This window comes from Rhizobium changzhiense (assembly GCF_013087625.1).
GTDB lineage: Bacteria > Pseudomonadota > Alphaproteobacteria > Rhizobiales > Rhizobiaceae > Rhizobium > Rhizobium sophorae.
Genome location: NZ_JABFCQ010000006.1, coordinates 285,076 through 342,746, shown reverse-complemented (window position 1 = coordinate 342,746; position 57,671 = coordinate 285,076). Strand labels below are relative to the sequence as shown.

Sequence of the window (57,671 nt, the reverse complement as noted above, 5' to 3'; positions counted from 1 at the left end):
TCCATCATCGAGCGCGAAAGCGCCTTCCTGTCGACAGCCGGATCGCTCGGTGTATCCGTCGTCGTCGGACGCGGCGGCGATTCCGACTATGACGGCGGCGTCACCGCCGCACGCGCGCTCTTCTCGCAGACAATAAAGCCCGACGCCGTCTTCTGCGCCAACGATCAGATCGCTTTCGGACTGTTGGATGTCCTGCGCCTGGAAGCGCAACTGCGCATCCCCGAGGATGTTGCCGTCATCGGCTTCGACGACGTGCCGGAATCCTCTTGGCTGAGCTATCGGCTGACCACCTTCCGCCAGGATCCGCTGACCATGGCGCAGCGCGCCGTCGAACTGATGGAGCGGCGGCTTGAAAACCCGGGCTTGCCTCCAGGTTACGAAAGCGTCATTCCCGAGCTCGTCATCCGCCAGAGCTTCAGACCCTGACCGCTCCCTCCGCCTTTTCGCAGGCGTCATCCTGTGGCAAGAAGGGCTGACGGTTTGCGCATGTCGTTATCCCAACACCGCTGAACAGTTTTGGGCGACATGCATTGGGGAGGAGGATCGCCGCAGATGAAGGGAATCCGCCAGCTCGCCGAGCATCTCGACATTTCGATCGGAACGGTGTCCCGGGCGCTGAACGGCAAGCCCGACGTCAACGACGAAACGCGCCGGCGCGTGCTCGCCGCCGCCGAAGAGCTCGGTTACGTCGCCAACCAGTCGGGCCGCAGCCTTCGCCAGGGCATGACCAACGTCATCGGGCTGATGCTCGAAGTCAGCCGCGAGACGGTCGAAAACAGCGACGACTTCTTCCTTGGCGTCACCGACGGGCTGCAGAGCGTCTTTTCCCGTCACAAGCTCGATCTCGTCATGCTGCCCTGCCCCGATGACGAGGACCCGCACGAATATCTGAAGCGCATGGTGGCGCGCCGTCTCGTCGACGCGCTCATCATCTCGGCGACACGGCGCACCGATAGGCGCATCGAGCTTCTGGAAAAGGCCCGCATCCCCTTCGTGGCGCTCGGCCGTAGCGCGTCGGGCGGCAGCTACACCTGGATGGACCTCGATTTCGAGGGCGTGGCGGCGCGCGGCGTCGACCGGCTGGTCGCCAAAGGCCACCGCCGGATCGCGGTGGCCGCTCCCTCCTCCGACATCAATCTCGGTTACCTCTTCCTCGACGCCTACCGCCAGGCGCTGCAACGGCACGGGATTCCCTTCGACCCGGCCCTCGTTATCCGGGTCAAGTCGAGCGAACAGGGCGGTTACCAGGCCGGCCACGAATTGCTGATGATCGAAGAGCGGCCGACGGCGATCATCCTGATCCACGAGCTGATGGCGATCGGGCTTTATCGCCGGCTTGCCGAGGCGGGCATCGTGCCCGGCCGCGACCTCGCCGTCGTCGGTTTCCGCGAGGAGCCGCGCACGCATTTCCTGCAGCCGACGCTGACCTCTTTCCGCATGTCGCTGCGCGATCTCGGCGCGCAGCTCGGCGAAACCCTGCTCGCCACCATGCCGGCCTATGCCGATCATTATCCGCAGGGCGCCCGCAACAGGATCTGGCCGCTGGAACTCGTTCCCGGCGAAAGCGACGCTTTCACGTTGACGATCTGAGCGCCTCTCAGACCCGGCTTGCCGCCGCCGCATGCTCCCGCTGCGACAGCTGATGCGTGACGACGAAGACCAGCAGGGCGCCGGCAGCAAGGCACGCGGCCAGGAAGAACATCGGCGCGATCGTGCTGCCGCTGGCTTCCTTGATCCAGGGCACAACATTCTGGGCGACAAAACCGCCGAGATTTCCGACCGAATTGATGGCGGCAAGGCCCGCCGCAGCCCCCGCACCTTTGAGGAAACGGGAAGGCAGGCTCCAGAACACCGGCTGAGGCGCGAAGATCCCGGCAGCGGCGACGCAGAGGAAGGCGAATTGCAAAGTGTGGTTCGGGATCAGCGCCGAGAGCAGCAAGCAGGCGGCGCCGATGAAAGCCGGAATGACGATATAGGGCGTCTTCGATTGCGCCTTGTCGGCCAGGGCGGGAACGACATAGAGCGCGACCGCGACCAGCACCCAGGGAATGATGTTGAGGAATCCGTTCACCGTGTTGCTGACGCCGAAGGCCTGGACGATGGTCGGCAGCCAATAGCTGAGACCATAGGCCGAAAGCGGAAAGGCGATATAGCAGAGCGCCATCAGCAAGACACGCGGGTCGATGAGCGCCTTGAAGCCGTTTGAGGCATTCTCGCCCATGCCGGCATTTTCGGAAGTGAGCCTTCGTTCCAGCCACTGCTTCTCCTCGCCATTCAGGAAGCTTGCGTTTTCAGGCCGGCCGGGAAGATAGAAGAAAGTGACAATGCCGGCGATCACAGCCGGAACGCCCGTCGCCAGGAAGACCCACTCCCAGCCGGCAAAGCCGTAGAGACCGTCGAGATCGAGCAGCATACCGCCGAGCGGCGCGCCGACGGCATTGGCGATGGCGCTGAAGATCATGAACAGCCCGACCATCCTGCCGCGATAGGCCGAGGGAAACCAGAGCGTCAGCAGATAGAGGACGCCGGGAAAGAAGCCGGCTTCGCAGACACCGAGCAGGAAGCGCAGGATATAGAACATCGTCGCGTTCTGCGTGAAGGCGAGCGCGACCGTGACGATGCCCCAGGAAACCAGGATGCGCGCGAACCAGACACGGGCGCCGAGCTTATCGAGGAAGAGGTTGCTCGGCACCTCGAAGAGAAAATAGCCGATGAAGAAGAGCGAAGCACCGAGACCATAGGCATATTCGCTCATTCCGAGAGCATCGACCATCTGCAGCTTGGCAAAGCTGACGTTCTGCCGGTCGATATAGGCGATGAGATAAAGGATGCCGAGAAACGGCATCAGCTTCCAGGTGATTTTCGAGATCAGCCGCTTCTCGTCGACCATAAATATGCTCCGGTATGACCATGCTTCGGGATCGGATAAATAGCGCGGCCAGCCGATATTCAATCGGGCGCGGCATTTTCTCGCAGCCGCAACTCTGATGATGTGACCGTACCCGAAGCCGGGTACGGTCATTAATCATTCAGCGGCGGCGACGGCGGCGCGGCGGCCGATCGTTGCTTGGGTCAGCACGAAGGCTGAGAAGGCGCAGAGCGCGATGCCGGCGGCCATCGGAACGGCTGTGCCGTCGAAGAAGACGCTCGATATGACCATGGCGACGGCGGCGATCACGAAATGCAGCGTGCCCATCAGCGACGAGGCGGTGCCGGCGATCTCGCCGTGATCCTCGAGCGCGAGCACCGCGCTCGTCGGGATGACGAGGCCGAGGAAGCCGTAGCCGATGAACAGGAAAGTCGCCAGGACAGGCAGCTGGTTGAAGCCCGCGGCCATCACCACCGCCATGACGACCATGGCAAGGGCAAAAGCGCTGACCGCAATCCGCATGACGCGCACGAGGCCGAAACGCTCGCCGAGCCAGCCCGTCGCCTGCGATACCGCGAAGAAGGACACGGCATTGATCGAGAAGGCGAAACTGTATTGCGTCGGCGTCAGCCCGTAATGCTGGATCAGCACGAAGGGCGAGTTGGCGAGATAGACCAGGAAGCTTGAAATGCCGAGGCCGCCGATGAAGGTCAGCGTCAGGAAATTGCGGTCGGCGAGCAGCAGCCGGTAGGCCGCCATGGCGCTCTTCAGACCGCTGCCGCTGCGTTCGGCCGGTGAACGGGTTTCGTCAAGCTGGGTGGCGAGCAGGACGAGGCCGATGAAGGCGGCGATCGTCACGGCCCAGAATACGCCGCGCCAGCCGTAGAACTCGATGACGGCGCTGCCCGTCAGCGGCGCCAGAATCGGCGAGATCGAGAAGACCAGCATCAGCAGCGACATCAGGCGGGCGGCCTGCACGCCGGTGTGCATATCGCGGACGATGGCGCGCGGAATGACCATGCCGGCGGCGCCGCCGATCCCTTGAACGAAACGGAAGGCAATCAGCGTTTCGATATCGGTCGCCAGCGCGCAGCCGATCGAGGCGACGGCGAAGAGGCCGATGCCGAGATAGAGCGGCAGCTTGCGGCCCCACATATCCGACAGCGGACCATAGACGAGCTGGGCGAGCGCAAAGGAGATGAAGAAGGCGAGAAGGGTGAGCTGGGTGACGTTGTTGTCGGCATGCAGGTCCTGGCCAATAGAGGGCAGCGCAGGCAGATACATGTCGATGGCGAAAGGCCCGATGGCCGACAAAAGGCCGAGAATGAGGGCAATGCGAAAGAAGGAAGCCTTCATAAGGGTGATCTTTCTTAAAAGCGCAGCGGAGGCACCGGATCGTCGCCCCGCCGCATTGCTCTTAGAGCGCCATACGTCCTCTCGGACGCACAAATGATGATTGTCCGCGCGAAGACGAAGTTGGGAGCTCATATCTCCAGCGGCGGAAGCAAGAGTGTCAATAAATTTGGACACAAATGTAAAATTAGACGCCATTGTCTAAGACGTCAAGACGTCTTATCTTCGCTCTCATGAAAGATCGCATGACACCGGCAGTCCGGATGACGGGGCATACGCAGCGCGGACAATGCGCCAAGCGCATGTCGATCCTCGATGCCGCGGCCGACGTATTCTGCCGCCAGGGTTTTGCCGGCGCCAGCATCGACGAGATCGCCGCCGCTGCCTGTGTCTCGCGCCAGACGATCTACAATCACTATCGCGAGAAGGAAACGCTGTTCGTCGCCGTCGTCGAAGACGTCATGAACCGTGCCAACGCCATGCTCTTCTCGGTACTGTCATCGTTCCCGGACAGCGCCGACGATCTGGAAGACGAGCTGACGGCTTTCGCCGTGCGCCTCAACAAGAACTGCATCTGCAACCACGACGGAAAATTTCTGCGTAAGCTGGTGCAGACCGAAGGCGAGCGATATCCCCACCTCTTCGAAAGCTGGCGCCAGCAGGGGCCGGGCAAGCTGATCACCGCCCTTTCTGCACTGTTCGCGCGGCTTGCCTACAAGGGAACGCTCATCATCGACGATTTCGACGTCGCTGCTCGGCAGTTCGTGGCGCTCGGCAATGCCGATCTGCAGATGATGATCCTTCTCGGCGGCACGCCCACCGATGAAGAGCTGGAAAAGGCGGCACGCAACGCCGTCCGTACCTTTCTCAAGGCCTATGGCAGGCCGGCGGCCGAAAAGGCCGGCATGCAGCCGCAACTCGCAGCCATCTCAGGCTGATCGGGCCCCCTCTTATCAGGCAAACACCGTCATCTGTGCGGGGACGACCGCGAACATGCCGACACGGCGCGCGGCAAGATATTTCACCAGCTGTTCGACAACCGAAGGCATGACCGGCTTCTGGATCACGCCGACCGCGCCCTTGACGCCGTCAGCCACCACTTCGGGATTGCCGGTCATGAAGACGACCGCAATGCCGTGCTCCTGCGCCAGCCGTCGGCCGATCTCAGGCCCGGTCGGGCCGTCGGCGAGATTGACGTCGACGAAAGCGATATCGGCAAGCGGCGCCAGTCGCAGCGCCTGTTCGCGATCATTCGCAAGGCCCGCAACCTGCATTCCCATGCCTTCTACCGTCGCCTCGAGATCGAGCGCGATCAGGAATTCATCTTCGACGATCAATACTCTCTGTGTCATGAGATCATCTCGTTGCCAGCGCCGCACGACATTGGTGGCCATGATACGTCCCCTTGTTACGCCTATACTCAGAAAGAGGGATCCGCTCCGCCAGCCTGTCCTCAAGCGAAACTCATGGCGGTAACGGGTAACTCGACGATATGTTCCGCGCTGGAACGCGATTTTCTATATTTAAGGCATTGTTAACGTTGATAAATTCTTAATAACAAAGAGGATGGAGAAAAGGACCGTGCCCGATCGTGCTCAATATCGAGGCTACACCTTATGGCTGAGGGCGCGATAAGACGGTATAACTCTTCCGTTACCTTAAAGACGAGAATCATATTGAGAAACACATTTATCGTTTTGGCCGCCGTTGTCGTCGGCTTGTTCGCTTACACGAAATTGATGGCCAGGGTCGGCTCAGGCTCGCCGCCTCCGGATGCGCCTTTGGAGCAACAAGCTGACCTCATTCGCGTTTATAAATCCGAACGCCGCATGGTCCTTCTCAAAGGCGATACTCCGATCTCGACATACCGGATCTCTCTTGGTCGAGCTGCCGACGAGGGTCCGAAGCAGCGCGAAGGCGACGAGAAAACACCTGAAGGACGCTATGAGATAGACTGGCGAAATCCCAGGTCGATGGCGCATCTCAGCCTGCACATTTCCTATCCAAATCCTGATGACCAGCGTAACGCACAATCCGGTGGTTTCCCTCCCGGCGGCGTTATCATGATCCACGGCCTTCCCAACGGCTGGGGCCTATTCGGAAACGCCCATCATCTGTGGGATTGGACGGATGGGTGTATTGCGGTCACCAACGCCGAGATGCGCGATATCTGGGCGCGCGTCCCCGACCACACACCCATCGACATCATGCCCTGAACCGCTGTCGGCTTCGTCAGCCCTTGGCCTTCAGGACGAGGACCGGCTGGCTGCGGTAGTCGGCAGGAAACAGCGATTTTAGGTTCGCGATTTTCGGCAAGTCGTTATGGACGATATAGGGATAGGTCGGATTGAGCGTCAGGAAATCCTGATGATAGGCTTCGGCGGGATAGAAGCCGGTAGCCTCGGACACCTTAGTGACGATCGGCTGCGGGAAGACATGCGACTTGTCGAGCTGATCGATATAACTCTCGGCGACCTTGCGCTGCTCGGGATCGGCAACGAACAGTGCCGAACGGTATTGCGTTCCCCGGTCCGGCCCCTGAAAATTCAGCTGCGTCGGGTTGTGCGCCACAGAGAAGAAGATCTGCAGCAACTTCCCGTAGGTCACCTGTTTCGGATCGAACTTCACCTGGACGGCTTCGGCATGGCCTGTCGAGCCGGTGCTGACGGTTTCGTACTGCGCCGTTTTGGCATCGCCGCCGGCATAGCCGGAGACGGCGCTCTTAACGCCCTTCACGTGCTGAAAGACGCCCTGGACGCCCCAGAAACAGCCGCCGGCGAAAATGGCCGTTTCGGTGCCTGACCCGGCCGCCTGGTCAACGGCTGGCGGCGGGATGACGACCGCATCCTCGGCCGCGGCTGCGCCACACGCACTGAGCGAGACGACGGCGGCGGCAAGGAATGCGGCAAGGCGCCTGGGATGGGAAGACAGGGACATTGCGCTACCTCCTGCGACTGCTCAAATCCTTGCTCATCCTTGCAAAAGCCGCAAATCACAAGGCGGTCACTCACGCCGATGTGACAGCCAGGCGAAAGCGCCTGTGCGAAGTTGAAACAGCACTCAACTTGAGTTGACAATCTCGCGAGGAGTGAGGAGAGTGCCGCCGGTCAGAGCCTGCATTTCCGGGGGGAACCTATGTCCGTGCGCTCGTTCTTTGCTTTCGCGACAATCGCATTTTTTTCCACGATCGCTGTCAGCTTTCCCGCCGCCGCTGCGGAGACCAAGCGCGACATCCAGACGATCAAGGACGCCGATTTCTTCGGTTTCGATCTTCGCACCGAGCAGAACGTCTCGCTCGATCAGTGCAAGACCTCCTGCATCGGCGACAAGAGCTGCAAGGCCTTCACCTACAATCCCAAGGTGAAATGGTGTTTCCTGAAATCCGATTTCAAGACGATGAACGCCTTCCCCGGCGCCATCGCCGGCAAGATTGTCGAAACGGCCGGCCAGCAGGAGCCGGATATCGGCGCCGCGCCGCGCCTGACCTTCCTGAGCAACGACCTCATCCAGCAGGCCCACGACTTCAAGGACAATCTTGCCCTTGCCGACAGCCAGCAGGGCCAGGGCGTCGACAGCCTGACGGCCAACGCCCGCCTCGACATGACCGCCAACAACCTGACCGACGCGCTGATAGCCTTCCACGGCGCGCTGTCGATCACGCCCGGCGATGCTGATCTCTGGCTCGAAACCGCCCGGGCCGCAATTTCCTTCGGCAGCACGGAAAGCAGCGTCACCGGCCAGGCCGTGGTCGACGCGCTGAACGGCTATGAGCTGACGCGCACCAAGGCCAAGCGCGCCGAAGCGCTGGGCGTCCTCGCCACCGCTCTGGAGCGAAACGCCAATTACCGCCCGGCACTCGATGCCTATAAGGCGAGCCTGGCGCTCGTTGCCGCCGACGATGTGCAGGCTGCCTACCTGCAGCTGAAATCGACGCAGGGCTTCCGCGTTACCGAACACACGGTCGATGCCGATAGCGCCACGCCGCGGGCCTGCGTCACCTTCTCCGAGGCGCTGGTCAAGACCACCGACTACACGCCCTTCGTGACGCTGAACGGGGCAGCCCCCAAGGCGCTGGAAACCAAGGACAAGCAGATCTGCGTCGAGGGGCTGACGCATGGCGAGACCTACAAGATCGCTTTCCGCACCGGCCTGCCGTCCTCCGTCGACGAGGCGCTCGAAGCCCCCGTCAGCATCGACGTCTATATCAAAGACCGCAGCCAGATGGTGCGCTTCACCGGCGACAGCTTCGTGCTGCCCTCGACGGCGCGCCGCGGCATCCCGATCGTTTCGGTCAACATAACCTCGGCCAACCTCAAGCTCTATCGCATCGGCGATCGTGCCATCGCGCCACTTCTGACCAATTCGCAATTCCTGACGCAGCTCGACGGCTATAGCGCCCGGAACATTCAGGACCAGAACGGCGAACTCGTCTGGCAGGGCTCGATCGACATCGCCAACGAGCTCAACAAGGACATCGTCACCAGCTTCCCGGTCGACGAGGCGCTGCCCGAGCGCAAGCCCGGCATCTATGTGATGACCGCAACGGCGGCAAACGGCCCGGCGCAGGAGTGGGATTCGCAGGCGACGCAGTGGTTCCTGGTCTCCGATATCGGCGTCACCACCTATGCCGGCACCGACGGGCTCAACGTCTTCACCCGTTCGCTCGCCTCGGCCAAGCCGATATCAGGCGTCGAGCTCCAGCTGCTCGCCAAGAACAATGAAGTGCTCGGCACCGCGACGACCGACGAAAATGGCCGCGCCACCTTCACCGCCGGCCTGATCCGCGGCACGGCGGCGCTGACGCCTGCCGTCATTGCCGCCCGGAACGGCACCTCGGACTATGTCTTCCTCGACATGACGCGGGCCGGCTTCGATCTCTCCGACCGCGGCGTCACCGGCCGCGCCGCACCCGGCGCGATCGACGTCTTGACCTTCACCGAACGCGGTATCTACCGCGCTGGCGAAACCGTGCATGCCCAGGCGCTTGCCCGCGACACCGACGGCACCGCCATCGAGAACCTGCCGCTCACCTTCATCTTCAGCCGCCCGGATGGCGTCGAAGACCGGCGGATCGTCAGCCAAACCAGCAATCTCGGCGGTTATACGGTCGATTTCCCGACCCAGGCAAACGCCATGCGCGGCACCTGGACGATGAACATCTATACCGATCCCAAGGGCAGCGCGATCGCCAGCAAGAGTTTCCTCGTCGACGATTTCGTGCCCGATCGCACCGACATGGAGATCAAGACCGAAGCCAAGGAAGTCGGTCCGGACACGCCGGCGCTGATCACCGTTTCTGGTAAATATCTCTATGGCGCCCCGGCCGCCGGCCTGACACTCGAAGGCGATGTCGTCGTCAAGCCGACGCGCGAGAGTGCGGCCTATAAGGGCTTCTTGTTCGGGCTTGCCGACGAGGAGGCGAGCGAGGATTCGCGCCAGCCGATCGACGGCCTGCCGGAACTCGACGAGAATGGCGAAGCCTCGACCGACCTGACCATCAGCGAACTGCCGGCAACGACGCAACTGCTGAACGCCACCGTCTATATGCGCATGCAGGAGGCGGGCGGCCGCGCCATCGAGCGCTCGCTGGTGCTTCCGGTGAAGACCGAGCGGGCTTCGATCGGCATCAAGCCGGAATTTTCCGACGACCTGCCGGAGAACTCGATCGCCAACTTCACGGTGATCGGCGTCAAGGCCGATGGACAGAAGCAGGAGGCGAAGGGCCTGCGCTGGAAATTCTATAGCCTCAACCGCGAATACCAATGGTATCGCGAGGGAACGGCATGGAAATACGAGCCGGTCTACACCGCCGAGCAGGTCGCCAACGGCAGCGTCGATGCGACGATGGACGGCGGCAAGATCTCCGTGCCGGTGAAATGGGGCCGCTATCGCCTCGAAGTGGAGAGCCCCGATGCCGACGGCCCGACCTCCAGCGTCGAATTCGACGCCGGCTGGTTCGTGAGCTCGACCTCGACCGAAACACCGGACGGGCTGGAAATCGCCCTCGACAAGGACAGCTACAAGATCGGCGATACCGCCAAGCTGAAAGTCACCTCGCGCTACGGCGGCGAGCTCATGGTCACGGCCGGAACCGAAAAGCTGGTGGCCGTGCAGAATGCTGCGATCGGCGAGACCGGCGGCGAGGTCGATATCCCCGTTACCGCGGACTGGGGCGCCGGCGCTTATGTCACCGCCACGCTCTTCCGTCCCGGCGATGCCCAGGACAGCCACATGCCGATGCGCTCGATCGGCATCAAATGGCTGAAGGTCGATCCCGAACAGCGCGCCCTGCAGGTCAAGCTCGACACGCCGGAAAAGATGTTGCCGCGCGGACCGCTCGATATCGGCCTGCAGGTGGCCGGCGCCGGCGCCAACGAGGATGCCTATGTCACGGTCGCCGCCGTCGATGTCGGCATTCTCAACCTGACGCGCTACGAACCGCCGAACCCGGAGGACTGGTATTTCGGCCAGCGCCAGCTCGGCCTTGAAATCCGCGACCTCTATGGCCGCCTGATCGACGGCTCGCTGGGTGCAACCGGCAAGCTTAGGACCGGTGGCGACGGCGGCGCCGTGGCGCTGCAGGCAAGCCCGCCGACGCAGAAACTCGTCGCCTTCTTCTCCGGCCCGGTGAAGCTCGACGCCGAAGGCAAGGCCCATGTCTCCTTCGACATTCCGCAATTCAACGGTACGGCGCGTGTCATGGCGGTCGCCTGGACGAAGACGGGTGTCGGCCACGGCGTCAAGGACGTCATTATCCGCGATCCCGTCGTCGTGATCGCGAGCCTGCCGAAATTCCTCGCCCCCGGCGACAAGGCCAATCTGCGCCTCGACATCGCCAATACCGATGCGCCGGCCGGCGATTACAAGCTGCAGCTGACCGGCAACGACGCGGTCGGCATCGAACAAGCCGCCGCCGCGCAGACGATCCGTCTCGAAGCCGGGGCGAAATCCGAGCTGACGCTGTCGCTTATCGGCAAGCAGCCGGGCGCCGGCAGCGTCTCGATCAACCTCTCCGACGCTTCCGGTCTTTCGCTCGACCAGACCGTCGACGTGCCGGTGCGCCCGGCATCCTTGCCGATTACCGAACGGCGGGTGCTGGCGCTGAAGCCCGGGGCAAAGCTCACCGTCGACAAGAACCTGCTCGCCGACAGCGTGCTGCCCGGCGCCTCGATCAGCGTCAACGTCACGCGTTCGGCCGCCTTCGACATTCCAGCCTTGCTGATGACGCTCGACCGCTATCCCCTCGGCTGCGCCGAGCAGACCACCAGCCGGGCGCTGCCGCTGCTCTACCTCGCCGAAGTGGCGAAGCAGGCCGGCATCGAAAATGACGATGACGTGCAGAAGCGCGTGCAGGACGCGATCTATCGCGTGCTTTCCTATCAGGCCTCGGCCGGCAGCTTCGGTCTCTGGGGACCGGATTCGGGCGACGTCTGGCTCGATTCCTACGTCACCGATTTCCTGACGCGGGCCCGCGAAATGAAATACGACGTGCCGGAAAGGGCTTTCGTGCAGGCGCTCGAAAACCTGCAGAACACGCTGTCCTACACCACCGACATCAAGGGCCAGGGCGACCAGATCGCCTATGCCATTTACGTCCTTGCCCGCAACAAGAAGGCGGCGATCAGCGATCTGCGTTATTATGCCGATACGATGATCAACGACTTCCCGACGCCACTCGCCAAGGCGCATATCGCCGCCGCATTGGCGCTCTACGGCGATGCCCAGCGTTCGAAGAATATCTTCCTCGACGCGCTGCAGATGTCGCAGCAGTCGATGGTCTCGCGCGTGAACCTCTCGCGCACCGATTACGGCACGATCCTGCGCGACGGCGCGGCGATCCTGGCGCTTGCCGCCGAAAGCCGGCCGGTGCCGCCCGTCATCCCTGATCTCGCCAAGGCCGTGGCCAAGGAATGGGAGCGCAGCAAATACAAGAGCACCCAGGAAGAAACCTGGATGCTGCTTGCCGCGCGCGCCATCCAGGGCGGTGACGACAGCTTGAAGGTCGATGTCAACGGCGCCGCACACGCCGGCGCCTATATGGCCCGCATGACCGGCGAGGCGCTCGCCGACCATCCGCTGACGCTGACCAACCAGACGAGTGACGCGGTGTCGGCCGTTGTCACCACCGTTGCCGCCCCCACCGCGCCGCTGCCGGCCGGTGGCGACGGCTTCCTCATCGAGCGCAGCTATTACACGCTCGACGGCGAGCAGGCGAATGTCAGCGAGGCGAAGCAGAACGAACGCTACGTCGTCGTCATCCATGTGCGCGAAACCAATGACTGGCCGTCGCGCATCGTCATCACCGACCTTCTGCCCGCCGGCTTCGAGATCGACAATCCCAATCTCGTCGACAGCGCCCAGATGACGAATTTCGATTGGATCGGCGAGATCTCCGCTGCCCATACCGAATTCCGCTACGACCGCTTCGTCGCCGCCTTCAACCGCGCAGCAGGCGACAATCGCGAATTCAACGTCGCCTATGTCGTGCGCGCGGTTACCCCCGGCACCTACGACCATCCGGCCGCAAATGTCGAGGACATGTACCGGCCGGAGCTTTCGGCCCGCACGGCGACCGGCAAGATGGAGGTCGTGGCAGCGCAATAATGAAGCGGTGGCACAAGTTTGCGATCGGATCCGCGGCCGGCATTGCTTTTGCCGGCGCGGCTCTCTTTGCGCTCGACGCTGCCGACAAGGCCTATCCGCCGCCACTGGACAGGGCGAATGCCGTGTCGGCCCAGGTGCTGGATGCCGATGGGCAATTGTTGCGTGCGTTTGCGACGTCGGAAGGCCGATGGCGGCTGAAGACGGCGGTCCCCGACGTCGATCCGCAATTCCTGCGCATGCTGATCGCCTATGAGGACCAGCGTTTCTATGATCACGGCGGCGTCGACCCCTTAGCGCTCGGTCGAGCTGCCGTGCAATTGGTCAGCAACGGCCGCATCGTCTCCGGCGCCTCGACGCTTTCGATGCAGGTGGCGCGGCTGATCGAGCCGCGCGAAGGACGCTCGCTTTCGGCAAAGCTCCTGCAATTGGTGCGCGCCGTGCAGATCGAGCGGCGGCTGTCGAAAGAAGCGATCCTCGACCTTTATCTGACGCATGCGCCCTATGGCGGCAATCTGGAAGGCGTACGCGCCGCGAGCCTTGCCTATTTCGGCAAGGAACCGAGGCGCCTGACGGTGGCCGAAGCGGCGCTGCTCGTCGCCCTGCCACAATTGCCGGAACGGCGCCGGCCGGACCGCAATCTCAAGGCAGCCGAGGCCGCGCGCAAGCGTGTGCTCGACCGCGTGGCGGTCGCCGAGGCCGTTGGCGACGGCGAAGCGGAGCGAGCTGAAGGCGTTGCAGTCCCATCGCGGCGCATGCAATTGCCCGCACTTGCCGCCCATGTCGCCGAAGCAGCACTTCGCAAGGAGCCGACGGTTCTCAAGCATCAGACGACGCTGAAGAAACAGGTGCAGCAGGGGCTGGAGGCGGTTGCGCGGGCAGCGGCCATGAAGCTCGGGCCGAAGCTTTCGCTCGCCATGATAATGGCGGATGCGCAAACCGGCGCGATCGTCGGCGAGGTCGGCTCGGCCGATTATTTCGACGCCAGCCGCTCCGGCTGGATCGACATGGCGCGCGTCAACCGCTCGCCGGGCTCGACGCTGAAGCCCTTCATCTATGGGCTCGCTTTCGAACAGGGCCTGGTGTCCCAGGAGACGATCATCGAAGACCGGCCCGCCGATTTCTTTGGCTACCGGCCGCGCAATTTCGACATGAGCTATCAGGGCGACGTCACCGTGCGCGAGGCGCTGCAGCTCTCGCTGAACGTGCCGGCCGTCAAGCTGCTCGATGCCGTCGGCCCGTCGCGGCTGATGGTACGCTTCCGCCGCGCCGGGGTACGCCCGGTCCTGCCGCCGAATGAGACGCCGGGGCTTGCGATCGGGCTTGGCGGCGTCGGCATCACCCTGAAGGATCTGGTGCAACTCTATACGGCGCTCGCCAATCGCGGCCAGCCGGTTAGGCTCGGCGACGGCGTCACCGGGGCACCGGGCAAGCTCGACGGCGAACCGCTGCTGGAGCCGGTCGCGGTCTGGAACGTCGCCGATATTCTCTCCGGCGTCATTCCCCCCGCCGGCGCGCCGCAACGCGGCATCGCCTACAAGACCGGCACGAGCTACGGCTATCGCGACGCCTGGTCGGTCGGCTATGACGGACGCTATGTGCTCGGCGTCTGGGTCGGACGGCCTGACAATAGCGCCGTGCCGGGATTGACCGGTTATGGCACCGCCGCGCCCATCCTGTTCGAAGGTTTCGCCAAATCCGGCATTGCGACGACGCCGCTGCCGCGCCCGCCTGCAGGCGCCGTGCGCATCGCCCAATCCGAGCTGCCGATCAGCCAGCGGCGTTTCGCCCTCAATGCCAGCGGCCTGCTCGCCTCCGGGCGGGAGGCCGCGCCGCAGATCATCTATCCGCCCGAGGGTGCGCATGTCGATCTCGGCGCTGGGCAAGGCAAGCTGTCACCGCTGATGCTGAAGCTCCAGGGCGGCCGAGCCCCCTTCCGCTGGCTTGCCAACGGCAAGCCGCTGCCCGATCTCTCCCGCCGGCGCATCCAGCAATGGCTGCCCGATGGCGGCGGCTACTCCAAACTGACCGTCATCGACTCGGCCGGACGCGCCGCAAGCGTCGGCGTTTTCATCGACTGAGGGAACAAAACCCGGCTGCAACCGTTCGGAATAGTCTCCTTTCAACGTCAGACGGCCTCATGACTCTTCCGACAGCGACCTACCGGATACAATTCCGCAACGGCATGACGTTCGATCGCGCCTGCGGCCTCGTCCCCTATCTCAAGACGCTTGGCATCAGCCACCTCTACGCCTCGCCGATCTTCACCGCCGTCAGCGGCTCGACCCATGGCTATGACGTGACAGACGCCAACGAAATCGATCCGGCGCTCGGCGGCCGGGCCGGATTCGAGCGGCTGACGGAAAGCCTTTCCGCCGCAGGCATGGGATTGATCCTCGACGTCGTCCCGAACCACATGGCGGCCTCGCCGGAAAACGGCTGGTGGCGCGACGTACTGGCATTCGGCCGGCAGAGCGCCTATGCCAACCATTTTGACATCGACTGGAGCGAACCGCTGACCCTGCCGCAGCTCGGTCAGAGTTTCGATCGCGCGCTGGCCAATGGCGAGCTGCGCATCGCGCTCGACGAAACACATGGCAATTTCGCGCTCGGTTACTTCGAGACGCTGTTGCCGCTGAACCCCACGAGTTACGGCGCGATCGCAAACCGACTCGACGATCCCGTCGCCACCAGAATGGCGGAGGCTGCGGCCGAGACCTCCGGCGAGGATTTCAACCGCGCGATGCGGGATATGCTCTTCGAAGGCGGCGATCGGGCCATCCTCCAGCAAAAACTCGACGACATCTCGGCCGATCTCGATTTCCTAAGAAGCCTGCATGAAGGACAGCATTGGCGGCTGACCCACTGGAAGGATGCGGCACGGCATCTGAGCTATCGCCGTTTTTTCGAGGTGACCGGCCTGGTCGGCATCCGCGTCGAAGATCCCGCCGTGTTCGCGGATATGCACCGGCTGGTGATCGAGTTGGTGCGCCATGGCAAGGTCCAAGGCCTGCGCATCGATCATGTCGACGGGCTCGCCGAACCCAAGGCCTATCTCGATAGGTTGCGGGAGGCGGCGGGACCAGACACCTATATCATCGTCGAAAAGATCCTCGGACCCGGCGAGGTCCTGCCGGAAAGTTGGCCGGTCGCCGGCACCACGGGATATGAATTCATCGCCGCACTGAGCGAGCTGTTCATCGACACCGGCGGTCTGCGCATATTGGACGGTGCCTATCGCAGCCTCGCGGGCGAGACCGGCAATCTCGAAGAGGGCCGGCGGATTGCCAAGCGGCTGATGGTCGAACGCAATTTCGCTGGCGAGACCGACAGGCTGGTGTCGATCGCGGCAGGCATTTATCCCGAGCTAAAGAGAGACGAGATCGCCACCGCGCTCACCGAATTGCTGATCGCCTTTCCCGTCTACCGCACCTATGGCGACGGCGGCCCGCTTTCCTGGCAGGATGCAGCGGTCCTTGCCGGGACCGCATCGCAAGTCATGCCAAAGCTCGATGATCGGCGGGCATGCGACCATGTGCTGAAGCTTCTCGAAGGCAAGGTCGAAGGTGATGCGGCCCATGAATTCCGTATCCGCTTTCAGCAATTGAGCGGCCCGGTGATGGCGAAGGCGACAGAGGATACGCTGTTTTACCGCTATAACAGGCTGCTTGCCGCAAACGAAGTGGGCGGCGAACCGGGCAAGGCGCCCGGCGGCACGGAGGAATTCCACCGTCGCATGGCCGAGCGGGCGCGGCTGCAGCCGCATGGGCTTTCGGCGAGCGCCACCCACGACACCAAACGCGGCGAGGATGCGCGTGCAAGGCTTTACGCGCTGAGCGAAGGCGCGGATGTCTTTGCACAGGCGGTGGAGCGTTGGCGCGACATGAACCGGCCATGGCTGCAGGAGCTGGCGGATGGCGCAGCCCCGGAGCCGAATGTCGAATGGATGCTCTATCAGGCGCTGGCCGGCATCTGGCCGGAAGATTTCGACAGAGGACGGACGGAAGAACTACGCGAACGCCTCACCGACTACGCGGTCAAGGCCGTGCGCGAGGCGAAACTGCGCGGCGACTGGACGGAACAGAATGCCGCTTACGAGGAGGCGGTGACGACCTATGCCATGGCGCTGGTTTCACCTGAGAATGACGCCTTCCTCGAGGATTTCGAAAGGGTGCTGCAGCCTTTCATCGCGGCGGGTTACCTCAACAGCCTGTCGCAGACGCTGCTCAAGCTGATAGCCCCGGGCATTCCCGATATCTACCAGGGTACGGAGGGCTTCGATTTCAGCCTCGTCGATCCCGACAACCGCCGGCCGGTCGATCATGAACGGCTGACGGCCTGGCTTGATGAAGCCGGACCGATCGCCAAGCTGCAGGCGGCGGCCTTGAAGCAGCGCATCGTCGCGATCGGCCTGCAGCTGCGCCAGCGGCACCCGGACCTCTTTACGAAAGGTGACTATCTGCCGCTGAAGGTCACAGGCAACCGCCGCGACCATGTCCTTGCCTTTGCCCGAGTGCATAAGGGTGATTTCGCCATCGTCGCGGCGCCGCGGCTGATGTTCGGCTGGCTCGACCCGGGCGTGCTCTTTGCCGGCCCGGAATTCTGGGAGGATACGGCAATCGCCGTCCCCTCCCCGCTTCACGGGCTGAAGGCGGATCTGGTGACCGGAAAGACGATCGAGCCCGGAGGCAGCATCTCGGTCGCTGCCCTGCTCGGGAGCCAGCCAGTTGGGCTGATCACCCCGCTCTGAGGCATCCAAGCGTCAAACGCCTCGTCATTCACGAAAATAGTGCTTGACCTTCCAGTTGCTGGAAGGTTCATAAACCTGTCCAGGTGCCGCTCCCGGCGCGGAGAAAGTTATGGATATCAAGCACGAACACGATCACCATCACAGCCACGCCCATGGCGACGATCATTGCCATTGCGGCGATGACCAGGAGAAAACTGCCGACGCCATGATCCGTGATCCCATCTGCGGCATGACCGTCGATCCGCAGGCTGGCAAGCCGTCACTCGACCATGACGGCCGCATCTATCATTTCTGCTCCGAGGGTTGCCGAACGAAATTTGCGGCTGCCCCTGAGGATTACCTGACGGCGAAGGACCCCGTCTGCGGCATGAGCGTCGATCGCTCGACGGCTAGATATTTCCTGAAAGCCGAGGGTGAGAAATTCTATTTCTGCTCCGCCGCGTGCCAGGCGAAGTTCGAAGCCGACCCCGCAGCCTATCGCGACGGCCGCCGCCCGCCGGCAAAGCCGACACCCAAGGGTACGCTTTATACCTGCCCGATGCATCCTGAAGTCGTCAGCGATCGTCCGGGCGACTGCCCGAAATGCGGTATGGCGCTGGAGCCTATGGGCATTCCGCCTGAGGACGAAGGCCCGAACCCGGAACTCGTCGATTTCGTCAGGCGGCTCTGGGTCAGCGCCATTCTCGCTATACCGCTGCTGGCGCTCGGCATGGGGCCGATGCTCGGCCTGCCGGTCCGCGAAGCGATCGGCGAGCCGCAGGCGACCTTCATCGAACTGCTGCTGGCAACGCCGGTGGTGCTCTGGGCGGCCCTGCCCTTTTTCCGCCGCGCTTGGGCGTCGCTTATCAACCGCAGCCCGAATATGTGGACGCTGATCGGTCTCGGCGTCGGCACCGCCTATCTCTACAGCGTCGTCGCCACGCTTGTACCAGGCATCTTTCCGATGAGCTTCCATGGCCATGGCGCGGCCGTGCCTGTCTATTTCGAGGCCGCAGCCGTCATCGTCGCGCTCGTCTTCGTCGGCCAGGTGCTGGAATTGAAAGCGCGCGAACGCACCGGCTCGGCAATTCGCGCTTTGCTCGACCTTGCGCCGAAGACGGCGCGGCGCATCGATGCCGAGGGTAGCGAGAGCGACGTGCCGGTGGACGATATCCAGACCGGTGACCGGCTGCGCGTGCGCCCCGGCGAGCGGGTGCCGGTGGACGGCTCCGTCCTCGAAGGCCAGTCGACCGTCGACGAGTCGATGATCACTGGTGAACCCCTGCCCCTGGAAAAGTCGAAGGGCGACCCGCTGACCGGCGGCACGATCAACAAGAACGGCACCTTCGTCATGGCCGCCGAGAAAGTCGGCGCCGACATGGTGCTGTCACGCATCGTCGACATGGTCGCCAAGGCGCAACGCTCGCGGGCGCCGATTCAAGGCGCGGTCGATCGGGTGTCGGCCGTCTTCGTGCCGGCGGTGGTCGCCGCCGCCGTGCTCGCCTTCGTCGTCTGGGCCGCGATCGGCCCGGAGCCGCGCATGGCGAATGCACTGCTTGCCGCCGTCGCCGTTCTGATCATCGCCTGCCCCTGCGCACTCGGCCTTGCGACGCCGATGTCGATCATGATCGCCACCGGGCGCGGGGCGCAGGAAGGCGTGCTGATCAAGGACGCCGAAGCGCTGGAGCGTTTTTCCAAGGTCGACACGCTGATCGTCGACAAGACCGGCACGCTGACCGAAGGCAAGCCGAAGCTTACCGATATCGTCGCCTTCAGCGGCGTCGGAGAAGAGCGGTTACTATCGCTGGCGGCAAGCCTGGAGCGCGGCTCCGAACATCCGCTAGCCGAAGCGATCGTTTCCGGCGCCGAGGAGCGCGGTGTTCCCTTCGTCGAGGTCACCGGCTTCGAGGCACAGACCGGCAAGGGCGTTCAGGGCCTCGCTGGCGGCACGACGGTCGCGCTCGGCAATGCGGCGATGCTCGCCGATCTCGGTATCGATCCGGCAGCACTTAGCGAGACGACCGAAGCGTTGCGCGGCGACGGCAAGACGGTGATGTTCGTGGTGTTCGATGGCGCGCTTGCCGGCCTTGTCGCCGTTGCAGACCGGATCAAGCCGACGACGGCTGCCGCCATCAAGGCGCTGCACGACAGCGGGCTGAAGATCATCATGGCGACGGGTGACAATGAGCGCACGGCGCGGGCGGTGGCAAAAAGCCTCGGCATCGACGAGGTGCGCGCCGATCTGCTTCCGGAAGGCAAGAAGGCGCTGATCGACGAGTTGCATGCCAAGGGCGCCATCATCGGTATGGCCGGCGACGGCGTCAACGACGCGCCGGCGCTTGCCGCCGCCGATGTCGGCATCGCCATGGGTACCGGCGCCGACGTCGCAATGGAAAGCGCCGGCATCACCTTGGTGAAGGGCGATCTGAACGGCATCGTCAGGGCGCGGCGGCTGGCGGAGGCGACGATGCGAAACATCCGCCAAAATCTCGGCTTCGCCTTCGGCTATAATGCGCTCGGCGTGCCGGTCGCGGCCGGCATGCTCTATCCGATCTTCGGGCTGCTGCTTTCGCCGATGATCGCCGCGGCGGCAATGAGCCTGTCGTCGGTCTCGGTCATTGCCAATGCGCTGAGACTGCGCTTGGCAAAATTATAGGAGACGGCGATGAATATCGGCGAAGCATCGGAACGGTCCGGCCTGCCTTCCAAGACCATCCGCTACTACGAGGATATCGGTCTCATCCGCCCCCAAAGGGGCGGAAACGGCTATCGCGACTATGCCGCAACCGACATCCACAAACTGCGCTTCCTGCAGCGCTCGCGCGGCCTCGGCTTTTCCGTCGAGGAATGCCGGCAATTGCTGGCGCTCTACGAGGACAAGGACCGGGCGAGCGCAGACGTCAAGGATATTGCTGAGACCAAGCTTGCCGAGATCGACCGCAAGATCCGCGAACTGACGGAACTGCGCCGCACGCTCGAGCATCTCGTGCATGCCTGCCACGGCAACGACAGGCCGGACTGTCCGATCCTCGAAGAGCTTTCGGACGGCAGCTGACCATTTCAGAAAAGCGAGCGCCTCGCTTCTGGCGAGACCTGCTCAGGAAAGCTGCGGCATGTTCTGGTTGGCCGCCTGCGAGGATTGAGCCCGCTCGTCGGTCTCCTCATCTTCGCCGTCGTCCAGCACGCCGTCATCCAAGCGGTGCTTGATCGCGAGCGCATAGATCACGTCGAGAATATTGCGGTCTCTCAGATGAGGATCGGTTAGGGCGAGAAGCGAGGCCCGGACGATCTTTCTGCTGGTGGCCTTCGGGCAACGCCCCTTGACGAAATCGTAGAGCGCCTGATCCGTCAGCCCTTCCATGGCGCCGTCCACGAGAGCTTCGTAGACCCGCTTCTTTTCCTTCATTCTTGATTTTCCCCTTCAAATCAGCCGCGCCATGATCTGTCATGTAATTGTCATAAACAATCGCGGATTTAAGGCACCCCTTCGCTGGAGCGGGATATTTGAGATGATCCGGCGACGGACTTCGGCCCGCACGATTTTTTTAAGCCCGCCGGGAATAAAATCCTCCGCGTTTCCGTATACTCAATCATGGAACGGAAAGACCGCCCCTTCGATGTCATCGGACAGCTCGCAGCGTTGAGGCGCTACGCTCGCTCGCTGGTGCGCAATTCGGACGAGGCGGAGGATCTGGTGCATGATGCGCTGGTGCGCGCCTTCGAGAAGCGGAAAAGCTTCCGCAGCGGCGGCAACCTGCGCACCTGGCTACTCTCCATCCTGCATAATGCCCATATCGACCGTCTTCGCCGGAACCGGTCGCTGACGCGCCGTCACGATGAGGCGGCTGTCGAAGCCGAGCAGTCGCTGCCGGCCGGCCAGGAACATGCCGTGCGCCTGCAGCAGGTGCGCGACGCTTTCTTCGACCTGCCGGAGGAACAGCGCGAGGCGTTGCACCTCGTCGCCATCGAAGACCTGTCCTACCAGGAAGCCGCCCAGGCGCTCGGCATCCCAGTCGGCACGCTGATGTCGCGCATCTCGCGGGCCCGCGCGCAGCTGCGCGAATTCGAGGAGAAGACGCCGCGGGTTTCGCATCTGAGATTGATCGAAGGGAACGGCAATGAAAGCAATTGATCCGATCCTCGATGCCGATCTCGACGCCTATGTCGACGGCGAGCTCGATGTTGCCCGTCGCATCCAGGTGGAATCCTATCTTTCCGAGAATCCGGCGATTGCCGCCAAGGTCATGGCCGACCTCAGCGTCAAGGGCGAACTGCGTCTGGCGCTTGCCGGCGAAAGTGCCTTTGGCCGCCCCGAGACCCGCGATGCCGCCCGCCGGCTGGAACGTGGCCTTTCCTATGGCCGCATCTTCCATTCGATGCAGCGCGTTGCCGCCGTCGGCATTCTGATCGCGGCCGGCTGGGTGGCACACAATTCCTTCGGCGCCTTCTCGGCGACTGAGGTGGTAGCATCGGTTCCGGCACCCGCCTATGTCGAGGATGCCGTCCGCGCCTATCAGACCGCGGCGCTGCGCCAATCGATGCCTCCGCAGACGCCGGCCACCTATAGCGCCGACGATATTCGTGCCGCCACCGCGATCGTGATGCCCGAACTGCCTAGGGATTGGAAAGTCGCCGACGTGCAGATCTTCCCGTCCGAATTCGGCCCCAGCGTCGAGATGGCGATCGAACAATCAGATGGAAAGCAACTGTCGCTTTTCGCCGTCCGTCCGGGCGCCTTCGAGGTCAAGCCGGTCAGTCATCTCACGCTGGAAAAAGCAGAAGCCGCCTATTGGCAGATCGGCGAGGTCGCTTATGCGCTGATTGCCGACGATAGCGGCCTCAATCTCGACCAGGCGGCCGAACGGCTCGCCCGCTCGCTCTATTAATTCAAACCGAGGAGATCAGCATGAACCCGATCAATCCCCGCTACGGCGCCGTCGCCGGCTCCCAGGCCCTCTTCGACGAAGGCCTGCGCCAGCACATGCTGCGCGTCTACAACTATATGGCTCTCGGCCTCGTCATAACAGGCCTCGTCGCCTTCGTCGTCGGCTCGACGCCGGCACTCTACGTCCCGATCTTCGGCTCGCCGCTGAAGTGGGTGGTGATGCTCGCGCCGCTCGCCTTCGTCTTCTTCTTCTCGTTCAAGATCCAGACGATGTCGGCCAGCACCGCCCAGATCACCTTCTGGGCCTTCTGCGCCGTGATGGGCCTGTCGCTCGCTTCCGTCTTCCTGGTCTTCACCGGGATGAGTATCGCGCGGACCTTCTTCATCACCGCCACGATGTTCGGCGCCACCAGCCTCTATGGCTATGCGACGAAGCGTGATCTCTCGCGCATGGGCTCCTTCCTGATGATGGGCCTCTTCGGCGTCATCATCGCCTCGGTCGTCAACATCTTCCTGGGTTCCAGCGCACTGCAGTTCGCGATCTCCGTGATCGGCATCGTCGTCTTCGTCGGCCTCACCGCCTACGACACGCAGAACATCAAGGAACAGTATTCGGAAAACTACGATCAGGAATCGAACCAGAAGCTCGCCGTATTCGGTGCGCTCTCGCTCTACCTGAACTTCGTCAACATCTTCCAGCTTCTGCTCAACTTCACGGGCGAGCGGGAATAGGGACTGCGCTTCTGGGGGCAATGGAAGCGCAAGAGCGCCTGGTCTGCAGTCTGTGACAGGATGGCGGACTGGGTGCTCACTTAAAGGAAACGGCCGGGTCAACACCCGGCCGTTTTCGTTTCAGATGATACCCCAGGCGCGATAGCGGCCCCGGCCGGTAATTTCACGAATGCCGATCTCATTGACGAGGTTCAGCGCACCGCGCGGCGTGATGCGCAGCTGACGAGCGATCATCGCCGCAGAGACCATTGGCCGCGACAGGATGAAATCGGCAAGCTCCGGCAGGCTGCTGTTCGAACGGCGGCCGCGAAAGCGAAGCTCCATCTGCGTGCGCGCTAAGGACAAGCGATCGATTTCCTTGAGGCCGGCCACAGCACCCAGATGCATCGCCTCCAGAAAGGCTTGCAGCCGCGTGACGCGATCGCGTGCCCGACGACGCTCATGGCGCACCAGCTTCAGCCCGCCATAGAAAGAAAAGAGATGCGAGGCGACCTTGCCGCGGGCGCGTAGATGGCTTGCGACCAGAAGACCCCCGAGCCAGTGCTGACGCCGCAACGGCTCGATCCTTTCCCAGGCTTCGAAGAGGATGATAGCGCCGAGTACCGGCGGCAAGCTATCGGCCAATGGCTGGACACTCCGCCACTCCGCAAGCCGCTGTTCCTCATCCCATTCGTCATCACCGAGCAAGCCGAGAGGATCCTCGTTGTGCCTTGCCGGGGTAACGGCGGCCGTCTCGCTTGCCGGCGTTTTCCCGGTGTGGATATCGAGCAGCTTCTGCGAGCGTGCAAGAAGCGCATCGATCTCCGCCATCTCGGCAGCAAGCGGCCCGTCCTCATCCTCGCCCTCTCCGTCGGTCTCGAGCGGAACTGCCAGGCTCTTCGCTTCCTGCGCTTTCCCCTCCCCTTCCCCGCCAGTCGCAGTCAGAGTCGCTAGGCCCGAGACGCCAAGTGCCCAGGAGGGGTCGCCGGTCCAGATGCGCCGACGAGCCCGCAGCACGGAATGGGCGATCGTCAGTTCGTGGGTGGGAGCGCGGCTATCCATATGCGCATCATGCAAAACGAGATCCTCGACATGCACGAGTTCGCCGGCCACCCAGAGCGCGCCGGCAGCGTCGAAGAAATGGCTGCGTTCGGCAAATCCCTCGCCGACCGGCGAGCGCAATACCCGTTCGTCCAGCCGCGCCACCGCATCCTCTGCCACGGTAAGGGCTGGAAGCAGGGTTTGAAGCATTGCACCGTCGATATCGTAGCGCATTGTTAAGCTTTACGGTTTTTCACAAATGGAAGCAAAACGTGTGTTTCCTTCCGCCATGTATGGCATGGTTAACAGTGTATTTCAACAAAACTGGAGGGAATGAAGCCGATAAGCTGGCTGATTGACCGGCCGCATATGCTTCTAGCCGTCGCAGCTGGCGCGAAGCTTTTTCACAGCCGTTCATCCGGTTTTCCTCGCTGTCGGACCATTTGCCCGCATCAGTGCCATCAGCATCGGTCCGAGCGAGAATTCGCCGCGTTCCGCCCGCCGTGTCAGGTCACGCAGGTAGCCGCCGGCCGAGTTGATATGTCCGCCCCTTTCCAGAATGCAGGCGATCACCGTAGCCGCGTTTTCCGGCCCCATGACATCGCAGGCCAGTTGATAGGCGCTGGGGCTGACGCCAAGAGTGGACCGGACGATGACGGCCGCGGCCATCAGATCCCGCCAGCTGCCGATGCCGCCGCTCGGGCCGTAAGCGATGATCTCAGGGCAGGCCTGCAGCACCATGGCGAGGGGGAAGGATTTCGGCGGTTCGCGCCAAGGCCTCGGCTCTTCCTCCGGCTTTGCGCCCTGCTTCGGTTCGAAGCTTGGTTCAAGTTCTGAAATGGGGTTTGGGTTTGAATTATGTATGTGCCGACCGTTTTGGTTATCATTGGCGTCTGTTTTTTCTGTTTTCGACTTCGATTCCAACGTCTTGACGATCAATTCCCGGAAAGCTTCGAGATCGGCCAGCAGGCTTTCCATCTCGGCGGCCGACGGGCGCCGTGGCAGGCTTGCGGAAAGCAGATTGAAATGCTTCTGCATCTCGATCCATTCGCCGGCAATTTCCTCCTCCAGAGCGATCTCGATGAGCTTGGTGATGTCACGCCGGCAAAGTGTCAGGCGCTCCCTCAGGCGCTTCCATTCGAGCTTGGCGGCCATCACCTGAGCCGCCTGCGCCTCGATCTCGCGAGCGCGCACCAGGAGCGGCGCCAGGCTGAAGCCAAATGCCTCTCCAAGTCCGCCCTCGCCGTTGCGGCGGGCAAAACGTTTCCCGTTCGGGCTATCCCGCCGTATGATCAGGCCGGCTTCCACCAGCATCGCCAGGTTCCGCCGCAACGTTGTACCAGCCATGCCATGCGTGCGAAGCGACAGCTGCTCGTTCGACGGAAAGACAACGAAACCGTTGGCCTCGGCAATCTCGTTCTTCGGGTAGAAGGTCAACAGCGCGTTGAGAACAGCGAGCGCACGGTCCGATACGCCGACTATGTCCTTTGCTTCGCAGAGCGCACGAAAAATCTTCCACTTGTCGACCGATGCGTCCGGATCGACCTTGCTGGCGCTTTCCTGGCTTGCCAGCATGCCACGTGTCATCGATCGCCGCCCAAAGGGCGTCGATATATATTGAGGCTCCATGTCCCTCACCTTTTTTCAAGGCAAAAGAAACCTACCACCCAAAAGGATGCCGAAGACGCTTGACAGTGATTCGAGGAAGTGCGATTCTCAGATTGTCCAGATATGAGAAAGGCTTCCGCGGCGGCAACGTTCGGAGGCTTTTTTCTTTTGCGGTCTACTCTCCTGCTTGCAACTTGCCGGCCCGATAGGCTTCGTAAAGCTCATCGAGACGGCGTGAAATGTAAGCGCCGAAATCCGGCGCGTCGCCGGTCTTCAACGCGATCGTGAAGGAATTGCCGGCGCTCTTGATTCGGCCGGCAATCTTGCCGCCGCTCTTCGGCTTCCAGTCATATTCCGTGGTTTCGGACTTCGCCTCTTTCTTGGCGAGCTCGGCAACCAAAAGCTCGAAACGGCGGTCGCTCTCTTCCGCCAGGAAACCTTCCGAAGCAATGAGCTTCGCAAGCCGCGCGCCCGTCATCCCATTCCAGTCCTGGGCAAGCGCCATCCACCTGCGTCGGCCGATGCCAGGCGCTGCTCCGACCGACCTGACGATTTCGGCGGGGATGGCTTTTGCGACGGATATCAACTTCGATAGCTCCGTCTTATCCGTCGATAGCGCTTTCATGATCACGGGACGCTCAAAACCCTTGAGCTCGAGATTGAGGGCAAAGACCGCGCGCTCGATATAAGAAAGGTTCCGACGCGCCGAATTCTCAATGCCCTGAGCAATGACGACATCGGTATCATCAAGCTTGCGGACGATTGCCTGCACCTTGCGCCCGAGCAGCTTGACCGCCTGCAGGCGGCGATGGCCGTAGGCGATCTGGTAGCGGTCCTCATCATTGGGATGACGGCGAACGAGGATCGGCACTTCCTGGCCGTTCTCAGCAATCGACTGCACCAGCTCATCTTCCATATCGAGCGGCTGGTCGGCAAGGCGGTCGCGGACGAAGGAGGAATCGACCAGATCGGGATCGAGTTCGACGATGCGTTCACCCGAGAGCAAGGCCTCCTGCATCGCCCTGCTCTCTTCCTCCATGCGGCCAAGGGTCAGCGCCATCGTCCGAACCGGCCCGGCCGATCCGCGCGAAGATGGCTCCTCGTAGTTGGCCGCGGCCAACTCCTGCGCCGTATCGTCGAAAAGACCTTTTAGGCGATCGCGTCTGCTCATGCTCGACCCCAGGCTTTGTGAATACCGGCGAGAACCTCGCTGTTGGCGGCATTGACCGATTCCAACGCCCGGTCATAGGTCGAGCGGCGCACCTGCCCCTTCTCGATCTCGTAGAGCGTCTGCTTGGTTAGACCGACATCGGCGATTGCCGTCGATTTGAGAATGGTCGCCGTCAACACGTCATCACTGAAGAGGCTGCGCAGCAGCGCAACGATCTGCGACTGCGGCGCATCGAAGGGTTCGTGACGCGTGACGACATATTTGATGAAGTCATGCTGCAGGTCCCCGCCGGCCTTGCGTACGACGGAAAGCAGATCCGAGGTCATCAGCAGGAACTGCGACATGGAAGCGACGTCGACCATCTGCGGATGGATGGTGATGAGCAGCGATGTAGCTGCGCAGACGGCGCCAAGCGTGAGATAGCCGAGCTGCGGCGGGCAGTCGATCACGACGATGTCGTAATCGGCCTCGACCTCGGCAATGGCAACGCCAACGCGACGGAAGAACAGCTCGCCAGGTCGCTGCCGGTCGTTCAGTGCCCTTGGCGTCTCATGCTCAAACTCCATCAGTTCGAGATTGCCCGGCACCAGATCCAGCCCGTCGAAATAGGTCTTGCGGACGATCTCCTTCAGCGGCTTGCGGCCCTCATCGTAACGAATTGCGCCATAGAGCGTATCGCCCTCGGAAAGATCGAATTCGGGCTGAACGCCGAGCATGGAGGAGAGCGAAGCCTGCGGATCGAGATCGATCGCAAGCACCCGGTAACCCGCCAGCGCCAGATACTGCGCCAGATAGAGCGTCGTCGTTGTTTTGGCCGAGCCGCCCTTGAAATTGGTGACGGCAACCGTCTGCAGCTTTTCGCCAGGGCGACGCCACGGCTGATAGGAAAGCGCGTCCTTCGGCTTGAGCTTCGCCATATACTGGCGCAATTCGTTGATCTGGCCGAGCGTGTAGGAACGCCGGCCATTCTGGGCAAGATCCGGCTGCGGTCCCTTGCCATCCAGTGAAAGCTGGCGAAGATAGCCATCCGAGACGCCAATCATCTGGGCAGCCTCGCCGGAGGAGAAGGTACGTAACGTCTTCTGCGAGAGCGGCGGAAACAGCTTGTCGCGGAGGAGCTTCAGTTGCCGCGAAAGCTGGTTCGCATGCCGCTCGATCCGTACATCTGTCGTCGATACGCTAATGTTGTCCAAAACACCCAATCCTTTTCGATGCGCTTTTCTGTCAACATAGCGTCAAAAAGCGTATCGAAAGTGACACGATTCGGGATTTGCAGCAACAACAGGGCTCAGATGCCACCCACAGGCCCGGTTGGCCGCGGCCAACTCCCTGTTCGCCCCTTGCGGCGAACCGGCTTTTTCGGCAAGACCGCCAGGACTCAACGGGGAGCATCCGCTTGAAGCATATCCATATCATCGGCATCGGCACGGGCAACCCGGAGCACCTCACCATACAGGCGATCAACGCAATGAACGCGGCCAATGTGATCTTCCTGCCGGTCAAGGGCGTCGGCAAGGAAGAGCTCGCCGAAATCCGGCGGGATATTTGCGAACGCTATATCACACGGCCGGCTGGCAGGATTTCAGAATTCGCGGTGCCGCAAAGGCAGACGGCGGACAAGACCTATGTGCAGAGCGTCGACGCCTGGCACGGCGAGATCGCCCGCATTTATGGAGAACTGATCTCCGGTCTCCCGGATGAAGGCAGCGGCGCCTTTCTCGTCTGGGGTGATCCCAGTCTCTACGACAGCACGATCCGCATCATCGAACGCGTGCGCCGGGAAGGCCGCGTGGCTTTCGACTACAGCGTCATTCCCGGCATCACCAGCATCCAGGCGCTAGCGGCCAGCCACAGGATCCCGGTCAACCTCGTCGGCAAACCGATCGAAGTCACCACAGGCCGCAGGCTAGCGCAGGACGGACTTCTGGCCGACAGCACCGTCGTCATGCTTGACGGCGAGCAGGCTTTTGCCAAGATCGACGATCCCGACGCCGAGATCTTCTGGGGCGCCTATCTCGGTACCAAGGACGAGATCGTCAGATCAGGACGACTTGGCGACATTGCTACCGACATTCTGACGCTCAGGGCCGAGGCCAGGCAGCGGCACGGCTGGATCATGGACATCTATCTCCTGCGCAAGGGCCGGGATTTCGACGAATAGCCAGTTCGAAGCGCTTCCAGCATGCTTTGCCGGCCCGGCTGCGATCATGTAAGAAGTGGCCAGAGGATCGAGAATGAGCATTAAGGCCGCAAAGGCGAGCGACAGGACAGGCGAGGCGGATCTGCGCGGTCGCCCGACGGCGATGCGTAGACGCGGCGCCTGCCCCGCCCTTGCGGCGCCCATGCCGACCGGCGACGGTTTGCTGGTACGGCTGCGGCCGGCCGGCGGCGCGTTGACGCCGTCGCAATTCGCAAGCCTTGCCCGCTCTGCCGCAGCACATGGAAACGGCATTCTGGAAATCACTGCCCGCGGCAATCTGCAGATCCGAGGCCTTCGGGCTGAGACCGTCGGACAGCTCACCGCTGATATCGATGCCGCCGGGATCACCGTGCCGGACGGGCCGGCGATCGAGACATCGCCACTGCACGGCATCGACCCGGAGGAGAGAAGCGATCCGGCCGCTATGGAAATGGCCTTGCGCAGCACGCTACACGATCTGCTTGCCTCGCCGCGGCTCGCGCCAAAGCTCTCGCTCGTCGTTGACGGTGGCGGAGCCTTCGGCTTGTCAGCGCTGTCCGCCGATATCCGTATCGTCGCGCAATCCCCCACAGATTGGCTTGTCGCGATCAATGGCGACGGTGAAACTGCAATGCCGGCCGCCATCGGTCCCACGGAGGCTGCGATATCAACCGTTGGCGAGATTCTAAGCTTGTTGGCGACCCTCGGGCAGGGCAAGCGTGCAAGGGATATCGATCCGGCGCTTCTGCGGGCGCGTTTTCCCGCAATGGATGACATTCAATTCATTTCGTCCCGCGCGGCAGGGATGCCGCTTGCCGGCTCGCACAGGCTTAAGGACGGCAAAACCATACTCGGCGTCAGGCCGGAATTCGGGCAGATGAGAGCGTCCGATCTGATAGCCTTGCTTGACCTTGCAACGGATCGTGGCGCAACAGCCGTCCGGTTTGCGCCCGGTCGCGGTTTCTTCTTCATCGGGCTTTCCGCCGATACAGTGCCAGCTATGCAGATCGCTGCAGCAGGACATGGCTTCAGCACCCAGCCCGGCGAGAATACCGAGCATATCGCCGCCTGCGCCGGCGCCGGCGCCTGCGGCTCCGCTTTCTACGAGACGCGGACCTTGGCGCGCCGGCTCATTGCCGTGGCACCTGCCCTTTTCGACGGTTCGCTGACGCTGCATCTATCCGGCTGCGCCAAGGGCTGCGCTCATGCCCGGCCGGCGCTGACCCTGACGGGCTCCGCGGAAGGTTATGGCCTCATCCTCAATGGCCTAGCGGCGGATCAGCCGGACGAACTGATCGCTGGCGGTCGGATCGATTTCGCTATAGAGAGGCTCGCCCGGTCCATCGAAGACAACAAAGACGCTGGCGAATCGACCGCCGCCTGCCTTACACGGCTTGGCGCAACCGGCGTTTCGAAGGCGCTGCGACAGGAATAGGAATGCCAGACTACGATTATATCCGCAGCGGCGATGCGATCTACGAGCGTTCCTTTGCCATTATCCGCGCCGAGGCCGATCTTTCGCGCTTCACCGACGATCAAGCCGAAATCGCCGTGCGCATGATCCATGCCTGCGGGCTGGTCGAGGCGGCGGAGCATTTCGTCTTCTCCGCCGATGTCGTCGGCGCGGCGCGCGCCGCACTGAAGGGCGGGGCGCCGATCTTCTGCGACGCAGAGATGGTATCCCAGGGCGTCACTCGGGCGCGGCTGCCGGCGCTGAACGAGGTGATCTGCACTCTACGCGATCCCGCGACACCGGAGCTTGCGCGCGAGACCGGCAATACGCGCTCTGCCGCCGCCATGCATCTCTGGCTCGATCGGCTCGGCGGCAGCGTTGTCGCGATCGGCAATGCACCGACCGCCCTCTTCCATCTGCTCGAACTCCTGCGCGACGGCGCCCCGAAACCGGCGGCGATCCTCGGCATGCCCGTGGGTTTCGTCGGCGCGGCAGAATCGAAGGATGCATTGGCGGAAAATTCCTACGGCGTACCCTTTGCCATCGTCCGCGGCCGGCTCGGCGGCAGCGCCATGACGGCAGCCGCCATCAATGCCTTGGCGAGGCCGGGCCTATGACGACAAGCGGCCGTCTTATCGGCGTCGGCACGGGTCCCGGCGATCCGGAGCTCCTCACCCTCAAAGCCGTGCGCGCCATCGAAGGCGCGGATGTGATCGCCTATTTCGCCAAGCAGGGCAGGGGCGGCAACGGCAAGGCGATCGTCGAGCCGCTGCTGAAATCCGGGGTGACGTTGCTGCCGCTCTATTATCCAGTGACGACCGAAATCGACAAGAACGACGAACGCTATCAGAGGCTGATCACCCAATTCTACGATCTGTCCGCCAAAGCTGTTGCCGGGCATCTCGATGCCGGGCTGACTGTCGCCGTTCTCAGCGAAGGCGATCCGCTCTTCTACGGCTCCTATATGCACCTACATGTCAGGCTTTCCACGCGGTACCCGACGGAAGTGATCCCGGGCATCAGCGCCATGTCGGGCTGCTGGTCGCTGGCGGGCATGCCGATCGTCCAGGGAGACGACGTCCTTACCGTACTGCCCGGTACGATGGCCGAGACCGAACTGACGCGCCGCCTTGCCGATACGCAAGCCGCCGTCATCATGAAGGTCGGCCGTAATCTGCCGAAGATCCGCCGGGCCTTAGCGGCGGCCGGCCGGCTTGAGGAAGCCGTCTATGTCGAGCGCGGCACCATGGCGAATGCGGCGATGGAAAAGCTTGCCGACCGGACCGACGGCGATGCACCGTATTTTTCGCTCGTGCTGGTGCCGGGCTGGGAGGCGCGCCGATGAGCGGCAGGCTTTTCGTGATCGGCACCGGTCCCGGCAATCCCGAGCAGATGACACCGGAGGTGCTCGCCGTCGTCGAACAGGCAACCGATTTCTTCGGTTACGGACCCTATCTCGACAGGCTGCAGCTCCGCGACGATCAGTTGCGGCATGCCTCGGACAATCGTGAGGAGCTCGGCAGGGCAGGGGCAGCCCTTGCCATGGCAGCGGATGGCGCCAAGGTCTGCGTCGTCTCCGGCGGCGACCCCGGCGTCTTCGCCATGGCTGCCGCGGTCTGCGAAGCGATCGAGAATGGGCCGGCCGCCTGGCGCGCGATCGATCTCACCATCCTGCCCGGCATCACGGCGATGCTGGCCGTGGCGGCAAGAGCAGGCGCGCCGCTTGGCCACGATTTCTGCGCCATATCGCTGTCTGACAATCTAAAGCCTTGGAATATAATCGAAAAACGTCTTGAGTTGGCGGCGAAGGCAGGCTTTGTCATCGCGCTCTATAATCCGATTAGTCGGGCGCGGCCCTGGCAGCTCGGCGACGCCTTCAAGCTGTTGCGTGACCATCTGCCCCCAGCAACGCCGGTTATTTTCGGGCGGGCGGCCGGGCGGCCGGATGAGCGCATCGCAGTCCAGCAGCTGTCAGACGCGGACGCGTCGATTGCCGATATGGCGACCTGCATCATCATCGGCTCCGCCGAGACACGCATCGTCACGCGGCCAGGCCGGCTGGACCTCATCTATACGCCGCGTTTCATGGCGGGAGGAAACAGGTGATCGATCGCCGCCAGCGCCGCCTCGACAGTGTCGACCGCCTTGACGTTCGAGGCCGGCGCGCGCGCGACCATCATCACCTCGATACCGAGCAGGCGGGCTGCTTCGATCTTCGCATAGGTGGCGGCACCGCCGCTGTTCTTGGCGACGATGACGTCGATGTCGTGCTGCCTCAGCAGATCGCATTCACCGTCCAGCGTGAACGGACCACGCTCGAGGACATAATCGACATTATCAAGCGCAAGCGCCGGTTCGATGGGATCGACGCTGCGGACGAGATAGTGATGTTGCGGTGCGGCTTGCGCATGATGCGCGCCCTGCCGGCCCGTCGCCAGGAAGACATGGCGGGGGGAGGGGCCAAGCGCTTCGATGGCAGCCGGAATGCTCCGCACCTCCCGCCAGCGATCGCCCGGCCGGCGTTGCCATTCGGGACGGCGCAAAGCGATGGCAGCAATGCCGGTGGTCTCAGCCGCGAAAGCGGCATTGGCCGAAATGCGCTCGGCGAAAGGGTGGGTGGCGTCGATCAACAGGTCACATCCGCCGGCCTTCAGGAAATCGGCAAGTGCGGCAGCGCCGCCGAAACCGCCGATACGAACCGGAACAGGCTGCGCGGCCGGTTTTTCGGTGCGGCCGGCAAGCGACAGAAGAACATCGCAATCATCACGCCCCGCGAGCGCCTCAGCCAGCAGCCGCGCCTCGCTGGTGCCGCCAAGGATCAGGATGCGGGGTCTTCCCATGTCTGATGTCTCTCCTGCGTCCGGCCAGCGCTGGCTGACTATTATCGGCATCGGCGAAGATGGTCCAGAAGGGCTGGGCGAGGAAGCGAAGAGGCTGATCGCGGCCGCACCTGCCGTCTTCGGCGGCGCGCGGCATCATGCACTCGCTGCATCGCTGATCATAGGCGAAAGGCTTTCCTGGCAGAGCCCGTTCGAGCGCTCGGTCGACGCTATCCTCGAAAGGCGCGGCACGCCTGTTGTCGTGCTCGCCTCCGGCGATCCCTTTCTCTATGGCGTCGGCGCAACGCTCTCCCGCTACGTGGCCGCGGAAGAGATGCGCACCATCCCCGCACCCTCGGCCTTCAGCCTTGCCGCGTCCCGCCTTGGCTGGCCGCTGCAGGACGTCGCGACGATTTCGCTGCATGGAAGGCCGGTCGACCTGATCCGGCCGCATCTGCACCCCGGACGACGCATCATCGCGCTGACCTCGGACGAGAAGGGGGCCGGCGATCTGGCTGCCCTGCTGACTGCTGCTGGCTTCGGTCAGTCGCGACTTACAGTGCTCGAGGCGCTTGGCGGTGCTCGGGAGCGGCAGAGAAGTGCAGTGGCGGCGGATTTCGATCTTCTGAACATCGATCCCCTGAATGTCTGCGCAGTCGATGTTGCGGCAGGGGAGGGGGCTCGCATTCTGCCTTTTACCGCAGGGCTCGAGGACGAGCTGTTCGAGCATGACGGGCAGATCACCAAACGCGAAATCCGGGCGATGACGCTGTCGGCGCTCGCACCGCGTCACGGCGAGCTGCTCTGGGATATCGGTGCAGGCTCGGGATCGATCGGCATCGAATGGATGCTCGCCGATCCCAGCCTGAAAGCCATCGCCGTCGAGCAGTCGCCGGAGCGGGCGGCACGCGTCGCCCGCAACGCATCCGCCTTCGGCGTGCCGCATCTTGCCGTCATCGAAGGTATCGCGCCCGGCGCGCTTGCGGGCCTGCCGGAACCCGATGCGATCTTCCTCGGCGGCGGCGGCAGCGAAGCTGGCGTCATCGACGCCGCGATTGCCGCGCTGAAGCGGGGAGGGCGGCTCGTCGCCAATGCCGTGACCTTGGAGATGGAAGCCGTGCTGCTCTCTGAACACGCCAAACGCGGCGGCACGCTGACACGGATCGAAATATCGCGCGCAGGCGCCGTGGGCGTCATGAGCGGTTGGCGGCCGGCCATGCCGGTGACGCAGTGGCGCTGGTCAAAAGGATGACGAGATGACGGTGCATTTTATCGGCGCTGGACCAGGTGCTGCGGATCTGATCACGGTTCGTGGCCGCGATCTCATCGCCCGATGCCCGGTCTGCCTTTATGCCGGCTCGATCGTTTCGCCCGAACTGCTGCAATATTGCCCGCCGGGCGCACGCATCGTCGATACAGCGCCGATGTCGCTCGACGAGATCGAGGCAGAATATCTTCGCGCTGCTGCGGCCGGCCAGGATGTCGCCCGGCTGCATTCCGGCGATCTCTCGGTCTGGAGTGCCGTGGCCGAACAGGTGCGCCGGCTTCAAAAACACGGCATCGACTATACGATGACACCAGGAGTTCCAGCCTTTGCCGCCGCAGCCTCGACGCTTGGGCGTGAACTGACGATCCCGGCTGTGGCGCAGAGCCTAGTGCTGACCCGCGTTTCCGGCCGCGCGTCACCAATGCCCAACGACGAGACACTGGCGAAATTCGGCGCGACGGGCGCCACGCTGGCGATCCATCTGGCCATCCATGCGCTGAAGCAAGTGGTGGAAGAATTGACCCCGCTTTACGGCATCGACTGCCCGGTCGCAATCGTCGTCAAGGCCTCCTGGCCGGACGAGCGCATCCTGCGCGGCACGCTCGCCGATATCGAGGCAAAGGTTGCCGCCGAACCGATCGAACGCACGGCGATCATCTTCGTCGGCCCATCGCTGGCAGTGGAAGATTTCCGCGAAAGCTCGCTCTACGATCCGGCCTATCAGCGTCGGTTCAGAGGTAGAGAGTAGCGTCAAGCGACCGCGCGGCTTTTAGACCCGCGCGCTGAGATACTCCATGCTGGCGCGAAGCGCGCCGGCCGGATCCTTCAGCGCATGCACCTCCGCCGCGAAGGGCTCGAAGGAGAACGGGCCGGCATAGCCCGCCTGCAGTAACGCCTTGATCTGCCCGGCATTGTCGAGCCGGTCGTCGCCGTCGACGAGCACGCGATGGGAATCGCGCATATCGGCAACGGAAACCGCGTGGTCGCTGACGCCCGAGATGTGCACGAGGCCGGAGAGCTCAGGGAAGGTCGCGGCTTCGCCGGCAAGGTGATGGTGGAAAGTATCGTGGACAAGCCTGAAGGTCGATTCCGCGCCGAGTTCCTTGATCGCCTCGGCCGCCTCGGTCTTCGAGCGCAGCGAGCAGATCTCGAAACCGAGCGGCTCGACGAGACCGATAATGCCGGCTTTCTCGAGCATCGGCTTCAGCGCGGCCAAAGACTGGCGCAGATTGACCTGCCGTTCGCCATCGGCGCAGCCGGTGCCGTCGTTCTTCGGCACGAGGACGAGCGCCTTGGCGCCCGACGCGCTGGCATAATCGATCAGTTCCTGCGCTTCGGCCGCCCTTGTCGCGTTCCACTCGTTGAAGCGCTGCAGGGCATTGATCGAGATGATCGTCAGCCCATGGCGGGCGGCAGCCTCCTTGATCGCTTCGGGCTTGGTGCCGTCAAGGATGGCATTGCCGGAAAGGTCGTTGCGGATCTCGACGGCATCGATGCCGAGCGGTCTGGCCAGTGCGAAAAAGTCGTCGATGGCGAGCGACGGTGCGGCCATGTGGTTGAGCGCAAAACGGATCGTAGTCATGATTGATATCTCCTCCTAATCTCCGCGTCACGGCGGAGCAGTCCTCGTGAATGGGTCAGCGAATCTCTATCGGAATTCGCGTCGCAATCCATCCGTCATTGCCGGCGCTCGCTTTCATTGCTGAGAGAATTTCCAACGAAATGACGGAATTCCATCATTGTTAGATGTTCTCAGAAATATGAATATCGAAAGGCAGGAAGAGCTGCCCGGGAACCGCCGTTTCGCCGTTTTCGATGGCGCTGGTCATCAGCACCATCAGCTCCTTGCAGAGGGCGGGCAGGGGGGTCCCGATCGCCATGGCGACGATATCGTCGGCAAGACCGGCTTTGCTGTCGGGGGTCAACTCGTTGACCACGAGCACGATCTTGCTGCCGACGCCTTCTTCGCGGAACGCCGAGATCGCCCCCTCCATGCCGCCGCCGCAGACATAGAGGCCGACGAGATCGGAATGTTTCTGCAGCAGCGTCAACGTCGCCTCATGGGTGATTTCGGCAGTCTCGAGATTGATCAGCGTGTCGACGACATCGAACTCCGGCGCATTCTCGCGAAAATAGGAGCGGAAGCCGATTTCCCGCAGCTCATGGCCGTGAAAGCGGTGGCTGCCGACGAAACAGGCAACCTTGCCGGGCTTCTTCGCCGTGCGCGCGATCGTCCAGGCGGCGGTGCGCCCGACCTTGCGGTTGTTGACGCCGACATAGGCGTCGCGCACGCCGGTGGCGAGATCGGAGAGCAGGGAAAACACCGGAATGCCGCGCTCCTTCAGCTCTTCGACCGCCGTCGTTACCGCCGGATAATCCGGACCGACGAGAGCAACAGCCTGGTTGCGGGCGCCGAGCGTCTTGATCTTTTCGACGATCGCAGCCGGTGTCGCGGCTGACGGAAAGTCGATCTGCGTCTGGATGCGCGCGGACGTCAGCGCGCGCGCTGCGGTTTCGATCTCACGCACGAAGCTCTGATAGAAGGGCTGCATCGGCTTCTGCAGCAGGAAGGCGAGCTTGTATTGCGGCAGATCCTCGAAGACGCGCTGCTTGATCAGCCCGACAGCGTGATAGCCGATCGATTGCGCCGCATCATAGACCCGTCGCGCTGTTTCCTCTCGCACCCGGTGGCGCGCATTGAGAACACGGTCGACGGTGGCGACGCTGACGCCGGAGGCGCGGGCGAGATCGGATATGGTGGGACGGCGCATGGGCGTTCCTGATGGATTCAATCATGAATGCAAGCCATTCATGATGGCTTTTGATAGATTATATCAAGCCTGCATTGAGCGCCCGCCAAAGTCAACCTATTCTCCCAGGCAAGGGCATAGCGGGAGGCGGATAATGGCGACCCAGACAAAGAAGCGTGACTACGACCTGCTCGGCGAAGGCGGCCGCACCGCCGTCGAGACGGGGCTGGCGGCAGCCGAATGGTATCACACCGACATTCCCCGCAAGGAGATGAAGGCGCTGATGCAGCGCTCCGATGCGCCGGCGATCCGTGACACCGTCATCTGGCTCGGCAGCATGGCGATCTTGGCCGGGCTCGGCATCTATTTCTGGGGCTCGTGGATCGCGCTGCCCTTCTTCCTCGCTTACGGCGTGCTCTACGGCTCGGCTTCGGATAGCCGCTGGCATGAATGCGGTCACGGCACCGCCTTCAAGACGCGCTGGATGAACGATGCCGTCTACCAGATCGCCTGCTTCATGATCATGCGCAATCCGGTGACCTGGCGCTGGAGCCATGCGCGCCATCATACCGATACGGTGATCGTCGGCCGCGATCCCGAGATCGCCGTCATGCGGCCGCCGGACCTCTTCCGGCTGGTGCTCAATTTCTTCGGCATCCTCGACGCCTGGCATGCGGTCGTCGACATGCTGCGCAATGCCTTTGGCGGCGTCAGCGCGGCGGAAAAGACCTTCATCCCGGAGATGGAGCAGCCAAAAGCGATCCGTTTCGCCCGCATCTGGCTGGCGATCTATGTCGCGACGATCGCAGCCGCCATCGCCATGGGCTCGCTCCTGCCGCTGATGCTGATCGGCCTGCCGCGCCTCTACGGCGCCTGGCACCATGTGCTGACCGGACTGCTGCAGCATGGCGGTCTTGCCGACAATGTCATCGACCACCGGCTGAACAGCCGTACGGTCTACATGAACCCCATCAGCCGCTTCATCTACTGGAACATGAACTACCACGTCGAACATCACATGTTTCCGATGGTGCCCTACCACGCGCTGCCCCAGCTGCACGCGATGATCAAGCACGACCTGCCGGCGCCGAACGCGTCGATCCTGTCCGGCTACCGCGAGATGATCCCGGCCTTCCTGCGCCAACTGCGCAACGAGGATTATTTCCTGAAGCGCGAATTGCCGGCCACCGCGCGGCCCTATCGCGAAGAATTCCACAACGAGCTGGCTCCGGCCGCGCAATAATCACAATCGAGGGAGGACAAGATGAGCGGAAACTGGATCCAGGTCTGCGGCAAGGACGAGATCGACGAAGAGGATGTCATCCGCTTCGATCACGACGGGCGCACCTTCGCGGTCTATCGCAGCCCGGACGACGAATTCTTCGCCACCGACGGGCTCTGCACGCATGAACATATCCATCTCGCCGACGGGCTCGTCATGGATGAGATCATCGAATGTCCGAAACATAACGGCCGCTTCAACTACAAGACGGGCGAAGCCAAGGGTGCGCCGGTCTGCGTCAATCTCAAGACCTATCCGGTCAAGATCGAAGACGGCGCCGTCTTCATCTCGCTCTGAGGGAGGCTGCTGTGACACATTTCGTTATCCTGGGCGCAGGCGAATGCGGGGCGCGCGCCGCCTTCGCCTTGCGGGAAAAGGGTTTTGACGGCGAGATCACGCTGGTTGGCGCCGAGCCTCTTCCGCCTTATGAACGGCCGCCGCTTTCGAAGGCCGGCTCCACCGATGCGGGCGATCCGAAATTCATCGCCGCGGCGGAAAAATACGCCGAAAACGGCATCCGGCTGCTGACCGGCCTCGAGGCAAAGGATCTCGATACCGGATCCAGGACCGTCACGCTTTCGGACGGCACCGTGCTTTCCTACGACAAGCTTCTGCTTGCGACGGGTGCGGCCGCGCGGTCATTCCCCGGCGCATCGGAAGGCAGCCGACATATTCGTTCGCTGCGGACGCATCACGATGCGGCGGCATTGCGCGATGTCATGAAGCCGGGGAAGCATATCGCCATCATCGGCGGCGGCTTCATCGGACTGGAACTTGCGGCCACGGCGCGGCTGCTCGGTGCCGAGGTCACCGTCATCGAGGGGCTGGAACGCGTGCTAAAGCGTGGCGTGCCGGCGGAGATCGCCCATCTGCTCACCGAGCGCCATCGCGCCGAGGGCGTCGATATCCGCTGCGGTGTCTCCATCGAGACGCTGACTGAGGAAAACGGAAAAGCCCTGATCAGATTGTCGACCGGCGAGGTGGTCGAAGCCGATCTCGTCCTTGTCGGCATCGGTGCACGGCCGAATATCGAGATCGCCGAAAGAGCGGGCCTTACCATCGACAATGGCATTGCCGTCGACACCTATCTCCAGACCTCCGCACCAGATGTCTTTGCCGCTGGCGATTGCTGCTCCTTTCCGCTGTCGATCTATGGTGGCCGGCGGGTGCGGCTCGAATCCTGGCGCAATGCCCAGGAGCAGGGCACATTGGCCGCGGCCAACATGCTCGGCCTTAACGAGGCCGTTTCGGCGGTGCCGTGGTTCTGGTCGGATCAATACGACATGACGCTGCAGATATCAGGCCTTGCTGAAGGAGCCATCACGCATCAGCGCCGCGAGCTCGGCGCAGGCGCCTTCATTCTCTTCCATCTCGACGCTGGCGGACGATTGATCGCTGCAAGCGGCATCGGGCCGGGCAATGCGGTGGCACGCGACATCCGCCTCGCCGAAATGCTGATCGCCGCGCGCGCCCATCCCGACCCGGCAGCGCTCGCAGCCAACGACATCAAACTGAAATCCCTGCTGGCCGCCTGAGCCGGCCGATATATTCACCCGATATTTTCAAAGGAATTGACGATGAAGAAACATAGACGCGCGACCGTCGCCGATCTGCTTGCGGAAAAGGGCAAGCGCCAGCTCACCATGCTGCGCGTCACCTCGCTGGAGGAGGCGGAAGCGGCGGAAAAGGCGGGCATCGACATCGTCTCGGTGCCGCCCTCGCTGCTCGGCCCGGTCTTTCGCGAGATCGCCCCGACGCCCTTTGCCATTCCGGGGCTCGAATATGGCGATCACGTCTCGGCCGAGGACTATCTGCGTGCCGCCTTCGCGGCATTGAAGGCGGGCGGCGATGCGGTCTATTGCGCCGCCAGCCTCCAGACGATCCGGCGCATGCGCGACGAGGGCATCCCAGTCTGTGGCCATCTCGGGCTGATCCCGTCGAAGGCGACCTGGACCGGCGGCTTCCGCGCCGTCGGCAAGACGGCGGCAAGTGCGGCCGAGATCTGGCGGCAGACCAAGGCCCTGGAAGAGGCCGGCGCCTTCGCCGCCGAAATCGAAGTCGTCCCAGGGGATGTCGCTGCCGCGATCAGCAGCAACACCTCGATGCTGATGATCTCCATGGGAGCAGGCAGCGGCTGCGACGCCCAATATCTCTTCGCCGACGATGTGCTCGGCGCCAATCGCGACCACTACCCCCGCCATGCCAAGGTCTATCGTGACTTTGCCGCCGAACACGACCGGCTGCAGCGCGAGCGCATCGCCGCCTTCACGGAATTTGCCGAGGATGTCCGGACCGGCGCCTATCCAGAAAAGCGCCACAACGTCGGTATCGACGAGGCGGAGCTGAAGGTTTTCCTGGACCGGCTGGGGAGTGAGACGGACAATAGCTGAGCGCAAACGAGTTCTATTGCCTCGATGATGTGGGAAGCGCCGCAAAGGCGCTTCCTCTCCATTGGCTTCCGTCCCGGCCTGTGTCAGGAATTATCCGTTCGATTCATTCGGAACGGAGTATTCGGTCCCCTGTGACGATCGGCTTTGCGCATGCGGAATTGATTGCGGTGCTCGTCGCGGTGACGGGGGACGAACCGCGCGTCATGACCATCCGTTCCGGCAATGCGCTGCCGTCAGGCCCTTTCGAGATGGGGCATCGCACCCTGCAGTCGGGCTTGCGCGAATGGGTGCAGGAGCAGACGGAGCATCCCGTCGGTTATCTCGAACAGCTCTACACCTTCGCCGACCGCGACCGGAACAACGACATCCCGGGCGGGCGGACGATCTCGATCAGTTATCTCGGCCTCGTAAACGAGCAGTCGGGCGCCGGCCGGCCGGGATGGCATGGCTGGTACGAATATTTCCCCTGGGAAGACCACCGGCAGGGCCGGCCGGCCGTGCTTGACGAGATCATGGCGCGCCTGAGGAACTGGGCCGATGCCGATCCGGCAAGGCGTGACCATCGCCATCGCCGGGCGGATTTCACCTTCGGCCTCGACGGCGGCGGCTGGAACGAGGATCTGGCGCTGCAGCGCTACGAACTGCTTTACGAAGCAAGGCTCGTCGCGGAAGCCGGATGCGACGCGGAGGCCAATCTCGGCAGCGCAATGTTTGCCGATCACCGGCGTATTCTCGCGACCGGTATCGCCCGGCTGCGCGCCAAGATCAAATACCGCCCCGTCGTCTTCGAGCTGATGCCGGAGAGTTTTACGCTGTTGAGGCTGCAGCGCACCATCGAGGCCTTGGCGGGACTGACGCTGCACAAGCAGAATTTCCGCCGCCTCATCGAACAGCAGGAACTGGTCGAGGAAACCGGCCGAACCGAAAGCGAAACCGGCGGCCGGCCGGCCAAGCTTTTCCGCTTCCGCCACACCGTGCTCGAAGAACGGGCGCTGGCCGGAACAAAATTACCGCTCTCTCGCAATTGACATATGCTCACCGTGAGAATATCTCTTTGCCTATGATATGCTCAGATAGAGCATAATTAGGAGCCGGTCATGAATCATCCTGTTTCCGCATCCTCGCTCTACGAGCGTGTCAGCCGCGTCATTCCCAAAGCCGAATGGCTGACATTCGAGAATGACGTCGACGCCATCCTCGAGCTCAAGCGCCGCCGCAACGCCGTCATTCTCGCGCACAACTATCAGACACCGGAGATCTTCCACGGCGTGGCCGATATCGTAGGCGACAGCCTGGCGCTCGCCCGCAAGGCGATCGAGGTCGACGCCGACGTCATCGTGCTTGCCGGCGTGCATTTCATGGCTGAAACCGCCAAGCTGCTGAACCCCGAGAAAACCGTGCTGATCCCGGATCTCGGCGCCGGCTGTTCGCTGGCGGATTCGATCACGCCCGCGGATATCGCGCTGCTGCGCCAGGTCCATCCCGGCGTGCCCATCGTCACCTATGTCAATACCTCGGCCGCGGTAAAGGCTGCCTCCGACATCTGCTGCACCTCGGGCAATGCAAAACAAGTAGTAGAATCGCTCGGCGTGCCGAAGGTGCTGATGATCCCGGACGAATATCTGGCGCGCAACGTCGCCCGCGAGACGAATGTCGAGATCATCGCCTGGCATGGCCATTGCGAGGTGCATGAACTCTTCACCGCCGAGGATGTGCGTCAGTTGCGCGAAAACCATCCGGGCGTGACCGTGCTCGCCCATCCCGAATGCCCGCCCGACGTCGTGGCCGAAGCCGATTTCGCCGGCTCCACCGCTGTCATGTCGGACTATGTCGGCCAGCAGAAGCCGGCGCGGGTCGTGCTGCTCACCGAATGCTCGATGAGCGACAATGTCGCCGTGCATCATCCCGATGTCGAGTTCATTCGACCCTGCAATCTCTGCCCGCATATGAAGCGGATCACCCTGGCCAACATCCGCGCCGCCCTCGAGGAGAACCGCCACGAGGTGACGGTCGATCCGGCGATTGCCATGGCCGCGCGCCGCGCCGTCGAGAGGATGCTGGCGATATGACCGAGGTCCTCGACCATCTTGCCGGACGTACGGTGATCGTCGGCAGCGGGCTTGCCGGATTGATGACCGCGCTGACACTGGCGCCTGAACCCTCCGTGATCGTCACCCGCGCGGCCCTTGGCGCGGAGACGTCGAGCGCCTGGGCGCAGGGCGGCATCGCCGCCAGCGTCGGCGCCGACGACAGCGCGGCGCTGCATCTTGCCGATACGCTTGCGGCCGGTGACGGGCTCTGCGATCCGGTGGTCGCCGCCGACATCATCGCCGAGGCACCGGCGGCGATCGCCGCGCTGGAGCAAGCCGGCGTGCGTTTCGACCGGAATGCCGCCGGCGAACTCTCGCTCGGGCTGGAGGCGGCCCATAATCGCCACCGTATCGCCCATGCCGAAGGCGACGGCTCGGGTGCGGCGATCATCGCCGCGCTGATCGAGGCGGTGATGAAAACGCCAGCTATATCAGTGCTTGAAGGCTTCGAGGCGCGGCGGATTCTGATGGATGGCGAAAAGGTCGCCGGTCTGCTCTGCGCGACCGCGAAAGGCGCCGTCATTCTGCCGACAGCGAAGGTGGTGCTCGCCACCGGGGGCATCGGCGGGCTTTACGACGCGACCACCAATCCAATGGGCAATTTCGGCCAGGGGATCGCGCTGGCGGCAAGAGCCGGTGCAGCGCTCGCCGATATGGAATTCGTCCAGTTCCATCCGACCGCGCTCGATTCACGCCGCCGGCCGCTGGCGCTCATCAGCGAGGCGGTACGCGGCGAGGGGGCTTTGCTCCTCAACGAGCGCGGCGACCGGTTCATGGCCCGCATTCCAGGCGCTGAGCTTGCGCCGCGCGACGTGGTGGCGCGGGCGATCAGCGCCGAAATCGCCCGTGGCGGACGAGTCTTCCTCGATGCCCGCGCTGCTCTCGGCAGCCGCTTTGCCGCCCGCTTTCCTGTCATCTCCGCCCTTTGCGGCGAGGCCGGCATCGATCCGGCGAAAGACCTCATTCCGGTTCGCCCGGCCGTTCACTATCACATGGGCGGTGTGGCCACGGATGCAAATGGCCGCAGCTCGGTTCCCGGTCTCTGGGTCGCGGGAGAGGCGGCCTCGACCGGCCTGCACGGCGCAAACCGGCTTGCCAGCAATTCGCTGCTGGAGGCGGCTGTCATGGGCATGCGGGCGGCGCGCAACATATCAGGCATGCCGGGAAGTGGTACCGGCACCATCTCCACCGGAAGTCTCCCGGCGCCGGCCGATGCGTCATTCGTGCGGCCGATCGTCTCGCGTCATCTCGGCGTGCTGCGCAATGCCGGCGCCATTCATGGCGCGATCGCCGCCCTGCTGCCGCTTGCCGAAGGCAGCGGCCCTGCCGCCGATCCGGCCATCGTCGCGCTCTCGGTCGCCGTCTTTGCCAGCCTGCGGATGGAATCGCGGGGCGCCCATGCCCGCACCGATTTTCCGCTGAAGCTCACCAACGCCAACCGGCGCCAGATGTGCCTTTCCGACGTTCTGGAGATCGCCCGAGCGACCCCACCCTATGCCCTTGCAAGGAGTGCCTGAGATGAGCCTCGTTCCCCTCCAGCGCCTGATCGTCGAACCCTTGGTGCGGGCCGCCCTGCTCGAAGATCTCGGCCTTGCCGGCGATATCACCTCGGCCTCGGTCATCCCCCACGATCACCGCTCGACGGTGGTGATGGCGGCCCGCCAGCCGGGCGTGATCGCCGGTCTCGATGCCGCCGAACTCGCCTTCACCCTCGTCGATCCCGAGATCGTCATGCGCCGCCATCTCCAGGACGGCGAAGCGGTCAAGCCCGGCGACGTGATCGCCACCATCGAAGGCCCCTCGCGCGGCCTGCTGAGCGGCGAGCGCACCGCGCTGAATTTCCTCGGCCATCTCTCAGGTATCGCCACGGTAACGGCAGGGATCGCCGCCGCCATCCGCGGCACCAAGGCTTCCGTCGCCTGCACGCGGAAGACGACGCCGGGGCTGAGGGCGCTGGAGAAGTATGCGGTGCGAGCAGGCGGCGGTATGAACCACCGTTTCGCCCTTTATGACGCGGTGCTGATCAAGGATAATCATGTCGCCATCGCTGGCGGCGTCGCTGAGGCGATCCGCCGAGCGCGGGCAGGCGTCGGTCATCTGGTGAAGATCGAGGTCGAAGTGGATACGCTCGATCAGCTACGCGAAGCGATGGAGACCGGCGTCGACGCCGTTCTGCTCGACAATATGACGCCGGATCAGCTGCGCGAGGCCGTCGCCATCGTCGCCGGCCGGGCCATCACCGAGGCATCCGGCCGGGTCACCCCGGTAACGGCCGCCGCAATCGCGGCTTCCGGCGTCGACCTCATTTCGGTCGGCTGGCTGACGCACAGCGCGCCGGTGCTGGATATCGGGCTCGATTTCGTCGAGGCTGCAACCGCAACGGAAACAAGCCCGAGACGGATTGCACAGATGCTGTAATCTCTCGGGCCTGCTTCGGCTGAGCTTCTTTGTCGCTGTCGAATTCCAGCAGTTCGATCATCACGCCGAGATCGGGCACCGTGTCGTAATAGGCATAGCGTCCGTGGCCTGACGATGCCGTCGTTAGAGATATGCGGGTCTCTCAGCCTTTGAAAACAGCTGAATCGTAAACGTTACGGCCCCGAAGTCCGCTTCTCGACTGCGGCTGAAACGCCAATTCATGGTCATCTGGGCGCTCTCGTGCGCTTCGGCATATGCTCGAGTTCAACTTCAGACATGTTGACTGCCCAAGGCAATGGGCGATCGCCTGCATACGAAGGAGGCATTGGAAACCGTCCAGATGCGGGTCGCTCACAAGAAAAATGCGCCGGAAAACGCAGATGCAAGCTGAAGGTGCGACAAGAAAATTACGAGCTAAGCGCTCTAAATATTAGAACGCTTATTTCTTCAGCCGCCGCCCCACTCGATTGCAGAGGAATTTCTCCTTTTATTTCAATCATCTTACTGAAGATCCTGCTCACTTCAACCTCAATCCCGTCAATTTCGCCTGTTTTTTCAGCACAAGAATTGAAGCGTATAAAATCTTGCAGAACGCCGGATATTCATGAGACAAAAGACCTGCGAGTAGAAGCGGTCTGAGCCTCGGTTCTGGACATTGCTCGACGGGTAAATCTGTCGAGGAGGTGTCCTAATGCAGGGAAAAACCAGCCATTTCGCCCCGACATCCGCAGAGATCGACGCGGGAGCTGATCACCTTCGCGCGCAGCGTTGCTTTGCATGCCTGAGCAGCAAGCGTCCTGAAAAACGCGATTGCGCAATTGCCAGGCTCGTCGCGGATGGCTTCGACCCGGAGCGCGTCGCCAATCACTATCCGTCCTTAAAAACCGAACACCAATTGCGAAAGGTCGACCCATGTCCCGCACCAAGCTTGCCTTCTATGCACTTGCCGCAACCCTTTCTGCCGGCGCCGCCTCCGCCGCCGACAAGGTGATCTTTCAGCTCGATTGGCTGCCGGGTGGCGACAAGGCGCCGATCTACGTCTGCATCCAGGAAGGTTTCTGTTCGGACGCCGGCCTTGAGGTGGAGATCGCCTCCGGTCGCGGCTCGACCGACGCCATCTCGCGCCTTGCCTCCGCGTCCTCCGACATCGGTATTTCCGATATCGGCGCCCTGATGGCCGCCCGCGCCAATGAAGGCGTCAAGGTGACCGCCGTCATGTCGCTGTTCAACAAGGGGCCGCATGCCTTCTACGTCGCCAAGGGCGGTTCGATCGCAAGCGTCGCTGACGTCAAGGGCAAGACGATCGCGACGTCGCCCTTCACGTCGTCGAATGTCTACCTGCCGCTGGTCCTCAAGGATGCCGGCATCGACATGGCGGATATCAAGCTCATCAAGGCCGATCCCGGTGCACTCGGCCCGCTGCTGATGACCGGCAATGCCGACGGCATCATCGCCTGGATGACCGACCTGACGCGCTACAGCAACCAAGGCAAGGAAGCTGGCAAAGAGATCGTTGCCCTGCCATGGTCGGCAGCCGGGCTCGAGCTTTATTCCGCATCTCTCATCGCCAGCGACGATTTCCTCGCCAAGCGTCCGCAGGTCGCCGCCCGCTTTATCGCCGCCTACAAGAAATCCGTCGAATTCGCCAAGGAAAATCCGGAGAAGGCTGCCGCTGCTGTCACCGCCATCGTACCGGAACTCGGCTCGGAAGATGTCCAGGGTTCGCTCAAGGACACGCTGCCGTTGATCTTCAACGAGGTGACGGAGAAAGACGGCCTCGGTGCCTTCGAAACCGCCCGCCTCGCCGAAACCTGGCGCCGTGTCTCTGAAGCGCAGGACATCGATCCGGCCAAGCTCGATCCGGAAACCATGGTCAACCGCACCTTCGCCGTAACCGAGTAACCGCCATGGCGATGCCCGCTATCCGCTTCGACAGGCTGGGACAGGTTTTCGAAACCCGGTCCGGGCGCACGGAAGCCCTACGCGACGTCAGTTTCGATGTGGCCCGGCATGAGTTTGTCTCAATCCTCGGCCCTTCGGGCTGCGGGAAATCGACCCTGCTGCGCATGATCGCCGGCCTGTTGAAACCGACGTCCGGCTCGGTAGACGTCTTCGGTCTGCCGGTGACGGCCCCGCGTGACGACATCGGGATCGTCTTCCAGAAGCCGACGCTGCTTCCCTGGGCGACTGTCGAGGACAATGTCGTGTTTCCCGCCCGCCACAAGACCGGCCGGGTAACGGCAGAGGAGCGCGGGCGGGCGGGTGAATTGCTGAGCATGGTCGGGCTTGCCGGCTTCGAGAAACGCCTGCCGGACGAACTGTCCGGCGGCATGCAGCAGCGTGTCGGCATCGCCCGCGCGCTGCTCATGGACCCGGATATCCTGCTGATGGACGAACCCTTCTCGGCGCTGGATGCCCTGACGCGCGAGGTGATGGGCTTCGATCTGCTGCGCATCTTTTCCGAACGTCCGAAGACCGTGGTCTTCATCACCCACTCCGTCAGCGAGGCGGCGCTTCTGTCCGACCGCGTTTTGGTGATGACCGGACGGCCGGGCTCGATCCTGACCGAAGTCACCGTTCCCGTCGGCCGGCCACGCGGCCCCGAAACTGCAAAGGACAAGGCGATCCATGACCTCTCCGATTACCTCCGCGATCTCCTCCTCACCCGTCACGCGGCGTGAGGCCATGCAGAGCCGTACACCGGTCGCGCTCCTCAAGCGGGTGCTGGCGTTGTCGGGCATCACGACCGCCGCGGCCCTGATCGGCACGGTGCTGCTATGGGAAGCGGCGGCGCGGCTCCTGTCGATCCCGACCTATCTGCTGCCGCCGCCAAGCGCGATCCTCGGCTCGTTCTCCTCCATCGGCTTCGAGCGCTGGATCGGTCACATCGCCGCGACGTTGCGGGTGGCGCTGATCGGTTATGCGATGTCCATCGTTATCGCCATTCCGCTCGCGGTGATCATGATGCGCTCGCCATTCCTGTCGCGAACGCTCTATCCGCTGCTCGTCGTAGTGCAGTCGACGCCGGTGGTGGCGATTGCGCCGATCATCATCGTCGTGCTCGGGGCCGGCGATGCGCCACGCATCGTTATCACCTGTCTCATCACCTTCTTTCCGCTCGTCGTCTCTACCGCAACGGGCCTTGCGGCAACCCCGCCGGAGCTGATCGAGCTGTCGCGAAGCCTGCGCGCCTCGGGCTTCCGCGAGATCACCCAGATACGCCTGCCGTTTGCGGTGCCCTACATCTTCTCGGCGCTGAAAATCTCGATCACGCTTGCCGTCATCGGCGCCGTGGTTGCGGAGTTCTGCGCATCCGAAGCCGGCGTCGGCTATTTCATCCAGCTGTCGACCTCCCTGTTCAAGCTGCCACAGGCCTGGGCCGGCTTGCTGCTGCTCGCCGCCATGTCGCTCTTGCTATTTCAGGCCGTGGTCCTGACGCAGAAGCTCCTCTTTCCCTGGAGCCTGCCGAAAAACGGCTGAACCCATCCGGAGTAGAAGCAGTCGGGCCCCGCCCGGACATTGCTCCTCAACCGCCGGTTCGCCGGCATTCACCTAAGGAGAATAGTATGAATATCCAGACAGACACCCTCGCGGAACTCGCCAAGGAAGCGACCATCGGCGGCATGGGCACGACCGTTGACCGGGAAATCCCCGTCATCGACCTTTCTGACTTCGACAACCGCAAGCACGAGATCGCCGATGCGCTCTGGCAGGCCTCCGTCGATATCGGTTTCTTCCAGGCCTACAATCACGGCATCGCCCAGGACGATATTGCCGCGGCCTTCGACACGGCCTGGACATTCTTCGAACTGCCGGCGGAGGTCAAGGCGAGAACCCCGATGCCGAAGGGCATCAATGCCGGCTGGGAATTCAAGGCGCAGGTCCGCGCCTCCACCGGCACGCCGGATAACAAGGAGAGCTTCCAACTCACCCGGCCGGACATGATCCGCCTCAACCTGTGGCCGAGCGAAGACGATCTTCCGGGCTTCCGGGAAAAGATGCTCCGCTTCGAGCGCCAGAACTGGGAACTCGGCATGCGCATCCTCTCCTGCTTCGCGCTGAAGATGGGCTTTGCCGAGGATTTCTTCACCAAGGCGCATGACCCCTCTTCGGACCAGTATCAATCGACCCTGCGCCTCATCCACTACATGTCGATGGAAGACGCCAGGCCGGAAGACTTCACGTCGTGGCGTGCCGGCGCGCATTCGGACTTCGATTGCTTGACCATCCTTCACCAGAAGGAGGGCGAAGGCGGGCTCCAGGTGTGCCCGGGTAAGGATGCAGCCCTGAAGGAATGGACGGATGTTCCGCCGCGCAAGGGCTACATCACCTGCAACATCGGCGACATGCTGATGCGCTGGTCGGACGACCAGCTGCAGTCGACGCTGCACCGGGTGCGCATGCCCCGCGAGAATGAGTATATGGGCCGCCGACTGTCCCTACCCTTCTTCTGCCAGGCAAACCGCGATGCCGTCATTGAGGGTCCGCTTGGCAAATACGAGGCGATCACCGCCGGCGAATACCTGACCCGGCGCATCAACGCCAATTTCGCCAAGAAGTGACGTTGTAGATGGTCCGTTGCGGTGACATCGTGGAACAGTCAATCCGACTCCCGTCAGGCAACGGACCCATCATGCTTCATGGACGCGCGCTGCGTTATATCGACGAGGTGGCCCGACAGGGCTCCATCCGCAAGGCGGCAAAGACATTGCATGTCGCCGCCTCTGCGGTGAACCGCTATATCCTGGACCTTGAGGAAGAGCTGCAGGCACCCATTTTCGAGCGCCTGCCGCGCGGCCTGAAACTCACGAGTTCGGGCGAGATCCTCATCCAGCACATTCGCGAGACACTGCAGGCGCATCAGCGGATGCGGGCGCAGATCCAGTCCCTCAAGGGGCTCAATCGCGGCGAGGTGGTTCTGGCGACCATGGCAACGCTCGCGGCGGGCCGGATTGCCGAGATCGTTGCAGCTTACCGAGAAAAACATCCGCAGGTCAGTCTGCGGATCATGGTCGGCGACCGGACGACTGTTGCGGAGATGGTTGCGCTCGGCCAGGCCGATCTCGCCATTGCCTACAACCTGCCGGACGATACCCGGCTGCAACGCGCCGCCGAATTCCGCCATGCGCTGGGAGCCGTCGTCGCGCCCGCCCATCCCCTCGCAAACCGCAAGACCGTGCGCATGTCCGACTGCCTGCTCTATCCGCTGGTTCTGGCGGATCGATCGCTGTCGCTGCGCGAGGTCGTCGAGGCGACTGCCCCGGCGCGCGCCACCCTTGTTCCCGTCGTCGAGACCAATTCGATGGAACTGATGAAACGCCTTGCCCGGACAACGCCTCACATCACCTTCCTCAACCGGCTCGACGTCGACCGCGAAATGGCGACTGGCGACCTGGTCTTCATTCCGCTGACGGGAACCGGCTCGCTGCAACGGCTCAATATACTCCACCGCGCCCGCGGCTCGCTTTCGCCCGCCGGCAGCCATTTCATGCAATTCGCCCAGGAGCGTCTGCTCGCCTCGTTCGACGAGAACTGACCGCTCGGCAACCCATCCAATCGAGACCCACCATGAACGATCTTTCCCTGTTTCCCAGCCTTGCCGCCCGTCTGGCGAGACCGGAGCGCATTCGTCTTGCGAAGGCGCGCGTCCCGGTTGCGCTGCTTGCAGATGACGTGCCTGGTGGTGCGGAGGTGGACCGGGACGGTTCCGCCTTCGTCGACATTCTGGTCGAGAACGGCAGGATCGCTGCAATAACGCCGGCCCTTGCCGATGGTGGCGAAGATGCAGTCGCGCTCGACGGCCGCCATGTCTGGCCGCTTCTGATCGACGCGCACGCCCATCTCGACAAGGGCCACACCATGGGACGTGCGCCCGATTCCGGCGGCACGCATCCCGGCGCGCGCGCCGCGACGACGGCGGACCGCCTTGCCCACTGGAATGCCGACGACCTCCTGCGACGGATGGAATTCGGTCTTGCAACGGCCGACGCCCATGGCGTGGCCGCTATCCGCACCCATCTCGACAGTCACGAGGGGCAGGCGGAAATCACCTGGAGCGCGTTTGCCGAAATGCGCCAACGTTGGAAAGGCTGCATCACCTTGCAGGCTGCCGGCCTCGTGCCGCTCGATGCCTATCGCGACGACTATGGCGCCCGGCTTGCCGATATCGTTGCCGTCCACGGCGGCTTGCTCGGCGGCGTCACCCGCGCCTCCGGGGGCACCCATGGGTCAGGCCTCGACGATATCGACCTGCTGCTCGACCGGTTGTTTGCGCTGGCGAAGGAGCGGGAACTCGATATCGATCTACATGTCGACGAGGCGGCACAGGCCGATGCCCTGCCGCATGTGGCGCGTGCCGCCATTCGCCACGGCTACGAGGGGCGCGTTACGTGCGGCCACTGCTGTTCGCTTGCGCTTCTGGGCGAGCAAGAATTGCGCGACACGATCGCGCTGATCGCCGATGCCGGCCTCTCGATCATCACGCTGCCAACCGTCAACATGTATCTCCAGGATCGCGAAGACGGCCGCACGCCGCGCTGGCGCGGGGTCACGCCCGTGCAGGAATTGCAGGCGGCTGGCATTCCGGTCGCCGCGGCCGGCGACAATTGCCGCGATCCGTTCTTCGCCTATGGCGATCACGACATGCTGGACACCTGGCGGCAAGCGGTGCGCATCCTGCATCTCGACCACCCTTACGCGGATGCGCCCGCTCTTGCCGGCCCGGCACCCGGTGGCATCATGGGCATCGACGCCGGTACGATCGGCGTCGATCGTCCGGCAGACCTGATGATCCTGGAAGCCTGGAGCCTCGACCAGCTTATCGCCCGTCCGCACTCCGACCGCGTCCTCCTCCGCAAGGGGATCTTCGCCAACAGGACATTGCCCTCCTACAGTATGCTCACAGATTTCCAGACCGCTTGAGCCGCTCTCTCGGAAACAAAAAAGGGGACCCGCGAAGCCCACATCAAGGCGCTTGGCCTGTAGCGCAGCGGCGATTTTGGTCGGGGACAGCCTGTGATACGGGCCGTCGATAGCTTAATAACCTGCCGCCAGGGAACGCAAAACGCCTGCCATCCAAAATATCGGCAAAGCATCTTCTCGGCGAGCGACATGCGAAAATGCAAATAATCGCTGAAATTTCTTCTTTTTATAGCAAAGCCGCTATGCGCGGCGGCTTTATAGCTTTAACATGATCTCTTGACCGCCGGTGCGCTTGTGCGCCTTGGCTTTCAGGGGTGAGAAACCGAGATGCGACGGACATCCGGCAGATGTTGACGAACAGGCTGTGCCTGCTCGGAAGACCGCGATTGATGGCGGCGGGGAAGGAACTCCCCTTGCCGGAGAAGTCTTATTTTCTCCTCGCCATGCTCGCCGCCGAACCCAATTTCGAACTCGACCGCGAAACCGTCAGGCGGCAGCTCTGGCAATCGGAACTGCCGGAAAAACGGGCCGGCAGCCTGCGCCAGCTGCTGGCGCGCATCGAACAGAGCGTTCCCGCCGGCCTCCCACAGCTGCTTGCCCCGACCCGAACCCATATCGGCCTTGCCGATGGCTGGGAGGTCGACGTTCATATCCTGAAACAGAAAGGGCCGCTCGCACCCGAAGACGGCGACCTGCTGAACGGCGAATTGCTCGAAGGCGTCAAATCGCCGACGCAGGGCGCCGAGGACTGGCTGACCTTTGAGCGCCAGCGGGTCGACGAGTTGCGCTCCGCCCATCTCGCCCGGCTGGTCGAGACATCAGAAGACAGATCGGATGAAGAGCAGGTCACGCTTGCCAGGCGCTTGCTGGAACTCGACCCTGCCAGTGAGACGGCCTATCGCGCCTTGATGCGCACCTATGTCAGGATGAACGATCCGGCAGCGGCGCGTCAGGCCTATCTGAAGTGCAAAAGCCAGCTGAAGGACGACTTCGACACCGAGCCGGAAGAAAGCACCACCGCTCTTGCCCGCGAACTGAGCCTGGTGCCGGCGGCACAGGCGACGTCAGGGCATTCCCAGCCGGCGCCGGAGCTGTCCGTCAATTCTGTCGGCCAGCCGCGTATCATCATCCTGCCGCCGGAAAGCATCTTCACCGATCCGCTGATGGAGCGCGTCGGCAGGGCGCTTCTCGAAGACGTCACCATCGGTCTCAGCCAGCAGCGCGGCTTCAAGGTGATCGCGGCGCATACCAGCCTGGAAATCCTCAGCCGTTCGATCGATCCGTCCCGTGCCGTGCCCGGTCCGCTCGACCTCAGCTTCGACTATGCGGTCTACGTCACCATCCAGGGCCGCGACGAGGATGTCTATGCGACCTGCCGGCTGACGCGGACGACGACTTCGGAAGTGATCTGGGCCATCGAGCTGCCGCTGGTCATGCAGAAGATCAGCGAATCCTTCGCGCATCTGACGCGGCGGATCGTCTCCTCGCTCGCCGATACGATCGAGCGTCACGAACTGGCGATGCCGATCGGCGACGCGCCGCCGTCCGCCTACCGCCTCTACCTGGAAGGCAAGCGGCTGATCGCCCAGACCGACTTGCAGCATCTGCGCCAGGCGCGCAAATGGTTCAAATCCTCGCTCAATCGTTATGAACATTTCTCCGCCGCCCATGCCGGCATGTCGCGCGCGCTCGGCATGGAATGGCTGATCCGCGGCATGCGGGACAAGGAACTGCTCGATGAGGCGAACGGTGCTGCCCGGCAGGCGCAGCAGTCCGACCCGAATAGCGGCCGGGCCTATCGCGAGCTCGGCTTCGTGGCGCTTTATCGCCGCCGCTTCGACGAAAGCTTGGAATATTTCCAGCAGGCCCAGGATCTCAATCCCAACGATGCCGACATCCTGGCCGACTATGCCGACGCGCTTTCCCATGATGGCGATTTCGATCGAGCGCTGGAGCTCAGCCGCGCTGCCTTCAAACTCAATCCGCTGCCGCCGGACTATTATTACTGGAACCTCGGCGGCATCCACTTCATGCGCGAAGAATATGAAATGGCGATCGAGGCGCTGGAACCGGTGAAGGCGAAGCAGGCAACGGCCCGTCTGCTCGCCGCCTCGCATGCCATGGCAGGCGATACGAGCAAGGCCAGGAATTACGCCAGGGTGGTGCTGGAAAACTTCCCCGATTTCCGCAGTGAGGACATCCGTCATTTCGTCCCAGATCGCGATCCTGCCTATACGGAACCGCTGATACAGGGCCTGCAACTTGCCGGACTTCCCTGATGCACCGCCTTTTAATGAAGCCTGTAACGCTTAAATGACGCAGGCAATGTTTCCCTCCGAAGGTTAACGGCAGCAAGGCGCTGCCTAACCAATCGGAGATGAAACATGAAGACGAATGCTGACACCACCGCAGCTCAGACACAGTCACTGCGCTTCTCTGCAGCCGCCAAGGCAGCCATGAAGCAGGACGAGCTCAACGTTTCCGCCAATGCGCTCGAGAGCCTGACACATGCGCTGAGGTTCCGCTAAGGAACAAATCGGTATGTCTGCTTTCACCGACCTTGAAACGCTTGCCGGTGACCTCAAACGATCATCGGCCGGCGTCAGCGACTATCATGACCGCGCCGTCACGCCGGCTCAGACATTGGCAGCAATCAGGCCGCATCTGCGCGAATTCGGCATTACGCGCGTCGGTCTGCTGACCGCACTCGACGTTCTGAACATCCCCGTCGCCTTTGCAACGAGGCCGAACAGCCATACGCTCTCGGTGTTTCAGGGCAAGGGCATCGACAATGATGCCGCCATGGCCTCGGCGGCCATGGAGGCGGTCGAGACGCGGATCGCCGAAATCGCCCCCGCCGACCTGACGCAGGCGACGGCCGAGAGCATGCGGGCGGAGCGTGCCGCGATGATCGATCTCGACAATGTCGCACGCTGCGCCCCCGACGAAATCGGCAGCAGTCCTATTCCGTGGTGCTCAGGGCTCGACATTCTTTCCGGCAGCAGCGTCTTCGTGCCCTGGTGGCTCGTCGGTCTCGACCATCGCGGCGAGAGGCCGCCGGGCTTCGAGCAGTCGAGCGATGGGCTTGCCTCCGGCAACACGCCGTCCGAGGCGGTCCTGCATGGGCTTTGCGAGCTGGTGGAGCGCGACGCCTGGGCCTTGACCCAGCTGAAATCGCCTGAGCGCCTGAAGGAGAGCCGCATCGACCCCGCCTCCTTCGGCGATGCGGTCATCGACGTCATGACCGACCGGATCTCCCGCGCCGGTATGAAACTGCTGCTGCTCGACATGACGACCGATATCGGCGTTCCCGCTTTTCTGGCCGTCATCATGCCAGGCAATCTTTCCGACCGTGTCGATGCGCGCTGGTCGCATGTCTGCGGCGGCTGCGGCTGCCACCCCGATCCCGTGCGCGCCGCGCTGCGCGCCATCACCGAAGCGGCTCAGAGCCGGCTGACCGCGATTGCCGGCAGCCGCGACGATTTCTCGCCGCGCATCTATCAGCGGCTCGACAAGAGTGCGGCGATGCAGCAGGTGGTCGAACTCTGCGAGGGCGACGGCCGGATGCGCTCGTTCCAGGCTCGCGATCGCCGCCCGGCGACGATCCAGGACACTATCGGTCATATTGCCGGCCGGCTGGCGGCGACCGGCATCGAACAGATCGTCGTCGTGCCATTCCCGCATCGAGCCCTGCCGGTTTCCGTCGTCAGGGTGATCGTGCCGGGACTAGAGGTCGATATCTCAGGCCAATACGTCCAGCTCGGCTTGCGCGCGGTCAACACCATCAGAGGAGCCGAATCATGAAGGTGCTGTTCGTCGGCCCGAGCCTTGGCAGCGATCTTGCCGCGGCAAGAGCCATGTCCCCCCGCATCGATTTCCGGCCGCCGGCCGCCTGCGGCGACATCTTGAAGGCCATTCAGGACGGCGCCACCGCGATCGGTCTCGTCGACGGCTATTTCGGCGATCTGCCTTCGGTCTGGCACAAGGAAATTCTTTACGCACTCGAACACGATGTCGCCGTTGCCGGCGGCGCCAGCATGGGCGCGCTGCGGGCAGCCGAATGCGCCCCCTTCGGCATGGTCGGGCTCGGCTCGATCTTCGAAGATTACGAGTCCGGGCGGCTGCTCGACGATGAGGCCGTCGCCCTGGTGCATGCGCCGCAGGAGCTTGGCTGGCTGCCGCTTTCCGTGCCCTGGGTCGATTTCGAGCCAACGATCGATGCGCTTTACGCCAAAGGCGAGATTTCGCCCGGCGAGCGCAAGAAGCTATTGCTTGCCGGCCGTTTCTTGCATTTTTCCGAGCGCACCTATGCGAAGGTGGCCGACGAGTGCCATTTCCGCAAGCCGCGCCGCGACCACATCCTCGCCGCCATCCGCAAGAACCGCGTCGAGCGCAAACGCAACGACGCGCGACTGGTATTGGAATGGCTGCGCCGGGACAGATTCCTCCCCGTCAACCGTGACTGGCACTTTGCCGCAACCTCGCACTGGGAGCTCCTGCACGCCGAAGTCACGCGCAATGCGGTTGCTGTAACGCTTGAATAACGGTCGCGGCGGAAAGATGCACTGGTGATGGAATCGTAGGGTTCCACGGCCAAAGAGGGCGGGAACGATGTTTGAACAACACAACGAAGGTACAGGCAGCGAATACGCAAGGATCTTCCGGCTGCTGTCGGCAGCCAAGGAGGAGGCTGAAAAGCTTCAGCTGCGTAACCTGATGCACCTGACGAACATGGCGCTGCTGCAGGTCGTCATCGATTGGGACGGCATAGATCCCGACAGGGAGCTTGACGTCAATCTCGAGAAGCTGCTCGGCAGCAAAGCCAAGATCGCAATGAAGGATGCCAGCGAGAACCTAATCCTGATCGATCGCCATTGATCCTCATGCGGTCCGTTGGGATTGCGTGAAGGGCCGGTTTATTCGGCCGCTTCAGTATCCAACTGTTCGGTGTTGGCAATCGCCTGGACGAGCTTCAGGATCTTCTTGCGCAGAGCTTCGTTCTTGATCGAAAAGAACGCCGCATTGAGAAGGACGCCTTCGCGCGAAATAACGAATTCCTCGCTCGGAGCGGGGTTGTCGTTCGCCGTATCAGGGGTCGACAGGTCGTCGAAAAATGTCCTGACATCGACCTTCA

Annotated in this window: 51 protein-coding genes (2 of these 51 only partly in view); 38 read left to right on the top strand and 13 right to left on the bottom strand. The window is 62.9% G+C overall.

What is annotated here, in order from left to right:
- Together G9X68_RS26920 and G9X68_RS26915 are read left to right on the top strand one after the other, a co-directional pair.
- Positions 1–426: the 3' portion of a LacI family DNA-binding transcriptional regulator gene (locus tag G9X68_RS26920; RefSeq protein ID WP_171604971.1), read on the top strand. It extends 615 nt beyond the left edge of the window; the window shows 426 of its 1,041 coding nt (coding positions 616–1,041); its start codon lies off the left edge, out of view; its stop codon occupies positions 424–426.
- Between the two features lie 126 nt (positions 427–552).
- Positions 553–1,590, top strand: a complete 1,038-nt coding sequence (locus tag G9X68_RS26915) for a LacI family DNA-binding transcriptional regulator (RefSeq protein ID WP_171604970.1) — start codon at positions 553–555, stop codon at positions 1,588–1,590.
- Between the two features lie 7 nt (positions 1,591–1,597).
- On the opposite strand, the gene G9X68_RS26910 is transcribed toward G9X68_RS26915, so the two are convergent.
- Together G9X68_RS26910 and G9X68_RS26905 are read right to left on the bottom strand one after the other, a co-directional pair.
- Positions 1,598–2,890 carry an MFS transporter gene (locus tag G9X68_RS26910; protein ID WP_171604969.1) on the bottom strand — a complete coding sequence of 431 codons (1,293 nt, stop codon included), beginning with the start codon at positions 2,888–2,890 and terminating at the stop codon, positions 1,598–1,600.
- 135 nt (positions 2,891–3,025) lie between these two features.
- Positions 3,026–4,225, bottom strand: coding sequence for a multidrug effflux MFS transporter (locus G9X68_RS26905; protein WP_171604968.1), 1,200 nt, complete (start codon positions 4,223–4,225; stop codon positions 3,026–3,028).
- Positions 4,226–4,419: 194 nt separating this feature from the next.
- Between G9X68_RS26905 and G9X68_RS26900 the strand changes: the two genes are divergently transcribed.
- Positions 4,420–5,160 carry a TetR/AcrR family transcriptional regulator gene (locus tag G9X68_RS26900; RefSeq protein ID WP_171604967.1) on the top strand — a complete coding sequence of 247 codons (741 nt, stop codon included), beginning with the start codon at positions 4,420–4,422 and terminating at the stop codon, positions 5,158–5,160.
- A gap of 15 nt (positions 5,161–5,175) precedes the next feature.
- Here the strand turns inward: G9X68_RS26900 and G9X68_RS26895 are convergent, their stop codons facing one another.
- Complete coding sequence (locus G9X68_RS26895) at positions 5,176–5,616, bottom strand: response regulator (protein ID WP_171604966.1); 441 nt, start codon at positions 5,614–5,616, stop codon at positions 5,176–5,178.
- Between the two features lie 282 nt (positions 5,617–5,898).
- On the opposite strand from G9X68_RS26895, the gene G9X68_RS26890 reads away from it, so the two are divergent.
- Entirely contained in the window at positions 5,899–6,438 is a 540-nt protein-coding gene (locus G9X68_RS26890; protein ID WP_244956251.1) for a L,D-transpeptidase family protein, read from the top strand.
- A gap of 16 nt (positions 6,439–6,454) precedes the next feature.
- Here the strand turns inward: G9X68_RS26890 and msrA are convergent, their stop codons facing one another.
- Positions 6,455–7,159, bottom strand: a complete 705-nt coding sequence (msrA, locus tag G9X68_RS26885; RefSeq protein WP_171604964.1) for a peptide-methionine (S)-S-oxide reductase MsrA — start codon at positions 7,157–7,159, stop codon at positions 6,455–6,457.
- A 198-nt stretch (positions 7,160–7,357) separates the two neighbouring features.
- Between msrA and G9X68_RS26880 the strand changes: the two genes are divergently transcribed.
- From G9X68_RS26880 to cueR, 5 genes are all read left to right on the top strand, one after another.
- A complete protein-coding gene (locus G9X68_RS26880; RefSeq protein ID WP_171604963.1) occupies positions 7,358–12,826 on the top strand; it encodes an alpha-2-macroglobulin family protein in 5,469 nt (1,822 codons plus the stop codon).
- Positions 12,826–14,904, top strand: coding sequence for a penicillin-binding protein 1C (pbpC, locus tag G9X68_RS26875; protein WP_171604962.1), 2,079 nt, complete (start codon positions 12,826–12,828; stop codon positions 14,902–14,904). Before G9X68_RS26880 ends, pbpC begins: the two co-directional genes overlap by 1 nt.
- Positions 14,905–14,963: 59 nt before the next feature.
- A complete protein-coding gene (gene treY / locus G9X68_RS26870) occupies positions 14,964–17,573 on the top strand; it encodes a malto-oligosyltrehalose synthase (RefSeq protein ID WP_171604961.1) in 2,610 nt (869 codons plus the stop codon).
- Between the two features lie 109 nt (positions 17,574–17,682).
- Positions 17,683–20,208 (top strand): heavy metal translocating P-type ATPase, encoded by a 2,526-nt coding sequence (locus tag G9X68_RS26865; RefSeq protein WP_171604960.1) that lies wholly within the window; start codon positions 17,683–17,685, stop codon positions 20,206–20,208.
- Positions 20,209–20,217: 9 nt separating this feature from the next.
- Positions 20,218–20,607, top strand: a complete 390-nt coding sequence (gene cueR / locus G9X68_RS26860) for a Cu(I)-responsive transcriptional regulator (protein WP_171604959.1) — start codon at positions 20,218–20,220, stop codon at positions 20,605–20,607.
- Positions 20,608–20,649: 42 nt separating this feature from the next.
- Here the strand turns inward: cueR and G9X68_RS26855 are convergent, their stop codons facing one another.
- The gene (locus G9X68_RS26855) at positions 20,650–20,958 is read right to left on the bottom strand and encodes a hypothetical protein (RefSeq protein ID WP_171604958.1); all 309 of its coding nucleotides are present in this window, start codon (positions 20,956–20,958) and stop codon (positions 20,650–20,652) included.
- A gap of 186 nt (positions 20,959–21,144) precedes the next feature.
- On the opposite strand from G9X68_RS26855, the gene G9X68_RS26850 reads away from it, so the two are divergent.
- Genes G9X68_RS26850 through G9X68_RS26840 form a run of 3 tightly spaced genes read left to right on the top strand, consistent with a single transcriptional unit; the run spans position 21,145 to position 23,169 of the window.
- Positions 21,145–21,684, top strand: coding sequence for a sigma-70 family RNA polymerase sigma factor (locus G9X68_RS26850; protein WP_171604957.1), 540 nt, complete (start codon positions 21,145–21,147; stop codon positions 21,682–21,684).
- Complete coding sequence (locus G9X68_RS26845) at positions 21,671–22,438, top strand: anti-sigma factor family protein (protein ID WP_171604956.1); 768 nt, start codon at positions 21,671–21,673, stop codon at positions 22,436–22,438. Before G9X68_RS26850 ends, G9X68_RS26845 begins: the two co-directional genes overlap by 14 nt.
- Before the next feature lie 20 nt (positions 22,439–22,458).
- The gene (locus G9X68_RS26840) at positions 22,459–23,169 is read left to right on the top strand and encodes a Bax inhibitor-1/YccA family protein (RefSeq protein WP_168266777.1); all 711 of its coding nucleotides are present in this window, start codon (positions 22,459–22,461) and stop codon (positions 23,167–23,169) included.
- 120 nt (positions 23,170–23,289) lie between these two features.
- Here G9X68_RS26840 and G9X68_RS26835 read toward each other — a convergent pair whose 3' ends face one another.
- The 4 genes from G9X68_RS26835 to repA all read right to left on the bottom strand — a co-directional run bounded on the left by G9X68_RS26835 (position 23,290) and on the right by repA (position 28,161).
- On the bottom strand, positions 23,290–24,423 hold the full coding sequence (locus G9X68_RS26835; protein ID WP_171604955.1) for an RHE_PE00001 family protein: 1,134 nt from the start codon (positions 24,421–24,423) through the stop codon (positions 23,290–23,292).
- A 180-nt stretch (positions 24,424–24,603) separates the two neighbouring features.
- Positions 24,604–25,818, bottom strand: a complete 1,215-nt coding sequence (repC, locus tag G9X68_RS26830; RefSeq protein WP_171604954.1) for a plasmid replication protein RepC — start codon at positions 25,816–25,818, stop codon at positions 24,604–24,606.
- A 154-nt stretch (positions 25,819–25,972) separates the two neighbouring features.
- On the bottom strand, positions 25,973–26,968 hold the full coding sequence (gene repB, locus G9X68_RS26825; protein ID WP_171604953.1) for a plasmid partitioning protein RepB: 996 nt from the start codon (positions 26,966–26,968) through the stop codon (positions 25,973–25,975).
- Positions 26,965–28,161, bottom strand: a complete 1,197-nt coding sequence (gene repA / locus G9X68_RS26820; protein WP_026154606.1) for a plasmid partitioning protein RepA — start codon at positions 28,159–28,161, stop codon at positions 26,965–26,967. The genes repB and repA overlap by 4 nt, the downstream gene beginning before the upstream one ends.
- A 203-nt stretch (positions 28,162–28,364) precedes the next feature.
- Here repA and cobF point away from each other — a divergent pair, with 203 nt between their 5' ends.
- From cobF to G9X68_RS26795, 5 genes are all read left to right on the top strand, one after another.
- Positions 28,365–29,129, top strand: a complete 765-nt coding sequence (gene cobF / locus G9X68_RS26815; RefSeq protein ID WP_171604952.1) for a precorrin-6A synthase (deacetylating) — start codon at positions 28,365–28,367, stop codon at positions 29,127–29,129.
- 73 nt (positions 29,130–29,202) lie between these two features.
- Positions 29,203–30,582, top strand: a complete 1,380-nt coding sequence (gene cobG, locus G9X68_RS26810; RefSeq protein ID WP_171604951.1) for a precorrin-3B synthase — start codon at positions 29,203–29,205, stop codon at positions 30,580–30,582.
- A gap of 2 nt (positions 30,583–30,584) precedes the next feature.
- The gene (locus G9X68_RS26805) at positions 30,585–31,217 is read left to right on the top strand and encodes a precorrin-8X methylmutase (RefSeq protein WP_171604950.1); all 633 of its coding nucleotides are present in this window, start codon (positions 30,585–30,587) and stop codon (positions 31,215–31,217) included.
- Positions 31,214–31,945: a precorrin-2 C(20)-methyltransferase gene (locus G9X68_RS26800; protein WP_171604949.1), complete on the top strand. Its 732-nt coding sequence runs from the start codon at positions 31,214–31,216 to the stop codon at positions 31,943–31,945. The genes G9X68_RS26805 and G9X68_RS26800 overlap by 4 nt, the downstream gene beginning before the upstream one ends.
- Entirely contained in the window at positions 31,942–32,706 is a 765-nt protein-coding gene (locus G9X68_RS26795; RefSeq protein WP_171604948.1) for a precorrin-3B C(17)-methyltransferase, read from the top strand. Before G9X68_RS26800 ends, G9X68_RS26795 begins: the two co-directional genes overlap by 4 nt.
- On the opposite strand, the gene G9X68_RS26790 is transcribed toward G9X68_RS26795, so the two are convergent.
- Positions 32,670–33,440 (bottom strand): cobalt-precorrin-6A reductase, encoded by a 771-nt coding sequence (locus G9X68_RS26790; RefSeq protein WP_171604947.1) that lies wholly within the window; start codon positions 33,438–33,440, stop codon positions 32,670–32,672. The two genes, G9X68_RS26795 and G9X68_RS26790, sit on opposite strands and share 37 nt — an antisense overlap.
- On the opposite strand from G9X68_RS26790, the gene cbiE reads away from it, so the two are divergent.
- A complete protein-coding gene (cbiE, locus tag G9X68_RS26785) occupies positions 33,439–34,671 on the top strand; it encodes a precorrin-6y C5,15-methyltransferase (decarboxylating) subunit CbiE (RefSeq protein ID WP_171604946.1) in 1,233 nt (410 codons plus the stop codon). The genes G9X68_RS26790 and cbiE overlap by 2 nt on opposite strands.
- Before the next feature lie 4 nt (positions 34,672–34,675).
- Entirely contained in the window at positions 34,676–35,434 is a 759-nt protein-coding gene (gene cobM / locus G9X68_RS26780) for a precorrin-4 C(11)-methyltransferase (RefSeq protein WP_171604945.1), read from the top strand.
- 21 nt (positions 35,435–35,455) lie between these two features.
- Here the strand turns inward: cobM and G9X68_RS26775 are convergent, their stop codons facing one another.
- Both G9X68_RS26775 and G9X68_RS26770 read right to left on the bottom strand, forming a co-directional pair.
- Entirely contained in the window at positions 35,456–36,268 is an 813-nt protein-coding gene (locus G9X68_RS26775) for a TIM barrel protein (RefSeq protein WP_171604944.1), read from the bottom strand.
- 160 nt (positions 36,269–36,428) lie between these two features.
- Positions 36,429–37,457 (bottom strand): LacI family DNA-binding transcriptional regulator, encoded by a 1,029-nt coding sequence (locus G9X68_RS26770; RefSeq protein WP_171604943.1) that lies wholly within the window; start codon positions 37,455–37,457, stop codon positions 36,429–36,431.
- Positions 37,458–37,590: 133 nt separating this feature from the next.
- On the opposite strand from G9X68_RS26770, the gene G9X68_RS26765 reads away from it, so the two are divergent.
- The 19 genes from G9X68_RS26765 to G9X68_RS26675 all read left to right on the top strand — a co-directional run bounded on the left by G9X68_RS26765 (position 37,591) and on the right by G9X68_RS26675 (position 57,415).
- Positions 37,591–38,679, top strand: a complete 1,089-nt coding sequence (locus G9X68_RS26765; RefSeq protein WP_171604942.1) for a fatty acid desaturase family protein — start codon at positions 37,591–37,593, stop codon at positions 38,677–38,679.
- Between the two features lie 21 nt (positions 38,680–38,700).
- Entirely contained in the window at positions 38,701–39,015 is a 315-nt protein-coding gene (locus G9X68_RS26760) for a MocE family 2Fe-2S type ferredoxin (RefSeq protein WP_028758296.1), read from the top strand.
- 11 nt (positions 39,016–39,026) lie between these two features.
- Positions 39,027–40,253, top strand: a complete 1,227-nt coding sequence (locus tag G9X68_RS26755) for an FAD-dependent oxidoreductase (RefSeq protein WP_171604941.1) — start codon at positions 39,027–39,029, stop codon at positions 40,251–40,253.
- Between the two features lie 42 nt (positions 40,254–40,295).
- Complete coding sequence (locus tag G9X68_RS26750) at positions 40,296–41,108, top strand: 3-methyl-2-oxobutanoate hydroxymethyltransferase (protein WP_171604940.1); 813 nt, start codon at positions 40,296–40,298, stop codon at positions 41,106–41,108.
- Positions 41,109–41,137: 29 nt separating this feature from the next.
- Positions 41,138–42,136: an NrtR DNA-binding winged helix domain-containing protein gene (locus G9X68_RS26745; protein WP_171604939.1), complete on the top strand. Its 999-nt coding sequence runs from the start codon at positions 41,138–41,140 to the stop codon at positions 42,134–42,136.
- Positions 42,137–42,205: 69 nt separating this feature from the next.
- A complete protein-coding gene (nadA, locus tag G9X68_RS26740) occupies positions 42,206–43,177 on the top strand; it encodes a quinolinate synthase NadA (protein WP_171604938.1) in 972 nt (323 codons plus the stop codon).
- Complete coding sequence (locus G9X68_RS26735; protein ID WP_171604937.1) at positions 43,174–44,715, top strand: L-aspartate oxidase; 1,542 nt, start codon at positions 43,174–43,176, stop codon at positions 44,713–44,715. The genes nadA and G9X68_RS26735 overlap by 4 nt, the downstream gene beginning before the upstream one ends.
- Positions 44,693–45,616 (top strand): carboxylating nicotinate-nucleotide diphosphorylase, encoded by a 924-nt coding sequence (nadC, locus tag G9X68_RS26730; protein ID WP_171604936.1) that lies wholly within the window; start codon positions 44,693–44,695, stop codon positions 45,614–45,616. The genes G9X68_RS26735 and nadC overlap by 23 nt, the downstream gene beginning before the upstream one ends.
- A gap of 912 nt (positions 45,617–46,528) precedes the next feature.
- Positions 46,529–47,518 carry an ABC transporter substrate-binding protein gene (locus tag G9X68_RS26725; protein WP_171604935.1) on the top strand — a complete coding sequence of 330 codons (990 nt, stop codon included), beginning with the start codon at positions 46,529–46,531 and terminating at the stop codon, positions 47,516–47,518.
- Positions 47,519–47,523: 5 nt separating this feature from the next.
- Positions 47,524–48,297, top strand: coding sequence for an ABC transporter ATP-binding protein (locus G9X68_RS26720; protein WP_130801029.1), 774 nt, complete (start codon positions 47,524–47,526; stop codon positions 48,295–48,297).
- 4 nt (positions 48,298–48,301) lie between these two features.
- Positions 48,302–49,096: an ABC transporter permease gene (locus G9X68_RS26715; protein WP_171605074.1), complete on the top strand. Its 795-nt coding sequence runs from the start codon at positions 48,302–48,304 to the stop codon at positions 49,094–49,096.
- Between the two features lie 86 nt (positions 49,097–49,182).
- On the top strand, positions 49,183–50,178 hold the full coding sequence (locus G9X68_RS26710; RefSeq protein ID WP_171604934.1) for an isopenicillin N synthase family dioxygenase: 996 nt from the start codon (positions 49,183–49,185) through the stop codon (positions 50,176–50,178).
- A gap of 71 nt (positions 50,179–50,249) precedes the next feature.
- On the top strand, positions 50,250–51,152 hold the full coding sequence (locus G9X68_RS26705) for a LysR family transcriptional regulator (protein WP_171604933.1): 903 nt from the start codon (positions 50,250–50,252) through the stop codon (positions 51,150–51,152).
- A gap of 32 nt (positions 51,153–51,184) precedes the next feature.
- A complete protein-coding gene (locus tag G9X68_RS26700; protein WP_171604932.1) occupies positions 51,185–52,537 on the top strand; it encodes a cytosine deaminase in 1,353 nt (450 codons plus the stop codon).
- A 347-nt stretch (positions 52,538–52,884) separates the two neighbouring features.
- Positions 52,885–54,816: an AfsR/SARP family transcriptional regulator gene (locus G9X68_RS26695; protein ID WP_171604931.1), complete on the top strand. Its 1,932-nt coding sequence runs from the start codon at positions 52,885–52,887 to the stop codon at positions 54,814–54,816.
- Positions 54,817–54,921: 105 nt separating this feature from the next.
- A complete protein-coding gene (locus G9X68_RS26690; RefSeq protein ID WP_012763602.1) occupies positions 54,922–55,065 on the top strand; it encodes a hypothetical protein in 144 nt (47 codons plus the stop codon).
- A gap of 13 nt (positions 55,066–55,078) precedes the next feature.
- Positions 55,079–56,341, top strand: coding sequence for a YcaO-like family protein (locus G9X68_RS26685; protein WP_171604930.1), 1,263 nt, complete (start codon positions 55,079–55,081; stop codon positions 56,339–56,341).
- Positions 56,338–57,081: a TfuA-like protein gene (locus tag G9X68_RS26680; protein WP_171604929.1), complete on the top strand. Its 744-nt coding sequence runs from the start codon at positions 56,338–56,340 to the stop codon at positions 57,079–57,081. Before G9X68_RS26685 ends, G9X68_RS26680 begins: the two co-directional genes overlap by 4 nt.
- Before the next feature lie 67 nt (positions 57,082–57,148).
- Entirely contained in the window at positions 57,149–57,415 is a 267-nt protein-coding gene (locus G9X68_RS26675; protein ID WP_004668299.1) for a hypothetical protein, read from the top strand.
- 38 nt (positions 57,416–57,453) lie between these two features.
- Here the strand turns inward: G9X68_RS26675 and G9X68_RS26670 are convergent, their stop codons facing one another.
- On the bottom strand, positions 57,454–57,671 hold the 3' portion of the coding sequence (locus G9X68_RS26670) for a helix-turn-helix domain-containing protein (RefSeq protein WP_171604928.1). The gene runs 187 nt beyond the window's last position; only the last 218 of its 405 coding nucleotides appear in the window; its start codon lies off the right edge, out of view — the gene reads right to left on this strand; the stop codon is at positions 57,454–57,456.

Bases quoted from the DNA above. Each gene is read 5' to 3' on its own strand.
- G9X68_RS26915 (WP_171604970.1), top strand. From the start codon at position 553: ATGAAGGGAATCCGCCAGCTCGCCGAGCATCTCGACATTTCGATCGGA.
- G9X68_RS26910 (WP_171604969.1), bottom strand. From the start codon at position 2,890: ATGGTCGACGAGAAGCGGCTGATCTCGAAAATCACCTGGAAGCTGATG.
- G9X68_RS26905 (WP_171604968.1), bottom strand. From the start codon at position 4,225: ATGAAGGCTTCCTTCTTTCGCATTGCCCTCATTCTCGGCCTTTTGTCG.
- G9X68_RS26895 (WP_171604966.1), bottom strand. From the start codon at position 5,616: ATGGCCACCAATGTCGTGCGGCGCTGGCAACGAGATGATCTCATGACA.
- msrA (WP_171604964.1), bottom strand. From the start codon at position 7,159: ATGTCCCTGTCTTCCCATCCCAGGCGCCTTGCCGCATTCCTTGCCGCC.
- G9X68_RS26880 (WP_171604963.1), top strand. From the start codon at position 7,358: ATGTCCGTGCGCTCGTTCTTTGCTTTCGCGACAATCGCATTTTTTTCC.
- pbpC (WP_171604962.1), top strand. From the start codon at position 12,826: ATGAAGCGGTGGCACAAGTTTGCGATCGGATCCGCGGCCGGCATTGCT.
- treY (WP_171604961.1), top strand. From the start codon at position 14,964: ATGACTCTTCCGACAGCGACCTACCGGATACAATTCCGCAACGGCATG.
- G9X68_RS26865 (WP_171604960.1), top strand. From the start codon at position 17,683: ATGGATATCAAGCACGAACACGATCACCATCACAGCCACGCCCATGGC.
- cueR (WP_171604959.1), top strand. From the start codon at position 20,218: ATGAATATCGGCGAAGCATCGGAACGGTCCGGCCTGCCTTCCAAGACC.
- G9X68_RS26855 (WP_171604958.1), bottom strand. From the start codon at position 20,958: ATGAAGGAAAAGAAGCGGGTCTACGAAGCTCTCGTGGACGGCGCCATG.
- G9X68_RS26850 (WP_171604957.1), top strand. From the start codon at position 21,145: ATGGAACGGAAAGACCGCCCCTTCGATGTCATCGGACAGCTCGCAGCG.
- G9X68_RS26845 (WP_171604956.1), top strand. From the start codon at position 21,671: ATGAAAGCAATTGATCCGATCCTCGATGCCGATCTCGACGCCTATGTC.
- G9X68_RS26840 (WP_168266777.1), top strand. From the start codon at position 22,459: ATGAACCCGATCAATCCCCGCTACGGCGCCGTCGCCGGCTCCCAGGCC.
- G9X68_RS26835 (WP_171604955.1), bottom strand. From the start codon at position 24,423: ATGCGCTACGATATCGACGGTGCAATGCTTCAAACCCTGCTTCCAGCC.
- repC (WP_171604954.1), bottom strand. From the start codon at position 25,818: ATGGAGCCTCAATATATATCGACGCCCTTTGGGCGGCGATCGATGACA.
- repB (WP_171604953.1), bottom strand. From the start codon at position 26,968: ATGAGCAGACGCGATCGCCTAAAAGGTCTTTTCGACGATACGGCGCAG.
- cobG (WP_171604951.1), top strand. From the start codon at position 29,203: ATGAGCATTAAGGCCGCAAAGGCGAGCGACAGGACAGGCGAGGCGGAT.
- G9X68_RS26805 (WP_171604950.1), top strand. From the start codon at position 30,585: ATGCCAGACTACGATTATATCCGCAGCGGCGATGCGATCTACGAGCGT.
- G9X68_RS26800 (WP_171604949.1), top strand. From the start codon at position 31,214: ATGACGACAAGCGGCCGTCTTATCGGCGTCGGCACGGGTCCCGGCGAT.
- G9X68_RS26795 (WP_171604948.1), top strand. From the start codon at position 31,942: ATGAGCGGCAGGCTTTTCGTGATCGGCACCGGTCCCGGCAATCCCGAG.
- cbiE (WP_171604946.1), top strand. From the start codon at position 33,439: ATGTCTGATGTCTCTCCTGCGTCCGGCCAGCGCTGGCTGACTATTATC.
- G9X68_RS26790 (WP_171604947.1), bottom strand. From the start codon at position 33,440: ATGGGAAGACCCCGCATCCTGATCCTTGGCGGCACCAGCGAGGCGCGG.
- cobM (WP_171604945.1), top strand. From the start codon at position 34,676: ATGACGGTGCATTTTATCGGCGCTGGACCAGGTGCTGCGGATCTGATC.
- G9X68_RS26775 (WP_171604944.1), bottom strand. From the start codon at position 36,268: ATGACTACGATCCGTTTTGCGCTCAACCACATGGCCGCACCGTCGCTC.
- G9X68_RS26770 (WP_171604943.1), bottom strand. From the start codon at position 37,457: ATGCGCCGTCCCACCATATCCGATCTCGCCCGCGCCTCCGGCGTCAGC.
- G9X68_RS26765 (WP_171604942.1), top strand. From the start codon at position 37,591: ATGGCGACCCAGACAAAGAAGCGTGACTACGACCTGCTCGGCGAAGGC.
- G9X68_RS26760 (WP_028758296.1), top strand. From the start codon at position 38,701: ATGAGCGGAAACTGGATCCAGGTCTGCGGCAAGGACGAGATCGACGAA.
- G9X68_RS26750 (WP_171604940.1), top strand. From the start codon at position 40,296: ATGAAGAAACATAGACGCGCGACCGTCGCCGATCTGCTTGCGGAAAAG.
- nadA (WP_171604938.1), top strand. From the start codon at position 42,206: ATGAATCATCCTGTTTCCGCATCCTCGCTCTACGAGCGTGTCAGCCGC.
- G9X68_RS26735 (WP_171604937.1), top strand. From the start codon at position 43,174: ATGACCGAGGTCCTCGACCATCTTGCCGGACGTACGGTGATCGTCGGC.
- nadC (WP_171604936.1), top strand. From the start codon at position 44,693: ATGCCCTTGCAAGGAGTGCCTGAGATGAGCCTCGTTCCCCTCCAGCGC.
- G9X68_RS26725 (WP_171604935.1), top strand. From the start codon at position 46,529: ATGTCCCGCACCAAGCTTGCCTTCTATGCACTTGCCGCAACCCTTTCT.
- G9X68_RS26720 (WP_130801029.1), top strand. From the start codon at position 47,524: ATGGCGATGCCCGCTATCCGCTTCGACAGGCTGGGACAGGTTTTCGAA.
- G9X68_RS26715 (WP_171605074.1), top strand. From the start codon at position 48,302: ATGCAGAGCCGTACACCGGTCGCGCTCCTCAAGCGGGTGCTGGCGTTG.
- G9X68_RS26710 (WP_171604934.1), top strand. From the start codon at position 49,183: ATGAATATCCAGACAGACACCCTCGCGGAACTCGCCAAGGAAGCGACC.
- G9X68_RS26705 (WP_171604933.1), top strand. From the start codon at position 50,250: ATGCTTCATGGACGCGCGCTGCGTTATATCGACGAGGTGGCCCGACAG.
- G9X68_RS26700 (WP_171604932.1), top strand. From the start codon at position 51,185: ATGAACGATCTTTCCCTGTTTCCCAGCCTTGCCGCCCGTCTGGCGAGA.
- G9X68_RS26695 (WP_171604931.1), top strand. From the start codon at position 52,885: ATGTTGACGAACAGGCTGTGCCTGCTCGGAAGACCGCGATTGATGGCG.
- G9X68_RS26690 (WP_012763602.1), top strand. From the start codon at position 54,922: ATGAAGACGAATGCTGACACCACCGCAGCTCAGACACAGTCACTGCGC.
- G9X68_RS26685 (WP_171604930.1), top strand. From the start codon at position 55,079: ATGTCTGCTTTCACCGACCTTGAAACGCTTGCCGGTGACCTCAAACGA.
- G9X68_RS26680 (WP_171604929.1), top strand. From the start codon at position 56,338: ATGAAGGTGCTGTTCGTCGGCCCGAGCCTTGGCAGCGATCTTGCCGCG.
- G9X68_RS26675 (WP_004668299.1), top strand. From the start codon at position 57,149: ATGTTTGAACAACACAACGAAGGTACAGGCAGCGAATACGCAAGGATC.